The 57,671-nt window shown below is 59.4% G+C and carries 46 protein-coding genes and 1 tRNA gene (1 of these 47 running past the window's edge); 17 read left to right on the top strand and 30 right to left on the bottom strand.

All coding sequences use genetic code 11. From position 1 onward, the window contains the following. Both OU26_RS03055 and OU26_RS03050 read right to left on the bottom strand, forming a co-directional pair. On the bottom strand, window positions 1-2,142 hold the 5' portion of the coding sequence (locus OU26_RS03055) for a glycosyltransferase family 2 protein (RefSeq protein ID WP_026645803.1). It extends 963 nt beyond the left edge of the window; the window shows 2,142 of its 3,105 coding nt (coding positions 1-2,142); the start codon lies at window positions 2,140-2,142; the stop codon falls past the left edge of the window. Between the two features lie 33 nt (window positions 2,143-2,175). Further along, the gene (locus OU26_RS03050; RefSeq protein WP_026645802.1) at window positions 2,176-2,475 is read right to left on the bottom strand and encodes a WhiB family transcriptional regulator; all 300 of its coding nucleotides are present in this window, start codon (window positions 2,473-2,475) and stop codon (window positions 2,176-2,178) included. 316 nt (window positions 2,476-2,791) lie between these two features. On the opposite strand from OU26_RS03050, the gene OU26_RS03045 reads away from it, so the two are divergent. The 4 genes from OU26_RS03045 (at window position 2,792) to OU26_RS03030 (ending at window position 7,838) form a co-directional block, all read left to right on the top strand. Continuing rightward, on the top strand, window positions 2,792-4,144 hold the full coding sequence (locus tag OU26_RS03045) for an LCP family protein (protein ID WP_193345880.1): 1,353 nt from the start codon (window positions 2,792-2,794) through the stop codon (window positions 4,142-4,144). Window positions 4,145-4,213: 69 nt separating this feature from the next. Then, a complete protein-coding gene (locus OU26_RS03040; RefSeq protein WP_193345877.1) occupies window positions 4,214-5,602 on the top strand; it encodes an LCP family protein in 1,389 nt (462 codons plus the stop codon). A 93-nt stretch (window positions 5,603-5,695) separates the two neighbouring features. Continuing rightward, complete coding sequence (locus OU26_RS03035; protein ID WP_033498880.1) at window positions 5,696-7,456, top strand: FtsK/SpoIIIE domain-containing protein; 1,761 nt, start codon at window positions 5,696-5,698, stop codon at window positions 7,454-7,456. Between the two features lie 103 nt (window positions 7,457-7,559). Then, window positions 7,560-7,838, top strand: coding sequence for a WhiB family transcriptional regulator (locus OU26_RS03030; protein WP_003809589.1), 279 nt, complete (start codon window positions 7,560-7,562; stop codon window positions 7,836-7,838). Window positions 7,839-7,927: 89 nt separating this feature from the next. On the opposite strand, the gene OU26_RS03025 is transcribed toward OU26_RS03030, so the two are convergent. Next, window positions 7,928-9,415 carry a sensor histidine kinase gene (locus OU26_RS03025; protein ID WP_026645798.1) on the bottom strand — a complete coding sequence of 496 codons (1,488 nt, stop codon included), beginning with the start codon at window positions 9,413-9,415 and terminating at the stop codon, window positions 7,928-7,930. A gap of 133 nt (window positions 9,416-9,548) precedes the next feature. On the opposite strand from OU26_RS03025, the gene trhA reads away from it, so the two are divergent. Continuing rightward, window positions 9,549-10,436 carry a PAQR family membrane homeostasis protein TrhA gene (trhA, locus tag OU26_RS03020; RefSeq protein WP_026645797.1) on the top strand — a complete coding sequence of 296 codons (888 nt, stop codon included), beginning with the start codon at window positions 9,549-9,551 and terminating at the stop codon, window positions 10,434-10,436. 92 nt (window positions 10,437-10,528) lie between these two features. Here the strand turns inward: trhA and OU26_RS03015 are convergent, their stop codons facing one another. The 13 genes from OU26_RS03015 to OU26_RS02955 all read right to left on the bottom strand — a co-directional run bounded on the left by OU26_RS03015 (window position 10,529) and on the right by OU26_RS02955 (window position 25,552). After that, complete coding sequence (locus OU26_RS03015; protein ID WP_026645796.1) at window positions 10,529-11,008, bottom strand: GreA/GreB family elongation factor; 480 nt, start codon at window positions 11,006-11,008, stop codon at window positions 10,529-10,531. A gap of 38 nt (window positions 11,009-11,046) precedes the next feature. Then, a complete protein-coding gene (locus OU26_RS03010; protein ID WP_026645795.1) occupies window positions 11,047-11,454 on the bottom strand; it encodes an FKBP-type peptidyl-prolyl cis-trans isomerase in 408 nt (135 codons plus the stop codon). A 52-nt stretch (window positions 11,455-11,506) separates the two neighbouring features. Next, window positions 11,507-12,961: an L-serine ammonia-lyase gene (locus OU26_RS03005; protein WP_026645794.1), complete on the bottom strand. Its 1,455-nt coding sequence runs from the start codon at window positions 12,959-12,961 to the stop codon at window positions 11,507-11,509. A gap of 29 nt (window positions 12,962-12,990) precedes the next feature. Then, window positions 12,991-13,566, bottom strand: a complete 576-nt coding sequence (locus OU26_RS03000; RefSeq protein ID WP_026645793.1) for a hypothetical protein — start codon at window positions 13,564-13,566, stop codon at window positions 12,991-12,993. Between the two features lie 115 nt (window positions 13,567-13,681). Next, window positions 13,682-13,761, bottom strand: a tRNA-Leu gene (locus tag OU26_RS02995). A 42-nt stretch (window positions 13,762-13,803) separates the two neighbouring features. Continuing rightward, window positions 13,804-14,799, bottom strand: coding sequence for a Ppx/GppA phosphatase family protein (locus tag OU26_RS02990; RefSeq protein WP_026645792.1), 996 nt, complete (start codon window positions 14,797-14,799; stop codon window positions 13,804-13,806). Between the two features lie 16 nt (window positions 14,800-14,815). Then, on the bottom strand, window positions 14,816-15,382 hold the full coding sequence (locus OU26_RS02985) for a DUF501 domain-containing protein (protein ID WP_026645791.1): 567 nt from the start codon (window positions 15,380-15,382) through the stop codon (window positions 14,816-14,818). Between the two features lie 8 nt (window positions 15,383-15,390). Beyond that, the gene (locus OU26_RS02980; RefSeq protein ID WP_026645790.1) at window positions 15,391-15,936 is read right to left on the bottom strand and encodes an FtsB family cell division protein; all 546 of its coding nucleotides are present in this window, start codon (window positions 15,934-15,936) and stop codon (window positions 15,391-15,393) included. A gap of 82 nt (window positions 15,937-16,018) precedes the next feature. Continuing rightward, a complete protein-coding gene (gene eno / locus OU26_RS02975; RefSeq protein WP_026645789.1) occupies window positions 16,019-17,317 on the bottom strand; it encodes a phosphopyruvate hydratase in 1,299 nt (432 codons plus the stop codon). Window positions 17,318-17,440: 123 nt separating this feature from the next. Continuing rightward, window positions 17,441-21,001 carry a transcription-repair coupling factor gene (mfd, locus tag OU26_RS02970; protein WP_026645788.1) on the bottom strand — a complete coding sequence of 1,187 codons (3,561 nt, stop codon included), beginning with the start codon at window positions 20,999-21,001 and terminating at the stop codon, window positions 17,441-17,443. After that, the gene (gene pth, locus OU26_RS02965; protein ID WP_026645787.1) at window positions 20,991-21,590 is read right to left on the bottom strand and encodes an aminoacyl-tRNA hydrolase; all 600 of its coding nucleotides are present in this window, start codon (window positions 21,588-21,590) and stop codon (window positions 20,991-20,993) included. Before pth ends, mfd begins: the two co-directional genes overlap by 11 nt. Before the next feature lie 108 nt (window positions 21,591-21,698). After that, a complete protein-coding gene (locus tag OU26_RS02960) occupies window positions 21,699-22,211 on the bottom strand; it encodes a GNAT family N-acetyltransferase (protein ID WP_026645786.1) in 513 nt (170 codons plus the stop codon). 95 nt (window positions 22,212-22,306) lie between these two features. Then, on the bottom strand, window positions 22,307-25,552 hold the full coding sequence (locus OU26_RS02955) for a UPF0182 family membrane protein (RefSeq protein WP_026645785.1): 3,246 nt from the start codon (window positions 25,550-25,552) through the stop codon (window positions 22,307-22,309). Between the two features lie 232 nt (window positions 25,553-25,784). Here OU26_RS02955 and OU26_RS02950 point away from each other — a divergent pair, with 232 nt between their 5' ends. Further along, window positions 25,785-26,951: a glycoside hydrolase family 3 N-terminal domain-containing protein gene (locus OU26_RS02950; RefSeq protein WP_081815602.1), complete on the top strand. Its 1,167-nt coding sequence runs from the start codon at window positions 25,785-25,787 to the stop codon at window positions 26,949-26,951. Window positions 26,952-26,981: 30 nt separating this feature from the next. Here OU26_RS02950 and OU26_RS02945 read toward each other — a convergent pair whose 3' ends face one another. Next, window positions 26,982-27,317 carry a branched-chain amino acid transporter permease gene (locus OU26_RS02945; RefSeq protein ID WP_026645783.1) on the bottom strand — a complete coding sequence of 112 codons (336 nt, stop codon included), beginning with the start codon at window positions 27,315-27,317 and terminating at the stop codon, window positions 26,982-26,984. Next, the gene (locus OU26_RS02940; protein ID WP_026645782.1) at window positions 27,317-28,093 is read right to left on the bottom strand and encodes an AzlC family ABC transporter permease; all 777 of its coding nucleotides are present in this window, start codon (window positions 28,091-28,093) and stop codon (window positions 27,317-27,319) included. The genes OU26_RS02945 and OU26_RS02940 overlap by 1 nt, the downstream gene beginning before the upstream one ends. A gap of 238 nt (window positions 28,094-28,331) precedes the next feature. Between OU26_RS02940 and OU26_RS02935 the strand changes: the two genes are divergently transcribed. The 4 genes from OU26_RS02935 to OU26_RS02920 all read left to right on the top strand — a co-directional run bounded on the left by OU26_RS02935 (window position 28,332) and on the right by OU26_RS02920 (window position 31,684). Further along, entirely contained in the window at window positions 28,332-28,847 is a 516-nt protein-coding gene (locus OU26_RS02935; protein ID WP_026645781.1) for an NAD(P)H-dependent oxidoreductase, read from the top strand. 122 nt (window positions 28,848-28,969) lie between these two features. After that, window positions 28,970-29,875, top strand: coding sequence for a DUF3737 family protein (locus tag OU26_RS02930; RefSeq protein WP_081815601.1), 906 nt, complete (start codon window positions 28,970-28,972; stop codon window positions 29,873-29,875). A 20-nt stretch (window positions 29,876-29,895) separates the two neighbouring features. Further along, complete coding sequence (locus OU26_RS02925) at window positions 29,896-31,101, top strand: MalY/PatB family protein (RefSeq protein ID WP_026645779.1); 1,206 nt, start codon at window positions 29,896-29,898, stop codon at window positions 31,099-31,101. A 52-nt stretch (window positions 31,102-31,153) separates the two neighbouring features. After that, window positions 31,154-31,684: a flavodoxin gene (locus tag OU26_RS02920; protein ID WP_026645778.1), complete on the top strand. Its 531-nt coding sequence runs from the start codon at window positions 31,154-31,156 to the stop codon at window positions 31,682-31,684. Here OU26_RS02920 and OU26_RS02915 read toward each other — a convergent pair. Next, the gene (locus OU26_RS02915) at window positions 31,653-32,210 is read right to left on the bottom strand and encodes a methylated-DNA--[protein]-cysteine S-methyltransferase (RefSeq protein ID WP_033498876.1); all 558 of its coding nucleotides are present in this window, start codon (window positions 32,208-32,210) and stop codon (window positions 31,653-31,655) included. The genes OU26_RS02920 and OU26_RS02915 overlap by 32 nt on opposite strands. A gap of 241 nt (window positions 32,211-32,451) precedes the next feature. Between OU26_RS02915 and OU26_RS02910 the strand changes: the two genes are divergently transcribed. Then, the gene (locus OU26_RS02910) at window positions 32,452-33,246 is read left to right on the top strand and encodes an SDR family NAD(P)-dependent oxidoreductase (protein ID WP_021913600.1); all 795 of its coding nucleotides are present in this window, start codon (window positions 32,452-32,454) and stop codon (window positions 33,244-33,246) included. Here OU26_RS02910 and OU26_RS10445 read toward each other — a convergent pair. The 3 genes from OU26_RS10445 to OU26_RS02900 all read right to left on the bottom strand — a co-directional run bounded on the left by OU26_RS10445 (window position 33,236) and on the right by OU26_RS02900 (window position 35,375). Continuing rightward, the gene (locus OU26_RS10445; RefSeq protein WP_237743776.1) at window positions 33,236-33,772 is read right to left on the bottom strand and encodes an MATE family efflux transporter; all 537 of its coding nucleotides are present in this window, start codon (window positions 33,770-33,772) and stop codon (window positions 33,236-33,238) included. The two genes, OU26_RS02910 and OU26_RS10445, sit on opposite strands and share 11 nt — an antisense overlap. Then, window positions 33,666-34,151, bottom strand: coding sequence for a hypothetical protein (locus OU26_RS10440; protein WP_237743767.1), 486 nt, complete (start codon window positions 34,149-34,151; stop codon window positions 33,666-33,668). The genes OU26_RS10445 and OU26_RS10440 overlap by 107 nt, the downstream gene beginning before the upstream one ends. Before the next feature lie 336 nt (window positions 34,152-34,487). Beyond that, window positions 34,488-35,375, bottom strand: coding sequence for a methyltransferase domain-containing protein (locus OU26_RS02900; RefSeq protein ID WP_081815600.1), 888 nt, complete (start codon window positions 35,373-35,375; stop codon window positions 34,488-34,490). A gap of 105 nt (window positions 35,376-35,480) precedes the next feature. Between OU26_RS02900 and zwf the strand changes: the two genes are divergently transcribed. The 3 genes from zwf to pgl all read left to right on the top strand — a co-directional run bounded on the left by zwf (window position 35,481) and on the right by pgl (window position 38,844). Further along, a complete protein-coding gene (gene zwf, locus OU26_RS02895; protein WP_026645775.1) occupies window positions 35,481-37,043 on the top strand; it encodes a glucose-6-phosphate dehydrogenase in 1,563 nt (520 codons plus the stop codon). Beyond that, window positions 37,040-37,990, top strand: coding sequence for a glucose-6-phosphate dehydrogenase assembly protein OpcA (locus OU26_RS02890; RefSeq protein WP_026645774.1), 951 nt, complete (start codon window positions 37,040-37,042; stop codon window positions 37,988-37,990). Before zwf ends, OU26_RS02890 begins: the two co-directional genes overlap by 4 nt. A gap of 62 nt (window positions 37,991-38,052) precedes the next feature. Beyond that, window positions 38,053-38,844 carry a 6-phosphogluconolactonase gene (gene pgl / locus OU26_RS02885; protein WP_026645773.1) on the top strand — a complete coding sequence of 264 codons (792 nt, stop codon included), beginning with the start codon at window positions 38,053-38,055 and terminating at the stop codon, window positions 38,842-38,844. A gap of 419 nt (window positions 38,845-39,263) precedes the next feature. On the opposite strand, the gene gndA is transcribed toward pgl, so the two are convergent. From gndA to OU26_RS02870, 3 genes are all read right to left on the bottom strand, one after another. Then, on the bottom strand, window positions 39,264-40,712 hold the full coding sequence (gene gndA / locus OU26_RS02880) for an NADP-dependent phosphogluconate dehydrogenase (protein WP_026645772.1): 1,449 nt from the start codon (window positions 40,710-40,712) through the stop codon (window positions 39,264-39,266). A gap of 212 nt (window positions 40,713-40,924) precedes the next feature. Beyond that, entirely contained in the window at window positions 40,925-43,528 is a 2,604-nt protein-coding gene (locus OU26_RS02875; protein WP_026645771.1) for a bifunctional lysylphosphatidylglycerol flippase/synthetase MprF, read from the bottom strand. Between the two features lie 56 nt (window positions 43,529-43,584). Then, complete coding sequence (locus OU26_RS02870) at window positions 43,585-44,985, bottom strand: alpha/beta hydrolase (protein ID WP_026645770.1); 1,401 nt, start codon at window positions 44,983-44,985, stop codon at window positions 43,585-43,587. A 169-nt stretch (window positions 44,986-45,154) separates the two neighbouring features. Between OU26_RS02870 and OU26_RS02865 the strand changes: the two genes are divergently transcribed. The 3 genes from OU26_RS02865 (at window position 45,155) to OU26_RS02855 (ending at window position 48,590) form a co-directional block, all read left to right on the top strand. Further along, the gene (locus OU26_RS02865) at window positions 45,155-45,892 is read left to right on the top strand and encodes an ABC transporter ATP-binding protein (RefSeq protein ID WP_026645769.1); all 738 of its coding nucleotides are present in this window, start codon (window positions 45,155-45,157) and stop codon (window positions 45,890-45,892) included. Beyond that, window positions 45,889-46,677 carry an ABC transporter permease gene (locus OU26_RS02860; RefSeq protein ID WP_026645768.1) on the top strand — a complete coding sequence of 263 codons (789 nt, stop codon included), beginning with the start codon at window positions 45,889-45,891 and terminating at the stop codon, window positions 46,675-46,677. Before OU26_RS02865 ends, OU26_RS02860 begins: the two co-directional genes overlap by 4 nt. Window positions 46,678-46,751: 74 nt before the next feature. Continuing rightward, window positions 46,752-48,590, top strand: coding sequence for an AMP-dependent synthetase/ligase (locus OU26_RS02855; RefSeq protein ID WP_026645767.1), 1,839 nt, complete (start codon window positions 46,752-46,754; stop codon window positions 48,588-48,590). A gap of 109 nt (window positions 48,591-48,699) precedes the next feature. On the opposite strand, the gene OU26_RS02850 is transcribed toward OU26_RS02855, so the two are convergent. The 5 genes from OU26_RS02850 to OU26_RS02830 all read right to left on the bottom strand — a co-directional run bounded on the left by OU26_RS02850 (window position 48,700) and on the right by OU26_RS02830 (window position 57,558). Continuing rightward, window positions 48,700-50,859: a DEAD/DEAH box helicase gene (locus OU26_RS02850; protein WP_420312301.1), complete on the bottom strand. Its 2,160-nt coding sequence runs from the start codon at window positions 50,857-50,859 to the stop codon at window positions 48,700-48,702. Between the two features lie 242 nt (window positions 50,860-51,101). Continuing rightward, window positions 51,102-52,391, bottom strand: coding sequence for a uracil-xanthine permease family protein (locus OU26_RS02845; protein WP_026645765.1), 1,290 nt, complete (start codon window positions 52,389-52,391; stop codon window positions 51,102-51,104). A 170-nt stretch (window positions 52,392-52,561) separates the two neighbouring features. Then, window positions 52,562-53,374, bottom strand: a complete 813-nt coding sequence (locus tag OU26_RS02840; RefSeq protein WP_026645764.1) for a histidine phosphatase family protein — start codon at window positions 53,372-53,374, stop codon at window positions 52,562-52,564. A 223-nt stretch (window positions 53,375-53,597) separates the two neighbouring features. Further along, window positions 53,598-54,344 (bottom strand): helix-turn-helix domain-containing protein, encoded by a 747-nt coding sequence (locus OU26_RS02835; RefSeq protein WP_026645763.1) that lies wholly within the window; start codon window positions 54,342-54,344, stop codon window positions 53,598-53,600. Window positions 54,345-54,372: 28 nt separating this feature from the next. Then, window positions 54,373-57,558, bottom strand: a complete 3,186-nt coding sequence (locus OU26_RS02830; RefSeq protein ID WP_026645762.1) for a type I restriction endonuclease subunit R, EcoR124 family — start codon at window positions 57,556-57,558, stop codon at window positions 54,373-54,375. Window positions 57,559-57,671 lie beyond the last annotated feature (113 nt).

Genomic DNA, 57,671 nt, shown 5'->3' with positions numbered 1-57,671 from the left:
CACCGCAGCAAGCACCACGATCATTCCCAGAATGGCCACGATCGCATATTCCCACCACTCATGTCCGGCGCCGATGCCAAGCACCCGGGACAACAGGTCGGACAGATTCGCAATGACCGGGTTGCCATCACGGCGGACGGAAGGCAGCATGACACTGCCGAAAAGCTGACGCCACGTGCCGTCTTTGGCGAAACGGGCCACATTGACCAGCGTCGGCGCGCAGACGAACGCGGAGGGAAGGGGAATCAGCAACAGCGTGGGCTTATGGGCCCGGACAAGAAACAGGAACGTCAGGAAGGTCAACAACAAAGGCAGCAGCAGCTGCGGTTCGGCCGCGACCACCGGAATGAAGCACAATGCGGCAAGAGCCGCGGATTGCACCGATGCGCGCGGCTTTACCAGATCCTCCGTTCGGTACATGCCGACCGCGCGGAACGAGAACGCGAAGGCAGCAGGAAGGAACATCATGACCGTCAGCATAGCCACATCGGCCACGGCATAAACATCCATGGACAACGCCATCGCAAACCACAGCAGCGCCATCACGCAACGCACCGCGTCCGAACGGGTGAAGACGCCGGCCAAAGCCCAGAACGAAAGCACCATGATCGGCGCGGAGAGGAAAAATATCAGACCGACCGCCGTGGCGACATGTCCGCAGGAAAGCACTGAGAACGCCATCAGCACCAATAGCCATGGCGCGCTTGGGGCGCTGATGCCGGTACCGGAAGCATAAGCCCACGATGTGGTCGCGGCATGGGCCAGCTGGGTGAAATCCGCGTCCGTAGGCAACAACGACGGAGAATACATCGAGGCGCCGGAACATATGGCGCGGAAGACATCCCAGAACATCGCAACGATCCAGATGGCGGCGATCAAGGCCGAGCCGATCGCAAAACCCCCTCGACGTAGAAGACGCTTGCGTAGATGCGCCTTGCCAAGAGGACTGAGCAGAACAGTTCCCTGCTGATCGTGGAAAGCGCCGCGACGATCCCGCCATTCCCTGATCTGCTGACGGTTCGCGGCGAGCGTGGACAAAGCCTTGATCGTGACCTTGCTCTGTTCACGCAGCCGGGCACGCGCCCGCCATGCGCCGGGAAAACGCAGTATCGCGCGCCAGGGAATCGCCAGCTCGCAGCAAGCGTGATATGGCTGCTTGCGGGTCAGGCACAGCACCGCCAATCCCAACGATTGGATGATGGACCATAGCCAGAGCAATGGCCACCACGAACGGTGCATGTCGGTATACGCGTATTTGGCGTTAGCCTCACGTATGGCAAGATATGGATCGATACGTCCGTCCTCATCCTCCACAGGACGCCCGTTTCTGGAACGGATGCCTTCGAAGCGCGCCCTCCTATGGGCGATACGCGCCTGGGGAACTACTACGACACGCCCGCCACCAAGGCAGATGCGCCGGCACAGATCCTTGGACTCGGCGAATGTGCCGAACCACGGATCGGCCCCTCCGAACATGCGCAGGGTGGACAATGGCACCAACGCTCCGGACAGGGAAATCGCCAGCACATCCTGACGTCCATCGTACTGTTCCTGATCGGGCTCGCCGTCAACCACCAAGGAGACCACATCGTGGTGTCCCGCATACAGACCGACATTGTGAAGGTTCTCCGCCTGCCAATCCAACTGCTTGGAACCAAGCAGCGACGCGGTCGGGTTGTTTCTCCAAGCATCGAGGAGCGTTTCGAGACACCGGCCATCGGCCGGCCTGGAATCGTCATGAAGCGTCCATAGCGCACGGATGCCGGCATCCACATCGATCTGGTTCACCGCCTGCGTCACCGCATCCATGAAGGAGTCAGCATCCTGCACGCCGACCAGGATGACACGCACCGTCTTGGCCTCAGGAACCTCGGTAAGCACATCCTCCGATGAGTGGATGACGTCGAATGTCATCTGCATGGGCTGCTCGACCCGCCCTGCGCAATCGGCTATGACGATCATCGCGGGAAGCACGCGCTGGGCAAGCACCGCGCCGATAGTGACCCCAAGAAACCGTAGGTCATATTGTGCGGTGATCACCGCGGCCACGGACATATCGACGTCCTGTCGGTGCGTATACGGCCTGCTCTTGAGCAGATCCGCCACGATTGCCTGGATATCGCTGCTGGCGTTAGAATTCATGATTTCAAGTGTACGCATGGGACGTGCCGTGCGTTATGCCCGCTCCTTATGCTCTTTTTTGTACCGACGACGCTCACGCTCGCTCATGCCGCCCCAAATACCGAAGCGCTCATCATGATCAATCGCCCATTTCAGGCATTGCTCCCGCACCTCGCATTGGGCGCACACCCTCTTCGCATCTCTGGTGGAACCGCCTTTTTCAGGGAAAAACGCCTCGGGATCGGTCTGCGAGCATAACGCCTTATGCTGCCATGACACGTCATCGTCCCGCTTGAACAGACCCCACAGCTCCGCAAGCGGATTGTCGGAAGACTCATCGACCACGCCCCACATGAGCCCTCCCCATAACATTCACATTTTGTCCGCGCGTACTGCGCACTGGTTCAGGATACACACACCACACGTAAGTTTGTCAAATTCCAACGTGTCAATGGTCATATATCAGAAAAAATGTGATATATGAGGTGTCATTGACATGATCTGGAGCCATAGCAACGACAAAAATCAGTCATCACCTTTATAATAGGGTTTTTGGGTGGCGGCAGGTTCTCAATCGCTCCGCGTCATACATCTCGTCAATCAGGAAGGCAACACCGTGACAACATCCACAGCCGGCAACAAGCTTCCTAACATCAACGGCTTCCAGGACATGAAGCCACGGCATAGCCTCGGCTACACGGTACGGCACCGGGTCCGGACAGCAATCGCCCTGACGCTTGCGGCCATGCTGATGTTCGCCGGCACCGCCGCGGTCGCGACTTGGCTGGACGTCGATGGCATCATCAGAAACAATTCCGTCAACGTGATCGGACAGGGATCGTTGGATGCCGACACCTCCATCATTGACCCCAATTCCGGACAGCCGATCGAATTCGTGCTGATCGGACAGGATTCGCGCGACGGTGCGGAGAATCAAGCCATCGGAGGCAGTTTCGACGACGTCGTCGGCAACCATCAGGCCGACACCACCATGATCGCGCAGATCTCCTCCGATCGTAAGGAAATCAATCTGGTCTCTATTCCGCGCGATTCCCTCGTGGATGTGCCCCAATGCGAGACCTCGAAGGGCAAAATCCCCGCCCAATACAACGTCATGTTCAACTCCATATTCGCGGACGCATACCAAACCGGAGGCGACCTCGCCTCGGCGGCGAGCTGCACCCTGAATGCGGTGAACAGCCTTACCGGATTGAACATCCAGAACTTCATCGTCGTGGATTTCGCCGGATTGGTCAAAATGATCGATGCGGTCGGCGGTGTGGATCTGTGCATTCCGCAAAACGTCGATGACCCGTATACCGGACTCAAGCTCGACAAGGGAATGCACCATCTCGATGGCGTGGCCGCGACCCAGTACGCCCGCACGCGCCACGGCCTGGGAGACGGTTCCGACACGTCTCGAACCACCCGTCAGCAATACCTCATCAAGCAGCTGCTGAGCGAGGCGCTCAGCAAGAACCTGTTCACCGACACCGCGCAGCTGTACCAACTGGCGAAATCAGCGCTCAAATCGCTCAATATCTCCCAAGGCATGGCAGACACGGCCGCGCTGGCCGGACTCGCCATGAGCCTGAAGGATTTTTCGATGACCAATCTGCAGACTCAGACCGTTCCCGTGGTCCAAGCCCCCTCCGACCCGAACCGTTCCGTGTGGACAGATGAAGCCGATACGCTGTGGGAAAAGATGCGCGACGGCAAGCCGATCTTCGCGTCGGATGACTCCTCCTCCGACGCCGCCACTGATTCCACTGACTCCAACGACGATTCGAACGACGCAAATGGCGACCAGTCGGATGGAACTACGGATGACTCCTCCAACGAAGCCCCCGATCCAACCACCGGACTGATCACCAAGGCCGATGGCACGCTGGTCGATCCAAGCACCGGAGGAACCGTCGACCCGGAGGATGGCTCCATCCATGACGCGGTCACGGGGCAGTACATCGGCCTTGCCGACCGGTACCTCAATGCGACGGTATGTGCCGTTCCGGCAAAGAACTGACGCATAGTCACGCAATCACGTCCCTGCACGGCGCATATGTGTAGGGACGATTCTATTCTGGGAGGAACCATGAACGAAGACAACGGAACGAAGGAGCCTGCAGGCACGCCACCGAGCTTCATTCCGGCATCGGGACGCAGAAGGCAGACGGATTCCTCACTCATGAACTCGTCCCATAGGCAGGATGCCGTGGCAGGCCAGCCGGCGAGCTTTGCTCCAGCGGCACATCATAATCGCACCGCAACCGCGAAAACCACGAAGCGCACGGCTCGGACATCCCAAGCATCGGCACCACAGAGCTTCACGCCTGCCGCAGCGTCATCAGAAAGGACACGGCGCCGGGAACAATCACCCGCCTCATTCGCTCCGACGGCATCCTCCCGCAACACCTCGCAGGCGCAGCAGGTTCGAGGATCCTCCTCCACGTTCACCGCGGCGCAAGGAACGGCACCACGTTCGGGGGAACCATCCATTCCCGCGACGACATCGGCCGTCTCCACAAGAAAAGTCCACATCGGTCGCATCGTTCTCATCGTGTTCCTTGTGATCGCCCTCACGCTTGGGGTCGGAATCCTCGTCGCATGGAATTGGGTCGACGGGCAGCTCAACAAACAGGAATGGCTGACCTCCAAAACGGACACCGCCGGCGAAAGCTGGCTGATTCTCGGTTCCGATGAAAGAGAAGGCACCATAGGAGACGCCGGCGACGTAGAAGGCTTCCGAACCGACACGATCCTCGTGCTCACCAAACCGAAGAACGGACCGTCCTCGTTTATCTCCATCCCACGAGACTCGCTTGTGGAAATCGATGGAAGCTATATGAAGATCAATGCCGTGGCGCAGCTGTACAGCCGCAAACAGCTCGTCAACGAAGTGGAGGACATCACCGGCCAGAAAATCAACCATGTGGCGATGGTCCGATTCGGCGGTCTGGTCAAAGTCGTCGATGCTCTAGGAGGAATCGACCTATGCTATGACCAGACGGTCAACGACCCCTACTCGGGATTGAATTGGACTTCGGGATGCCATACCGTGGACGGCACCACAGCACTCGCGTTCTCCCGTATGCGCTACGCGGACGCACAAGGCGACTTCGGGCGCGCCGCCCGGCAACGGCAGGTCATCAACGCCATCGTCAAAAAAGGAGCGTCACGACAGACGCTGACAGACTTCGGCAAAACCAAGAAGGTCGCCACCGCCGCGCTGGATTCGGTGACGGTGGACGAAAAGGCATCGACCTCATCACTGTTGAGCATGGCCCTTGCCTTCAAAAGCGCCTCCGGCAAGAACGGCATCTCGGGAAGCGTGTATTGGACCGACCCCGATTATTACGTCGATGGCGTGGGATCGAGCGTTCTGCTGGACAACGAGCGGAACATCCAGCTTTTCTCCGAACTGGCGAACGGGACACACTCGCCTGGGACGGTGGGAACACTGTCTGAAAGCCAAGAGAACTGACGACACACCGGAGAATGTGGATAACCCACGTTCTCCGACCACAACCCACGTTTCGACTTGCGTCAGACAGTCGGAGGCGTCCAGTCTGGCACCATGAGCAACAAAAAACGTTCCCCATGCCTGAACGAACAGCGTCTCACGCTACTCAGTTGGAGCGCGCCGTTGCTGGCACAACTCATCATGCTGTCCATCATGTGCGCGCAACGCCAATGGATGTATGTGGCTATGTTGGCTCCGGGCATGCTCGGCAGCGCGCTCATGCTGGTTACGATGGCCATGCGCGCCAAGCATGCGGAGTCCTCCGACGGCAACGCGGAATTAAATGTCGGCAATGCGGCATGCCGTCAGGATCAGACACGTCCCGTTTTCGCATTCGATGACTTGACGCGCACAAGCTTCGAAGAGCTGTATGGGCTGCACACGGACATCCTCCCCTGGCGCTCCATCGTGCGCAATTGGCTGATTTCCTCGCCGGAAAGCGCCATCGGCGTATCTGAGCTTGGCGCGTTCCATGTCAATCTGGCCGCCTCGGGACCGCATGCCATAGTCGCGGGCACCACGGGATCAGGCAAATCGGAGCTGCTCATCAGCTGGTGCATGGCATTGGCAGTCCAGCACAGCCCCAAAACCCTCCATTTTGTTTTTCTCGATTTCAAAGGCGGCTCCACATTCAACGCTTTGGAACATCTGCCGCATACCGTGGGCAATGTCTGCGATCTCGACCTCGCGCACGCGGTACGCGCGTTGAACGCCATAGAGCAGGAATTGATACGGCGTGAAGCGTTGGTAGGAGCCGAACGCGTCGCACGCTTCGACCAGCTCGCTCATCCCCCCGCGCGGCTCGTGGTCGTCATCGACGAATTCCATGCATTGCGCGACCGTCTGCCCGATTACATGCAACGTCTGAATCGTCTTGCATCCCTTGGCCGATCACTCGGCATGCATCTCATCGTCTGCACGCAAAACCCCATGGGACAGGTCCATGCCGATATGAAAGCCAATATATCCTTGAGTATCTGTCTGCGCGTCACCGACCAGATACAATCGAACGAGCTTATCGGCACCAAAGACGCGGCGCTGATTCCAGCCACCTTTCCCGGTGCCGCATACTGCCATGACGGACAACGCACGACGCCATTCCTTTGCAGCGCGGTGCACGGCATCGATGAACTGGTCAAAGCCGTCAATACCGCCTCTGAGTTCAACGGAATAGACAATCCAAAGCCGCTTTTTTCCAATCCGCTTACCAAACGATCCTCCCTACGCGACCTCACAATCCCTGCGGACAACACATGGCAGCATGTCCCCTTCGCCCTAGGCGATGACGGAGTGCTCGTCTCCACCGCCTTCCTCGACGTGAGCCAGGGCAACATCGCCATAATCGGGGCATACGGCAGCGGCAAAACCAATCTGATGCTGCATTGCGCCAGCTGGCTGTACGACACAGGCCGATGCGGCATACGGTTCACGCGAAGGACCGATGCCGGACCGGTCACGGACGACGGCAGAACCTCACCCAGACACGAACGCATCATCTGGTTCGTGGATGATGCCGATGAACTGCTCGACCCCTTCAGCCAATCGGAACAGGCCGAAGAGCTCAAGCAAGCGCTAGCCGATCCCTCCATCACCGTGATCGCGGCAGCAGAACAACCACGAAACAACCTGCTCGAACGATGCCTCACACGTATAGTTTTCCCTAGTGGCGAACGATCCAATGATCTGATGCTGGGAATTCCCGGCTCCATTCTGGATGGTTTCGGAGTCGACGACTACGCCATTCCCGGGCGGGGAGCCTTCATCCAGCAGGCAAAGGCATATCCCGTGCAATGTGTGGAATTCACGGGCTTTTAGGAATTCCCTGAATTCTTTGGCCCAGACTCTTGAAAAATACTCCGATTCGTGGTTATCTAAGTAACGGATAACATGCCGATTAAGGCAAGAGGAAGGCGATTACATGAGCAGTGCTTTTGATTGGCGAGCCAAGGCCGCATGCCGGGACAAGGATCCGGAGCTGTTTTTCCCCGTCGGCAACACCGGCGCCGCCTATCAGCAAATCGAGGAGGCCAAAGCGGTTTGCCGCACCTGCAAGGTGATTGACGCATGCCTGAAATGCGCGCTGGACACCAATCAGGATTACGGCGTCTGGGGAGGCCTGAGCGAAGACGAGCGTCGCGCGCTCAAGCGTCGCGCAATGCGCGCCCGCCGTTCCCAGGCCATGCAGATGCAGGTCTGAGATTCGATTTTCAGAGCGTGCAAAGGCGGCTGGGTCTGTTCCCTCTAGGGAACAGACCCAGCCGCCTTTTCTCATATCCGTTCGAACCGTCAGCTATCCTGTGCAGCACGCAGCTTCATGTCGAGCACCACTCGAGTTCCTCCGCCGCGACGCAGCTCCCAATGCACCGTTCCACCGAAATCGTTGGTGACGAATGTGTTGATGATCTGGGTGCCAAGTCCCGAACCGGAGGAACGCGCCATACCGTCGTGTTCCTCGTCCGCCAGACCGGTTCCATCATCTTCTACCACGACATTGAGGTTGTTGCCGCCACGCCCGACGGAAATCGTGATATGGCCGTCCTTGCGTCCTTCAAAACCGTGTTCCACGGAATTGGTGATCAGCTCGGTAAGCACCAACGACAATGGCGTGGCATCCTGTGCCGGCATCATGCCGAACTTACCGATGAAGTCGATGCCGATATGCTGGTCCCGCATGGTGGCCAGATCGACGGCCATCTTCAGCAGGTTGGAAATGACCTTGTCATAGTCGACGATCTCATCGGCGGTCTGGCTCAACCCCTCATGCACCATCGCGATGGTCTGCACACGGCGCTGGGCCTCCTTGAGTTCCTTCTTGACCTCTTCGGATTTGGTCTTGCGTGCCTGCAGGCGCAGCAACGCTGACACCGCCTGCAGATTGTTCTTCACTCGATGGTGAATCTCGGAAATGGTGGCGTCCTTGGTCTGCAGTTCCTTTTCCCGGCGACGCAGCTCGGTGACGTCACGGCACAGCACGATGCCTCCCACACGTCCATTGGCATCCATCAACGGCAACGAACGCATGGAGACGGCGGACTTGTTGGCATCCAGCTCGGAATCCGCGGCGGCCTTTCCGCTGAGCACCAGCGGAAGGGTCTCCAGCACGGGATCATTCTCACGCAACAGACTGGTGCCGATCTCGCTCAGATACTCCCCCTGCATGGTGCTGACCGATCCCAGACGGCGGAAACAGCTGATGGCATTAGGGGAAGCGTACCGGACGATGCCGTCGACGGTGAGCACGATGAATCCATCCGACACACGCGCGTTGTGACGCTGGTTCATGATCGGATTGCGGTATGGGAACTGGCCTCTTGGAATCATCTCATACAGTTGCTTGCCCGCGCCAATGCTTTCGGATTCATATCGACCGTTCGATTCGCGGGTGGCCATGTTGGTCTCACGGACCACCAATCCCAGAGTCTTGCCATTATGCCGCACCGGAGCGTACACATTACACACTTTGGCCTTGCCTACGCTACGCAGCTGCGTCGAACGGAACACTGATTCGGAATCCATGGCCGCATCGAGTTCGGCGCGTATGGAATCTGGAGCGACGCTGCCGACCACGTCGTCGGACCTCAGGCTCATCACCGTGGACGGCCGGCACTGCTCGGCGATGATATATTCGCCATCGCCGTTCTGCAGAATCAGCAGCAGGTCAGCGAAGCTCAAATCGGCTATGACCTGCCAATCGGCCACTAGCTGGTGTAACCATTCGCGGTCGTCATCGCCTAAATCCGGTCGAGTCATCAGGATATGTGAGAAATCAGCCATGCACTCCATCATACGCACCAAACAGGAGGTTCGCACACCATATATCCACGTACAATATGGAATCGCCGATTGACATATCCGGCTATTACGATAACGTAGGTTACGGTTCCGTAACTTATCGTGGAGGCATGCGATGGCAAAACCCACAGACAAAGAGATAGAGGCCAAGCGCGCGGTCATCGCCGAGGCGCGCGAACAGGCCTTGCAGGCGAAGGCAGAGACCATCCGGGTGAAGGCCCATAACAAGGCAGACAACATCCGACGCAAGGCGGATGCGAAAGCCAAGCGCGCCATAGCCAAAGGCGAGGCACATGCGGCGAAGATCGAAGGCATCGTTCCCGCCGAGATCGAACGCAAGATCCGACTCGACGTACATGGCAGGCCGAAACCACTTCTGCGCGGCTGGATACACGCCGTAGCCACTCCCCTGGCCCTCGCCGCGGGAATCGTGCTGATCTGTCTGGCACATGGCACGGGACTCAAATGGGCATGCGCCGTGTTCATGACCTGCTCGCTGGTGCTGTTCGGCAACTCCGCCTGCTATCACTTGGGAGACTGGTCTCCCCGCGTCACCGACGTGCTGAGGCGCATCGACCATATGAACATCTTTCTGTTGATCGCGGGCACCTACACGCCCGTGTCCTTCGCGCTCACGCCGTTCTGGCGCAACTCCATCATCGCCGGCATGTGGACGTGCACCACCATAGCGCTCATCATCCATGTCATCTGGATCAGCGCGCCCCGTTGGCTTTACGTCCTCGTCTACATCATCTTCGGAGTGTCCGGAGTGGCATTCATGGGATTGTTCTGGATGTCCCCTTACGCGGGACCGGCCGTGGTGGTGCTGCTTTGCGCGGGTGGCGCATGCTATATCGCCGGCGCCATCGTATACGCCCTGCGCAAGCCGGATCCATGGCCGAAGGTGTTCGGATTCCATGAGATTTTCCACACCGGAACCGTGGCGGGATACGCCTGCCATATGGTAGCCATCTACATGGTGATCGTGCAACTGTGGGCATGATATCGACGGCATGGTCCGCCGAAATCACGAAGAGCCCGTTCCCATCGATATGAATGCGATGGGAACGGGCTCTTCCATCAACGACCGGAAGGTCAGGCGAGCGGCTTGGCTTCCTTGATGGTCACGGAAATCTCGCGTCCGTTCGGAGCGGTGTAGGTCACCGTATCGCCCGCATGGGCGCCGTTGATGGCAGCGCCAATCGGGGATTCCGGGCTGATGATGCTGTAATCTGTGGCGATGGCCAGATCGCGGGTGCCAAGCACGTACACCATTTCGCGGCCATTGACCTCGAGCGTCACCAGGGAACCGTCACCGACCTCGCCCGCCTTAGGCGCGGTCAGAATCTTCGCGTTACGCAGCTTGACGGTCAATTCGTCGATGCGCCCCTGGTTCACACGCTGTGCCTCACGGGCGGCCTGGTAGCCGCCATTTTCGCTCAAATCGCCTTCGGCACGCGCCGCGGAGACCTTGGACAGAATCTCGTCGCGGTACTCGCCCTCACGCCAGGCGAGCTCCTGCTTCATCTTGTCGTACGCTTCCTGCGTCAGCAGAATCGTCTTTTCTTCGGCCATGTTATCCTCCTTGACCTTGGAAGAATATTACCCGTCGTTCAGCGGGTGGAGATGATGTCGATCACGAACACCAGAGTGTCATCGCCGCCGATGCCGGCCTGCGGGACTCCGCGGGAGCCATAGCCGTATTCCGGCGGGATGGACACCACCAGACGCGAACCGACATTGTGTCCCGGAACGGTCTGATCCCAACCCTTGATGACTTGGCCGACGCCGATGCCGAACGTGGCAGGCTGGTGGCGATCAAAACTGGAGTCGAACGGGGTGTCCTTGCCCCAGACCACACCATGGTAGTTGACGGTGACGGTGTTCCCACGGCGGACCATCGGACCGTTGCCCTCAAGCAGCTCCACGACTTTCAGCCCCGCGGGGGCATTTTCGGTCGGGAATTCGAGGGTCGGGCGATCGCCGAATTCGGCATTGACAGTGGGCATTTCGGATGCCATGGTGAACCTCCTTGGAAAAACACAATGCCACCAAGATTAGCACCACCCACCGCTAGCATTCAACAACGTTGACAGCAAGGCCTCCCTTTGACGTCTCCTTGTACTTGGCCATCATGTCCCCGCCGGTGTCCTTCATGGTTTTGATGGCCTGATCCAGGCTCACGATATGCGTGCCGTCGCCCAGCATGGCCATGCGCACCGCATTGATGGCGGTGTTGGCGGCCATGGCGTTGCGTTCGATGCATGGGATCTGCACCAGGCCACCGACCGGATCGCAGGTCAGGCCAAGATTGTGTTCGATGCCAATCTCCGCGGCATTCTCCACCTGATGCGGAGTGCCGCCCATCACCGCGCACAGTCCCGCAGCCGCCATGGAACAGGCTGTGCCGACCTCGCCTTGGCATCCGACCTCCGCGCCGGAGATCGACGCGTTGCGTTTGAACAGATATCCGACCGCCCCCGCCGTCAGCAGGAATTTCACCACGCCATCCTCACTCGCATGATCCACGAAATGCCAGTAGTAGTGGAGGACCGCGGGAATGACTCCCGCGGCGCCATTGGTCGGTGCTGTGACGATGCGTCCGCCGGCCGCGTTTTCCTCGGATACCGCCAGAGCGAACAGGTCGACCCATGCGGCATCCGACGATTCAAGCACAGCGTCCGCGCGTTTCCTGTCGCTTTTGAGCACATCGCTATTGGATGCGAGCCGGGCGTACATCCTGGGCGCTCTACGTGGCACGTCCAAACCGCCGGGAAGGACCTTCCTGCTCGAGCAGCAACCGTGCCGCACGCAACGGCGCATCACACGCCAGACGTTGTCCAGTTCGCTGCGCACCTGCACGGCCGAGCGCATGGACGTCTCATTCGCCCACACCACATCGGCGATGCTCATATGATGTTCATCGCACAGCGAAATCAGCTCATCGCATGTGGAGAACGGATAGGGAGCATCCGTTTCGGTCAGGGAATCGTCATCCCGGTCGACGAACGCGGTCCCCTCGAGCGTTTTCTCATGAATGCCGATCATCGGATCATCGGCGGATCCCCGCCTTACGAAACCGCCTCCGACCGAATACCAGACCTGCTCGTCGACGAGATTGTTCTGCCGATCGAATGCCTGGAACCGCATTCCATTGGGATGAGCCGCCATACGGTGCCACACGTCCATCACCACATCGCGGTCATAATCGAAACCGATGCGATGGGTTCCGGCGAGCATCAATTCGCCATTCTTCTCGCATTCGTCGCGGATGACGCTCATATGCTCGGTATCGACGGTTTTCGGGACATTACCTTCCATCCCCGCCAGCACGGCACGGTCGGTGCCATGTCCCAGACCCGTCAGGGCGAGCGAACCGTACAACACCGTCCTCACACGACCGACCCGGTCCAGCACGCCATTGCGTTTGAGGGAATCCGCGAAACCGCTTGCCGCGACCATCGGTCCGACGGTATGCGACGAACTCGGGCCGACGCCGATGGTGAACATCTCCAAAATGCTGAACATATTCCCCTTCCCCGAAAGGCCACACCCGGCTATGCGGCGTAGAGCACACTGAACATGCGGATCATGATGAGCAGTCCCAGGACGGCGACGATGACTTCCGCTACAAGCATGGCGATTGCCATCCCCTTGCGATTGCCAAGTTTGACATCAAACAGTTTCGAGAAGAAGAAGGCGATGAAGCCCAACGCGGCTCCGTTGAGCGTGATCGCACCGATCTGCCCATTGGAAAGCACGTTCTCCCCCACTTTGGTGAGCACCGAGTTGATGGTGGCAGTGAACACCAGAAGACTCCATACGCCGTAGCCGATCAGTCCGGTCACCGCATAGCCGAACGGGCGGAACTTCTCCTTGAGTTTGAAGGTGAAGGATTCGGCGCACCACAGAATGGCGAATCCCACGACGAAGCTGAACGCCACAGCCAAGAACACCGCTTCTAACGCCCATGGAACGAGCGCCAGCGAATGATCCATCAATGTGAAGTACAGCGGCGAGCACGCTATCTCGCCGACGGCGAGCACTCCTGCGACGATGATCGCCTGCGCGAGCATCAGAGGAATTTCAGTATCTGGCTGTTCAATCACGGGTCTGGTGTCGTTCGAAGTCATGCGCTATCCGTTCCAGTTCGTATAAATTGTCGATGCCCGACAGTGTACCCACGGATTGTTTCGGGAACGCTATGCCGGACGTATAATCCGTGCACGAGAACGTCAATCGCGAAAGTGCCTCCAGCGGGACTCGAACCCGCAATCCGAAGAGGTCGATTTTAAGTCGACTGCGTATACCAATTTCGCCATGGAGGCTTCGCGCCAGCCGAAAGGCCGACGCCAAGCTATTATGCCACGTCAGCGCGCGGCAAGCAATCTTCTGCCATAATCCAGCACGATGCCATCCAGCAAGCCGTGTTCGCTGGCCATGAAGGAATCGATGCGTTGCCCGTGATCCGCGTATGCGGCTTCGGACACCTTGGCGAGCACGCGGTTCCACACCAGCGCGCCGCCACCCACCACGTCAACGCGTCCGGGGTGGATGGTCTTATAGGTCAAACGCTCCTCGCGGGGCATGCGCAGGAAACGGTCGTCAACGGCGTAGGCGTCCTTCAAAGTGCAACGCGCGCCGTCCACGGCGGTATGGTCGTATTCCGTCAGACCCATGGCCAATGCGGTCATGGTCGTGACTGTTCCGGACACGCCGATGATGGTTCTGGCCTTGCCTGCGGGCACCGTTCCGAATGCCTCGTCGATATGTGCGTCGATGTCGTCTACGGCTTCGGCGATCTGCGCTTCCGTCGGCGGATCGTTTTTCAGATGACGTTCGGTCATACGCACCGATCCGATGTTCATGGAGAACGCCGCCTCGACCTGTGTGCTCGGGTAGGTGACGCCGTCGCCGCCAAGAACCAGTTCCGTGGAGCCTCCGCCCAGATCGACCACCAGATACGGCGCTTCGACTTCACGATGGACGATGCTGGTGGCGCCCAGAAAACTCAGGTCGGCTTCCTCGGTGCCCGGGATGACTTCGGGACGCACACCCAGGATCTTCTCGATGCCGTTCTCGAACTCCTCACGGTTCTCCGCGTCTCGGGTGGCTGATGTGGCCACGAAACGGATGCCGTCCACCGGATGCTCGGCGAGTACGTCGGCGAACTCACGGGCCGCCCCATAGGCACGCTCCAACGCCTCGTCGGCGAAACGGCGCGTTTTGTCCACATCCTGGCCGAGCCGAACCACACGAAGGATGCGAGGAACTATGTCCTCCACACCGTTCTCATCCACCCGGGACACCTTCAGACGAATCGAATTCGTGCCGCAATCGATACCGGCGACGGTTACAGACTTCACCATTGTTTCCAACCTCTCACTCTTCATTGTCCACGGCGCAACGGCATACCGCCGGGTCGAATTCATGCTTGATGGCGGTCAAAGCCATGTCTCCGATCGGATTGGCGCCCTCGCCCATCACCAGCGTCTGCGCCAGCAGCGCATGAAGGCACTTGACACGCACCGGCATGCCGCCCGCGCTGGTGCCTTCGATGTGGGCCTCGCTGTCCTTCATGGCCGATGCTATCTCATGGCGGAACGCCAGATAGAGCTCGTGCGCACGTTCGTATCCGGAACGCAGGTCCGCATCCTCAGCAAGCCTGTCGTTGTATTCCTTCATTCTGCCTTCGGCCTCGATATGGGAGATCGCCTTCACCGCCTCGGGACTGGTCAGATAGCATGTCGTTGGGAACGGAACACCTCCCGGAAGCAATGGTCGGGTGACCACGGCCAGAGGACGGCCGCATACGCAACGCGCTCCTATGGCGACCATGCCTCGTGGATAACGACCGAGTTGACGTTCCACCACTGCGATGTCCTGCTCGGTGGCTGGCTGGGCGAGCACCTTGGCCGCCAGCGCCTTGGCCTGTTCGATAATCGTCATATCCTGTGTCACTGTTGTTGGTCTCCTGACTGCCGCCCGGTGTCGGCCTGTTGCTGGTCGTTTTGACCGTTTTGCTGGTCCTTCTTTCCGGTATCTTGCGTGGTTTTCGCCGTCTTACCGGTTTTCACCGGATCCGACTGGTCCGCCTGTTTGAAGGAATACTCAAGTTCCTTGTACCATGGCAGAACCGTCTTCGTCGATTCCTCGTACGACGTTCCCTTGTCCGATTCCTCTTTGCCGGTCACCGCCTCGGGATGTTCGACGCGAATCGCCTGTTCGCCAGGAAAGACAAAGCCCAGACGATCCCTTGCCTGCGCGGTGACATACGCCTTGTCATTCCATCTGGCGATGTCGTTCTCCAATTCACGCTTCTGGGCGACCAATGCAGCCTCCTGCTTTTTCAGGCCGTTCAATTCAGCCAGATTCAACGCATAGGTATGGAACGTCGATGCCAGTTGTATGGTGCCCAACGCCACAATGAACAGCGACACGAAGAACGCTACCGGACCGGCGCCGCCCTTTTTCGATGATTGCTTTCGTGCCTTTGAACTCATAGCAACGAAAATACCCGCCGCATTCGACTTGGAACACGACGGGCATTCTTACGTCAGCGCATGCGCGATGCGCTGCCTACGCTCACTTGGCGATGTACTTCTTGCAGGCCTTGAAAGCGCTGTAGCCGGCGTACTGAGCGGTGGAGCCGAGCTCCTCCTCGATCTCGAGCAGGCGGTTGTACTTGGCAATGCGCTCGCCACGAGCCGGAGCACCGGTCTTGATCTGGCGAGTGTTCTTAGCAACGGCCAGGTCGGAGATGGTGGTGTCCGGGGTCTCGCCGGAACGGTGGGAGACCATGGAGGTGTAGCCATTGGCGGTGGCCAGTTCGATGGCGTCCAGGGTCTCGGTGACGGTGCCGATCTGGTTCAGCTTGACCAGCAGGGAGTTGGCGGCGCCCATGTCGATGGCCTTCTGCAGGCGCTTCGGGTTGGTGACCAGGAGGTCGTCGCCGACGAACTGCAGACGATCACCGAGCTTGGCGGTGATGTCGGCCCAGTCCTGCCAGCCTTCTTCCTGGAACGGATCCTCGATGGAGACGATCGGGTACTCGTTGATCAAGTTCTCGTAGAAGTCGAGCATGTAGCCAGCCTCACGGTCGTCACCCTCGAAGTGATACTTGCCGGTCTCCTTGTTGTAGAACTCGGAGGAGGCGACATCCAGGGAGATGCCGATCTGCTTGCCCGGCTCGTAGCCGGCAGCGGAGATGGCGTCCATGATGTAGTTCAGGGAGTCCTTGTTGGACTTCATCTTCGGAGCGAAGCCGCCCTCGTCGCCCAGACCGGTGGCCAGGCCTTCCTTCTTCAGGACGTTCTTCAGGGTGTGGTAGACCTCGACGCCGGCCTGCAGAGCCTCGCTGTAGGTGTTGAAGCCATACGGGGAGATCATGTACTCCTGGATATCGGTGGCGAAGTCAGCGTGAGCGCCACCATTCATGATGTTCATGTTCGGAACCGGCAGGATGTGGCCGTTGGTGCCGCCGATGTAACGGTACAGCGGCTGGTCCGCGGATTCGGCGGAAGCGTACAGAGCGGCCAGGGACACGCCGAGGATGGCGTTGGCGCCCAGACGACCCTTGTTCGGAGTGCCGTCGAGCTCGATCATGGTCTCATCGAGAGCGCGCTGGTCGGAAGCGTCCATGCCGATGACCTTCGGAGCAATCTCCTCGTTCACGGCCTTGACGGCGTTGAGAACGCCCTTGCCCTGATAGACGGACTTGTCGCCATCGCGACGCTCCCAAGCTTCGGCCTCGCCGGTGGAAGCACCGGACGGAACGAGGCCCAGGCCCTGAGCACCGTCATCGGTGTCCAGAACGACCTCAACGGTCGGGTTGCCGCGGGAATCGAGAATCTGACGCGCGTAAACGCTTTCAATTACTGCCACAACTACTCCTTATAAACGTTAGGTTGTGATGACATTGCCAAGAATAGTGCGATTTATGGACGTATGCCAAACTCCACCGACATGTTTTATGGGAACGCTCACATCCTTATCGGGACGGCAGCATCATCGGCGCGGCGTCGGTTTCCAATCCAAATCGTCGAGCAACTGGCTGGTCCAGCCAACCACTTCGTCCGAACTCATCGGCTTGGATCCGAGCGAGCCCGCGAACGGAGTTGGCACGATGTACGTCTTGGTCAAAGGCCGATACTGGATGCCCTTGTAGATCCTCGCCATACGCATCTGCACGGATTCGCGCGGCTCGAATTTCGACACGCGCACGTTGCGTCCCTGCGCGATGATTTCGGAGATACCGAGTTTCCTCGTTTTGAAACGCAGCCTCGCCACGTCGAACAACGCCTCGAAATCGACCGGCGGCTTGCCGTAACGGTCGGTGAGCTCGTCGCGCAATTCGTCGAGATCCTCTTCGGTGCGGGCTGAAGCGAGTTTCTGATAGGCTTCCAATCGCAATTTGTCCGAATCGATGTAATCGACGGGGATGGATGCCTCCACCGGCAGGTCGATGGTGACCGCGACCGGTTCCTTGCGCTCCGGCTCCTTATACTGTTCGACGGCCTCGGAGACCATGCGCACATACAGGTCGAAACCGACGCCCTCGATGTGGCCGCTCTGCTCATCGCCCAGCAGATTGCCAGTGCCGCGCAGCTCGAGATCTTTCATTGCCACGTCGAAGCCCGATCCAAGCGCGGTGTTCTGCGCGATGGTGGCAAGCCTGTCATGCGACTGCTGGGTCATGGGCCTGGTCGGATCGTACAGGAAATACGCGTACGCGCGCTCCCGTCCTCGTCCGACACGTCCGCGCAACTGGTGCAGCTGGCTCAGGCCGAACCGGTCGGCGTGATCGACGATCAACGTGTTCGCATTGGATATATCAAGACCGGTCTCGATGATGGTGGTGCAGACCAGCACGTCGATGTCACGATGCCAGAAGTCGCGGATCACGCCATCGAGCTGCTTCTCCCCCATCTTGCCGTGAGCGATGCCGACATGCGATTCGGGCACCAGCTCATGGATCTTCGCGGCGACGGAGGAGATGTCATGAACCCGGTTGTGCACGTAGAACACCTGACCGCCGCGCAGCAGCTCGCGTCGGATGGCCGCGGTGACCTGCGCGTCCTCATAGGCTCCCACATAGGTGAGCACCGGCAAACGGTCCTCCGGCGGAGTGGCCAACGTGGACATCTCGCGGATGCCGGTGACGGCCATCTCCAACGTGCGCGGAATAGGCGTAGCCGACAGGCTCAGCACGTCCACATTGGTCCGTAGCGCCTTGAGCGTCTCTTTATGCTCGACGCCGAAACGCTGCTCCTCGTCGATGATGACGAGCCCCAGATCCTTGAACTTGATTTTCGGATTGAGCAGCTTATGCGTGCCGATGACCACATCCACGGAACCGTCCTCGAGACCTTTGATGGTGTCGTTGATCTCCTTGGTGGTCTGGAAACGGCTCATGGCCGCCACATTCACCGGGAAGCCCTCATAGCGTTCGGTGAAGGTCTCGAAATGCTGCTGCACCAGCAAAGTGGTCGGCACCAGCACGGCCACCTGCTTGGAATCCTGCACCGCCTTGAACGCGGCGCGCACCGCGATCTCGGTTTTGCCGAAGCCCACATCGCCGCAGATCAGCCGATCCATCGGAACGGGCTTCTCCATATCCGACTTAACCTCATCGATGGTGGTGAGCTGATCGGCAGTCTCCTGATACGGGAAGGCGTCCTCCAGCTCCTTCTGCCACGGCGTGTCCTTGCTGAAGGCGTAACCCTTCGTACGTTGACGCGCAGAATAAAGCTTGACCAGGTCCTCGGCAATCTCATGCACATGCTTGCGCGCCTTGGCCTTGGTGGCGGCCCAGTCGGAACCGCCCAATTTGTTGAGTTTCGGCGTCTCTGCACCGATGTATTTGCTGACCTGGTCGAGCTGGTCGGTGGGAATGAACAGTTTGTCGGCCGGCGCGCCACGTTTGCTGGGCGCGTATTCGATGACCAGATATTCGCGGGTGGTCCTGTTCTCGCCCTTGCCGATGGTGCGTTGGCGCATCTCCACGAAACGGCCAATGCCATGCTGCTCATGCACGACGTAATCGCCGGGTTTGAGCTCCATCAGATCGATGGCCTTGCGGCGGCGCTTGGGAGTCTTCGCCTGCCCCGCGGCGGACGTGCGACCCGTGATGTCACGTTCGGTGAGCAACGCGATTTTCGCGGCGTTGTCCACGAAACCGTCGACGGCACGCGATCGGACGCAATCGAAATTCGCTATGCCTGTTTCGTTGATGGCTCGCTTCAAACGTGTCAACGTGCCTTGCGCAGCAGCCGTGACGGTCACCGCGTAACCGGCGTCGAGCAGACCTTCAATGCCTGTCGCCGCCTTGGTCTCGTCGCCACGGTATTCATCCGGCTTGGTCGCGTCAAGCTGAATATGCCCCTCCCGCGTGGAATCCACACCGAAGCTGGTGAGCTTCCACACATCGTGTCTGGAGAAGACAAGCGAGGAAATCGTCTCCTCGAAATCGTAGAAGTTCGCTTGATCGAAGGTGATCGGAGCGCCGGCACCATGTCCGGAAGCTGCGACATGCCAGCTGGCGGCAAGGAATTCATTGGCCGTTTTGGCCAGATCGTCGGCTGCACGACGAAGCTTTTCCGGATCGGACAGCATGATCAGCGCACTCTTGGGGAGCATGCCCTGCACTGGTTCCATGTCGTCCACCAAGGCAGGCAGCAACGATTCCATGCCTTCGACGGGGATGGCGTTGGCTATGGATTCAAGCATGTCCTCGGCATTGGGGATGGAACCGATAAGCGATTTCGCACGTTGACGGATCTGTTCCGTCAACTGCAATTCCCGGCAGGGAGTGGCCCATACGGTGGGGATGGCTTCGCCGTAGGTGCGCTGATCGGACGCATGGAATTCCCTGATGGTGTCGATTTCGTCACCGAAGTACTCGATACGCACCGGATGAGGCAGCGTGGGTGGAAACATGTCGATGATGCCGCCACGGACGGCGAATTCGCCACGATCCATCACGAGGTCGACGCGGGTGTATGCGTTCTCGACCAATTTGTGGGAAGCCTCATCGAGCGGCAGCTCCTCGCCTTGGGAGAACACCAGTGGTTCGACGTCGCCAAGTCCCGCAACCACCGGCTGGATCAGGGAACGTACCGGCATGACCAGGATGCGGATGGGACCGAATAACGTGCTGCCCTCTTCGGGATGCTTCAGCCTACGGAAAACCGCCATGCGGCTCGCCACGGTATCCGCACGTGGGGAGAGACGCTCGTGGGGAAGGGTCTCCCACGCTTCGAGTTGAGCCACATCGTTGGGATTGCCGCCATACCAAGAGCGGATGGATTCCACGGTTTCCTCGGCTTCGCGACTGGAAGCCACGACAAGCACGACAGGCCGGTTTCCGGCCGCCCCCGCGGCGAGCGCCGGGCGCAGTCCTTCCGGCACGCCGACGGTGATGCTCGGATCGATATCGGATTCCGGCTCGTCGATCTCGCCTGAAATCAGCGCGCGGAAATCGTCATCGGTTTCCAGCACATCGAGGATGCCGGCAAGTGATCCCACGGTCGGCGGCTGGGTTGGCCGTCCCGTCTGCTCAGCGGCCATTGAAACGTTCCTGTGCCTTGGCGAGGCCGTCGAAGATGATGGTCTCGGCCGCGTCGGCGCCGTCAGCCAAGAATTCGGGAAGCTGCTTGCGCTGGTCCGGCCCGAAACCACCCAACACCCAGTTCACGGTGTTGTCGTGCGCGTGCGCGCCACGCTGCGCGTGTCCCACGCCCATTCTCACGCGCGCGTATTTCGGCGTGCCCAACGAACGGTCGATGGATTTGATGCCATTGTGCCCGCCTGCCGAACCGCCGGCCTTGACTTTGATACGGCCGAAATCGAGATCCATGTCGTCGTGGATCACGACGATATGGTCCGGTTCGATATGGTAGTACGCGCTGATGGAGGCGACGGCGCTGCCGGATTCGTTCATGTAGGTGAGCGGTTTGACCAGGAAGAACTTGATATTGCGTCCGGACAGGCTCATCACGCCCTTGCCGAGCATGGCAAGACCCTTATGGTCGGAAAAGTTGACCGACCAACGTTCCGCCAGCACGTCGGCGGCCATGAAACCCATGTTGTGACGGGTGCCTTCATACTTGGAGCCCGGATTGCCCAATCCTGCTATCAGCCAGAAATCAGATGCCATCGAAATCGTCCATTCCTCTGTTCGTGTTCTATGCGTTTTTATTCCGCATTCTCGCACGGCGCTCAATGCCTTCGTCTTGATAACCGCGAAAATTTTACTGACAGGTGCTTACAGGTCGAGATACCAGTAGCTCATATCCCGCATGGTGCCGGTGGAATCCGTAGCCGCCTGGGGCATGAGTCCGAATTGCGTGAAGCCGAAGCGCCTCATCAACGCGATGGATCCCTTGTTGTCGGCAAAGATGATGCCACAGGCCTTGCGCATGTGCCGGTTTCGGCATTCGTCGAGCAGTCCGGACAGCGTGAAGACGCCAGCTCCCCTGCCTTGCCATTCAGGCGCGATGTAGTAGGCGAGGTCGGTGACACCATCGTATCCGGCGCGGTCGTAGAACACGGAGAGAGCGGAGAACCCGATGACCTCTTCGCCACCATCCGGCTTCGGCGTGGTGGTGACGAACACCGCGTACGGATCATGGTGCGATTCGACCCATGCCTTGCGCTGTTCGAAGGTGCGTGGCGTGATGTCCGCGGACGAGCCTCCGCGGATGACGGCGGCGTTGTAGATGTCGGTGATCGCTTGGATGTCGGTCTGTGTCGCAATGCGGAAAGAGTATTCGGCCATGTGCTCCAGCATACGCGTCCGCGAACGACAAGGGCCGGCTTCCCTGTTGCCCGGGGAAGCCGGCCCTGTCTAGCCGTTATATGTCGAACGGAGGATCACTGTTCGAGTTCGATGGCCTTGTCCAATGCCTCCTGAAGCTTCTTCTGTGCTTCGCCATAGGCGGACCAGTCGCCCTTTCTCATGGCCGCGTCGGAATCCTTCATGGCTTGTGAGGCGTCGTTGAGCGCGTTCTTCAGGTCAGTGCTCATAGTGGAGGACGAATTGCCGTCATCACCGGCCGTATCGTCACCCGTAGAGGAAGAGTCGTTCGATTTGCCGTCGGCCGTCTTGCCGCCGGAGGAATCGTTCTTCCCGTCGCCCGACTTACTGTCGGAATCCCCAGCGTTCTCGGCATCGCCGGCCGATGCTCCGGAATCACCTCCGAACACTTGGTCCAGTGCCTCATCCAAGGTGTCGGCGAAACCGACCTGGTCGCCGAAGGCCACCAGCACCTTCTTAAGTAGCGGGAAGCTGGTGGAACCGGACGATTTGACGTAGACCGGCTGCACGTAAACCAGACCACCACCGAGAGGCAGGGTGAGCAGATTACCGCGTTGCACGTTGGTGGAACCGGATTCGAGCAGGTTGAGCTCCTTGGACACGTCGGCGGACGCGTTGAAGTTATTCTGCGCCTGGCCCGGCCCCGGCACGTTGGAATCCTTCGGCAGCTCCTGCAATCGTATGGTGCCGTAGTTCGAGCCGATCTTTCCCTTGTCGTGCCCGGCGTCGGAATCGACCGACAGGAATCCGGTCAGGATCTCCCTGGTGGACGTGCCGGCGGGGATGTACGACGACGTCAGCGAGAACACGGGTTCGCTTGAGCCTCCGGTCTGCAATGTCAGGTAGTACGGCGGCTGCAGGATGTCACGCTGCTGGGCCTGCTGCGATTCGGTCGGGTCGACCGGCGTCTGCCAGAAATCCTCGCCGGAGAAGAACTGGTTAGCGCTGGAAACGTGATATTTGGCCAGCAGCTCACGCTGCACCTTGAACAGGCTTTCCGGATATCGCATGTGGCTCATCAGGTCACCGGAGATCTCCGACAGCTGGTGGTACTGGTCGGGGAAGATCTTCTCCCAGGCTTTGATGACCGGATCGGACTGGTCCCATACGTACAGGTCGACGGAGCCGTCGTATGCGTCCACGGTGGCCTTCACGGAATTTCGGATGTAGTTGGCGTTCTTCGAGCTCAGGCTGCTTACCGTAGCGGAGGATTCCGTCGTGGAGTCCTTGGTGGCCTCGCCCAGATCGGTCATCTGCGAATACGGATAAGCGTCCGACGTGGTGTAGCCGTCGACGATCCACTTGACGCGACCGTCCACCACCGCTGGATACACGCGTCCGTCAAGCGTCAGATACGGCGCCACCTTGGCCACGCGCTCCTTCGGGGAACGATCGTACAGGATCTGCGAATCGGCGTTCACTCGATTGGAGAACAAGATCTGATCGGAACCGAAGCGGATGGCATACAACAGGCGCGAGAAGATGTTGCCAATCTTCGGACCGCCGTCGCCATCGAAGGTGTTGGTGGCTCCCTCCGAACCGGTCGGGTAATCAAACTCCCATGATTTGGTGCCTTCCGGAGCGCCGACGATTGAATACTCCGTGGCGTTCGGGGAGAAGTAGATGCGCGGCTCGTACTTCTCGCTGTCCGTAAGCTTGCCTTGGGTGGGGATGCCGGCTTCGAAGAACTTCGGCTGGCCGTCGGCTGTCACTTTGTTGCCGTAAGCCGCGACCACTCCGTAGCCATGCGTGTACACGGTATGGTCATTGACCCAGTTGCGGTTGTCGAGACCGTCCAGATCAAGTTCGCGGGCGGCAATCACCGTATCCTGGCTGACGCCGTCGATGTCGTACTTGTCGACCGCGACTGTGTCGGCGAACGTGTAGTACTGCTTCGACTGCTGCAACTGCTTGAACGTCGGGGAAACGATCTGCGGGTCGAGCAGACGGATCTGCGCGGTCGATTCGGCGGAATCGGCCAACGCGCCTTCCTCGCCTTCGGTGGTGGCCTTGTACTGTTCGGTCTTAATCTTGTCCAGACCATACGCCGCGCGGGTGGCATCGATATTGCGCTGGATGTAGGGGGATTCCATCTCCTGCGCGTTCGGATTGACACGGAAACGTTGGAGTAGAACAGGCCAGGCCACGGTAAGTACCAAGCTCACCACGATGGCGGAGGCAATGGCCACGGTCGGTACCTTCCACGCCTTGAACGCCTCGGAGGCGCGGGCCGCGATAGGTGCGGAGCCCTCCAACGCATGCGACTTCATGATCCACACGCCCAGCACGACGCCAAGCAGCGCGGTGATGGCGGCCATGATGAACGTGACAGGGATGGTGGCGTTCACTGTGGTGTAGGTGGCACCGGTGATGCGGCTGCCCTGTTCGGTCAGATGGGAGAACACTCCCAGTACTTGGTTGGCCGCCCACGCGAACATGTTGAGCATCAGCCAGATGCCGATCTGGCGACGGGCGCGCTTCGTGATATGGAACAGGCCGCGGCCGTGTACCGGCATGGTGAAACGAATGCCGCCCATAAGCACGTGGGTGACGACGGAGAAGATAATGCCCGCAAGCAGCAGCAGCGAAACCGCCGACATGATGAGCCTCAGACCAGGAAGCACGAACACATAGAAACCGTTGTCGATGCCGAACTGCGGATCCTTGGTGCCAAAACTCTGCGCGTTGAACATGAGCAGGATCTCGGACCAGTTGGCATTGAACTGGGAGCCGAACACCAGTCCGACGATCAGGGAAATGACCACGGCGATGCGACGGGCGCGCTTGGAGCTCACACTTTTGCCGATTTCGATGGTGTCGCCGTTCACACGAATGGTGGAGCCGTCGGCGGCATCAGGACGGGCGCGGATCGCCAGCGTGGCGGAAACATATCCGACCGCCGCAAGCAGCACCGCGTAGGCCAGCCACAGACCGACCCTGGTGCCGAGCTGCGTCCAGATGACACTCTGGAAGCCGAGCTGGCCGTACCACATGACATCGGTGATGAATTGCGCAAGCGCGAAGAACAGTCCAATGACGATGGCGAGCGTCAGCACCACGCCGATGAGGATTCTGCTGCCGTTCGACGGCTTCCGCGGCCGATCCGGTCTGCTGGTGATGCGGGGACCCGAAGGTTTTTTCGGGGGAACATTCGCCGATCGGCGAGGATCGTCCCCGCCGTCCGTCTCGACGTTCAGAATGATCGGATCGTCGTTGTCGCGCCTACGGGAGCGCTGTCCGCCGGCACGATCCGAGCCGTCCTCGGGATCGAACATGGAGCCAAACATATCAAAGAAAGACATGCTAACAGCCTAGCGACAGGCGGGGAACGCCGTTATGCCGGCAGCCGAACGAATCCATCCGTAGGCTGAATCCTTCATTCTCCGGATTTTCCAAGCAGAGACGCGGACAGGATGGCCGGCACCGTACCGGCACCCTCGACGACCGCATATGGACGACCTCATATGTGATAATGGCCGCGTGAAGAAGAGGTTCCGCATTCCTTTCAGACGCTTCGTGGCAATCGGGTGCGTCATGGCGCTCCCACTGACGTTGTCGGCATGTTCCGGCGATGTCGGTTCCGACTTCCCCACTTCCATGCCCGATACGGAAATCACGCATAGCCCCCTTGGAAAATCCGCGGTTCCATCCGTTACGGACGATTCTCCGCACGGTAAGGCGGTACGCGCCGTCGATGCCATGACTCTCGACGAGCGGATAGGCCAGCTGGTGATGGCACCGTTGCCAGCCGGATCCGACCCATCCACATTGCGCGACCTCATCGTCGACCAGCATGTCGGCTCGGTGTTGATCATCGGCAATTGGAATTCCGGCACAACCGGGGTTTCAGCCGCGACGTCCGAATTGCAATCATATGCCCCTTCCAATAATCGGCTGCTGATGACTACCGACCAGGAGGGCGGTTCAGTGCAGCATTTGAGCGGAAACGGTTTCGACACCATGCCGTCAGCCACCGATCAGGGAACGATGGACACCGCCCAACTGCGCCAATCGGCCGCGACCTGGGGCGCACAGCTCAAATCCGCAGGCATCAATGTGGATCTGGCGCCGGTCGTCGGCACGGTGACCGTGGACCGTTCATCGAATGCCCCGATCGGTGCGCTGTACCGTGATTTCGGTCTTGATCCGGCCGGCAATGCGGACCATGCGAAAGCGTTCATACAGGGCATGTCCGATTCGGGGGTAGGCAGCGCCATCAAACATTATCCGGGTTTGGGATCGGTGACCGGCAATACCGATTTCACCGCGAACGGCATCCTCGACACCACCACCACGTTGGATGGTCCGGAAATCAGCGCGTTCAACAGCACGTTGGAGGCAAGCCCTTCGATGGTGATGATGTCTTTGGCCACATATCAGGCGATCGATCCGAATAATCCGGCCGTGTTCTCATCAACGCTGGTCACCGGCTATCTGCGCGGGAAAATCGGCTTCCAAGGCGTCGTCACTTCCGATTCCCTGTCCGCAACGGCTTTGAGTGGCGTGCAGCCGAGTGATTTGGGTGTGCGGCTGGTCGAAGCCGGCGGCGATTTGGCATGTATCGGCGCCTCTTCCTACGTGCAGCCGGTGTTGGACGGATTGAACGCCAAAGCGGCCGGCGATGCGACGTTCGCGCGGAAGGTGCAGCAATCCGCCATTCGTGTGATGACGCTCAAATACGAGATGGGGCTCGCCAGGTAATCGCAATGCCAAGCACAGGCGGAAGCCGTCTTAAGAGAAAACCAGCTGTACCAGCAGCATATAGACGGCGGTGCCGCCGGCGATCGACAGCAGCATGTTCCTTTTCCATATGTGCAGCAGGGCGATTGCGATAATCGCCAACAATTCGGGAATGCCGTGGCTGCCTGACGTCAGGTGCACTCCTTTGAGCGAGTACACGACAAGCAGGCCTGTCATGGCATACGGCAGGACGGTGCCCAGGTAGGTGATGAAACGCGGCGGTTCCTTCGATTCGGGGAACAGCAGGAACGGCAGGAAACGTGTCAGCATGGTGCCGAGCATCGCCATGATGATGGTGATGACGCCTTGCCACGTGGTCATGATCATCATGCGTTCGTCTCCTTGTCCGCGTTGTTCGTTTCGTTCTCCCCGTCCGTCTTGTCGATCTTCAGGTCGTCCAGGTATGGCCGCAGCAGAATGAACATGACGAGCATGGCGATCAGGGATGGGATCATGAAATTGTCGGCGCCGAACACCCCCAGACAGATCGCGGGCACCGCTATGCCGGTAAGCGCGGCCATGTGGCTTTTGCGTTTCGTGGTCAGCCATTGATCCACGAAAATGACGGCGAACATGGCGGTCATGATGAAGTCGAGACCGGAGGTGTTGAAGGTGATGCGTTCTCCGAGAAGGCCGCCAAGCGTGGCGCCGGCCACCCATGATGACTGGTTGAGCAGGCCGACGAAGAAGTAGAACCATCCGCGATCGACGTCGGCCGCAATGATGGTGCCGTTGTCGATGGCGAAGGTCTCGTCGCACAACGAGAAAATGAGATACGGCTTCTTGGCGCCCATGTTCTTGAACCGGCCGAGCATGGAGATGCCGTAGAACAGATGACGAGTGCCGAGCATGACGGCCAGCATGAACGTGACGAACGGGTTGAACGCGGACACCAGCAGATTCACGGTGACGAATTCCATGGAACCGGTGAAGATGAACGCGCTCATGCACATGGGCCACAGGAACGAAAAGCCGCGCGTGCCCATCAGCACGCCGTACGACAACGCCAGAAGGAAAAAGCTGATGCAGACCGGCGACGTCCGCGGCAACGCCGTTCTGAACGCCTTGCCCATGACGGCGTTCCTGTTCTGCGTCCGCACCATTAAATATCAGCCCTTCTTCCGTCCGTTCCCATGCTTCTCTTCTCATGCCTTCTCTTGCCGCGCCCTGATATACCCCGACGCGCCACAACGACGGCCAACATACTATCGCCGACCCCGACAAACCATGCGCAACCGTATCGGCGCGTGGACATCGACGAATTACGTACAAAGCATGCGCGACGAGATTATCATGCTGCATACTGGAACGTAACGAAAAACCTTTGGACAAGGAGCATGAATGAAGACACTGGTACTGGTATTCCACCCGCATCTGGAAAAATCGCAGGTCAACCGCAAGCTCATGGACGCGGCCAACGAGACCGGCGACGTGACCGTGATGGACGAGTACGCCGCATATACCGACTTCAAAATCAACGTCGAACATGAGCAGGAGCTCATCGAAACGCATGACCGCATCGTGCTGCAGTTCCCGTTCTACTGGTACAGCTCCCCCGCGCTGCTCAAGCAGTGGGAGGATGACGTGATCAAGGCCGGCTGGGCCTACGGCGGCGGGCGGGCGCTCGAAGGCAAGGAGTTCATGTTGGCCGTGTCCACCGGCTCTCCGGCGGACTCCTACACGAGTGAAGGCAGCCATGTGCGCACCATGGAGGAGCTGCTTTCCCCGTTCGAGACCACGTTCCGTCATACGCATGCCACATATCTGAAGCCGTTCCTCATCCAAGGCGTCGCCACGTCCACCGATGAGCAGATCGACGCCGCCGTGGCGAAGTATCCGGCAGCGCTGATCGGCTGATTCCTCTGCCTGTTTCGGCGCGCATTTCCCGATTTTCCGCAGGGAGCCGTGTTCGTTCCAGACGAACGTGGCTCCCTGTTTGACTTCAAGTACTTGAAGTTCCTAGTCTCTTCCAACAGAGCATGAAGGAGCATACGGTGAATAACACTCCAGATACATTTACATCCGCTGCGGAGCAGGACATGTCCGAAACCCGCCAGGCGTTCCTCACCGGCGAGCGCGCGGAGTTCTTCGCGCATGACCGCCGGTACATCGATACGATTTTCGACGATGGCGAATCGCCGTTGAAGCATGCCCATGACATCGAACTGAGGTCGAGCTCGTTCAAATGGAAGTATCCGCTGTGGTATTGCTCGGATATCGATGCGAAGGACTGCACGTGGTTTGAGATGGCACGTGCGGGCGTATGGTACACGGACCATATCACGGTGGAGGATTCAACGATCGAGGCGCCGAAGAATTTCCGCCGCTGCCATGACGTGACGTTACGCAACGTGGATTTCGTCAACGCCGAGGAGACATTGTGGGCCTGTTCCGGCGTGACGTTGGACAATGTGAGCGCGCATGGCGACTATCTGGCGATGAATTGCGCGGATGTGAAAGCCGACAACCTACGTTTGGTGGGCAATTATCCGTTCGATGGCGCAAGGAACGTGGAGATTTCCAATTCCCGTCTGATTTCGAAGGATTGTTTCTGGAACTGTGAGAACGTGACGGTGCGCGATTCGTTCATTTCCGGCGAGTATCTAGCGTGGAACTCGCGTAACGTGACGTTCGAGAACTGTACGATCGAAAGCCTGCAGGGCCTGTGCTACGTGGACCATCTGGTGTTGCGTGACTGCCGGCTCGTCAATACGACGCTCGCGTTCGAATATTCCTCCGTCGATGCCGACGTGCGCGGCACGATCGACAGCGTGTTCAATCCTTCGTCCGGCACGATTCGCGCCGACCATATCAACGAGCTGACGCTCGATCCGGCGAAAATCGATCCGACGGCCACGACGATCGTGACAGCCGACGCCGCATAACAGTAGGTAGGATTGGCGGTATGACTTACGATTTCGATACTCCGATCGACCGTTCCGGCACGTACTCGCTCAAATGGGAGGAGGCTGGCGACGCGCTGCCCATGTGGGTGGCGGATATGGATTTCCAGACCGCGCCCGTAATCCGCGAGGCGTTGCGTCAGCGCGTCGAGCATGGCGTTTTCGGCTATTCGATCGTGCCGCCAGAATGGAATCAGGCGTACGTGGATTGGTGGGGACGCCGTCATGGGCTTGCCATCGACCCGGACTCGCTGGTGTTCTGCACCGGTGTGGTGCCGGCGATCTCCAGCATGGTCAGGAAACTCACCACGCCGAACGAGAACGTCGTGATCATGACGCCGGTCTACAACATCTTCTTCAATTCGATTCTCAACAATGGCTGCCGTGTGCTTGAATCGCCGCTCGCCTATGACGGCGAAGGACATTACGAGATCGATTGGGCTGATTTCGAAACGAAACTCGCCGACCCGCAGACCACGCTGATGATTCTGTGCAACCCGCATAATCCGATCGACCGTATTTGGGATTGTGAGACTTTGGAACGTATCGGCGAACTGTGCTGGAAGCATCATGTGACGGTGGTCAGCGATGAGATTCACTGCGATCTGACCGATCCGGGTTTCGATTACGTGCCGTTCGCCTCGGTGGGTGAGCATTGCGCGATGAATTCGGTGACCTGCATGGCTCCGACCAAAACGTTCAACATCGCAGGACTGAATTCCGCGGCCGTGATGATTCCGAATCCGGTGCTGCGTCATAAGGTGTGGCGAGCTTTGAACACCGATGAGGTGGCGGAGCCGAACGCCTTCGCCATGGACGCCACCCTGGCCGCGTTCAATGAGGGCGAACCGTGGCTGAACGAATTACGAGCCTATCTGGCCGGCAACAAGGCGACCGCGCGTGCGATGTTCGACAAATACAACGCTTCGGTGCCGGCCGACCGGCGCATCATCATGGTCGAAGGACATGCCACCTACCTGTTGTGGGTCGACTGTTCGGCCATCACGCATGACACGGATGCGTTGTGCGATCATCTCAAGCGCGAGCATAAGGTGATGTTCTCCGAGGGTTCCGAATATGGTGGCAACGGTCATGATTTCGTGCGTATCAACGTGGCCTGTCCGCGTGCACGCATGATCGAGGGTCTTGCACGGTTCATCGACGGTCTGCTCGCGTATCGAGCACAATCGTTTCCAAAGATGGACTGATAAACCCTTGGACTGACGCATGACGGATGCGGCAACGGCCTCTTCAAGGACTATGAAAGGACGCAACATGGTGGTGGTGTTTTTCTCCCGCGCCGGCGAAAACTACGAAGTGGGCGAGGTGACGGTCGGCAATACCGCGAAGCTTGCCCAAGAGGTGGCCCGGTGGACCGATTCGCCGATGATTGAAATCGCACGTACCGAGCCTTATCCGGAACGGTACGCCACGACCTCAGAAATGGTGCAGGAGGAGCAGCGTGTCAACGTGCGTCTGCCGTTCACGCTCAGCGGCGATACCGATGCGCTCGACTCGTCCGATACCGTGTTCCTTGGCTATCCGATTTGGTGCGGCGATATGCCGATGCCCGTGTACGCTTTTCTGGAAAGCCGCGACTGGTCCGGAAAGACCATTTATCCGTTCTGCACGCACGGCGGCAGCGGGCTTGGACGGACTCCGGAACGTATCGCCGCAATCACCAAGACGACGGTGAAGCCGGGGCTTGCGGTCATGGGAACCGACGCACAGAACAACGCAAGTAAAGCCGCCGAAGCCGTCAGCGGGTGGATCGCCAAATCCGGTCTATAGATTCGCAATCCACATCCATCCGTTCCGTCTGCTTCAGCACGCCTTCGAGTTGGAGCAGACGGATTTTGGTTTCAATGCCTCCCGCATAACCGGTGAGACTGCCGTCAGCGCCGACGACCCGATGGCAGGGCACGATAAGCGCGATCGGATTGCGGTGCACCGCTCCCCCGATGGCGCGTGCGGATATCCTACGCCCGTCCGCACGTTTCAACTCCAATCGACGTGCGAGTCCGCCGTATGAAACCGTTTCGCCGTATGGCACTTTCCGCAGCAATGCCCATGCTTCCTTGCGGAATGGCGTGCCTTCCAGCCGCAACGGCACTTCGGTCCGAGGTATGCAACCTGCAAAGTATTCGTCCAGCCATCGTTTCGCGGCGCCAATCGTCGGCGAATCACCCAAAACCGCGGAATCATCGTCCGCATAGCCTGGCTGCCAATCGAACCACAGGCCGAGCAATGCCGTTTCGTCGGTGATCAGCGTGATGCCGCCAAGCGGCGAATCGTAATGCGACTTTGTTTTCACCACTGTCCTCCATCCCTCCACAAAACACCTATCTCGCCTATGGATGGCGGATTTCGTCTTTCGACACATGTTATCTCGCTTATAGATGGCGGACAGCAAAGTGAAAAGCCGCGCTTTTTACCCCCATACACTATCTCGGGGGTATAAGTCGAAAAACATCCGCCATCTATAGTGGAGATAGCATCAGGCAGACCCGCAAATCCGCCATTCATAGGCGAGATAGGACCAAAACGAAGGAGTTGGCATGGGATACGCACTCATCACGGGAGCGTCCGGCGGCATCGGACGCGAACTGGCGGCGCTGTTCGCAGCGGACGGACATGACCTGGTGATCACCGCCCGCAGCCAGGAACGGCTTGACATGGTAAAAACCAAGCTCGAGCAGCGTTTTGGCGTGCATGTGGTGACGTTCGCCATAGATCTGAGCGAAGCCAACGCACCGAAGAAACTCCATGATTTCACCACATCACAAGGTATTGCGGTCGACCATCTCGTTAATAACGCAGGCTTCGCTGACTGGACGGATTTTCTCGACGCCGACTGGAACCGGCAAAACGAGATGATGCAGCTCAACATGCATGCGCTCGCTGAGTTGACGTATCGGTATGGCCGAGACATGCGCGCCAACGGGCATGGCAGGATTTTGAATATTTCGTCCGTCGCCTCGATGATGGCAGGCCCATACATGGCGATGTATTTCGCGTCGAAGGCATTCGTGCGCTCGCTATCCGAGGCCGTGGCCCACGAATTGCGCGGCACGGGCGTGACGGTGACCTGCGTATGTCCCGGTCCGACCACGACCGGCTTTCAGAAGGCTGCGAATATGAGTGGCCGCAACTTCTTCACCATGACCAAACCGGCCACCGCACGTCAGCTTGCCACGTACGCCTACCGCAGGATGATGCGCGGCTCAACCCTCGCCTACCATGGTCCGCTCACCAAGGCGGGCGCGCTCGCGGAACGGGTTCTTCCCCGCGCTCTGACCCGGCGAATCGCCGCGTTCATGAACGGCGGCAAGCCGCACACGCTTAAGGTTTAACGGCGAATCGCTTGGACGGACGGTAGCAGAGCAGAGCGATGCCGATGAGTACGGCGGTTGCGGCGAGGCTGATCGGGTAGACGATCATGATGGCCTCGAACGTGCGATGCGCGGGGAACACGAACGCGATCCAGGTGATGCGCACGCCGACCACGCCGATTACGGTGAGCAGCGCCGGCGCCAGCGAGATGCCGAAGCCGCGCAGATATCCGGACATGACCTCGTACAGCATGCTGAACGTGTAGGCGGAGAACACCATGACGAGTCTGGTGTAGCCGACGGCGATGACTTCGGGGGTGACGTCGAACAGGGCGAGCAGACGGTGGCCGAAGAGCAGCACGACGGCGATGGTGGCCGCGGTGGCGATGAAATCCTCCAGGATGCAGATGCCAAGCACGCGCTTGCAGCGTCCGATCTGCCTAGCGCCGTAGTTCTGCCCGGTGAAGGTGGCGCAGGCCTGGCTGAACGAGTTGAGCACGAAGTAGGCGATGATTTCGATGTTGAACGCGGCGCTGGACGCGGCCATGACAACGGTGCCGAGACTGTTGATGGCGGCCTGGATGATGATGTTGGCCACGGGCGAACACGGCGCTTTGCACGCCGGCGGGCAGGCCGATGCGCATGATCTGGCGCAGGGTGAGCGGGTCGATGCCGAGCTCGCGCAGGTTCACGTGGATGACAGTGGCGGTGTAGACGAGCCGGTACAGCAGAATCATGGAGCTGACGATGTTGGCGATGACGGTGGCGGTGCCGCCGCCTTGAGAGAAGTTGCCGACGATCATGATGCCGGACGCATTGAAAAGCTGTTCCAGAATGCCGGTCGCGGCCACGGGCAGCGCGTACCGCAGGACCTTGGTCCAAATGCGGCCATGCAGCATGTCTATTGCTTGTCTGTTGCCTGCCATATTCCGCTTGTTTCCCTATCTTCTCTGCTTTTTGCCGTCCTTGATGTATGCCGTTCATCGGGCTCTAGGCACGGCTTTCCAAGGTGTGGATTTGTAGGACTGGTCGTTTGGCGATAGCAAATAGCCATGCTCTATTGTTTGTCATTACCATTTTGCATGGCTTGCCTGCGCTTGTTCTGCAGTGTCTCTCTGACGTGGTCGAGGAATACGGCGGCGGCTTTCGTCAAAATGGTTGCGAGCAACCACTGTCTGAGACTGAACGGCGGAAACTATATGCTCTGCCGCAAAGACCCATGGTGTAAAGGCATCGCATGCAGCAAACGGTGCGCAAAGCGCTCACACCTGTGCGACGAAGAAGAAGCGCGGCATCGGTATCAGCACGGTGCCGTCGGACTGCAGCGGATAGATGCCCTGCAGACGCTCCACGAACGTCTGCTCGTACTGCTTGCGCCAATCCGCGTTCGGCAACTGCGCCAGATAGGGGCGCATGCCGGTGCCGCGATACCATTCGATGACGCCTTCGTAGCCGGACAGCGCATGCCAGTATGTGGTCTCCCACACCTGTGCGTACTGCGACAACGACGCGACGAGATCGTAGTAGGCGCCGATGTCGAAGCGCTCGCCGCCCAGATGATGGTATGGACGGACGCCGGTCTCGCCGATGTAGCGGTTGAAGCGTGGATCGGTGGCCAGTTCGCGCATCACGGTATGGGCCGGCTGGTTGATGGTCTCCGTGAACTGGCAGGCGACCATGCCGCCCTGTCTTGCTCGTCGCAGCATTGCGGGGATTGTTTCGTGGTGGTTTGGGACCCACTGCAGGCAGGCGTTGGTGAATACCACGTCGAAATCGTCGGGCAGCTCGTCGAGGGCGGTCGCGTCGTGTACGGCGAAGTCGATGTCTGGGTGTTCGGCGCGCGCAGATTCGATCATCGATTCGGACGAATCGATGCCGAGGATTGTGGCGTGCGGATAGCGTTCGCGCAGCAATGCGGTGCTGTTGCCCGGTCCGCAACCGATGTCGAGGACCTTGTGCACCGCGGTGTCTTCTAGCGTGATGCGGGCGCATAGGTCGCGGCTGGGTTGTGTGCGTTGATCGGCGAATTTCAGATATTGGCTCGCATCCCATGTAAAGGCCATGCCCTCCATGCTATCCGCGCCGGCATGATGCTGACGCCCCGTGTCCGTATTGTTGAAAGTCCGTGCGACGGCTGTGAGGTTGCTCACATCCGCCTCGAACCGTACCGTTTTCGCGGGCAAGCGCCGAAAGCGCGCTTGCGATATGCGGAATTTGCAAGCGCCGGGTGCGGTCGTAGAGCTAGTATGAGTCGCATGAGTGAAACCGTTTCAACCGCATCCAATGCGGCCGGCGCGTGGACCAATCCGCTGCGCGACCCCCGCGACCTGCGTCTGCCGCGTATCGCCGGCCCGTGCAGCATCGTGATCTTCGGCGTGACCGGAGATTTGTCCCGCAAGAAGCTGCTTCCCGCCATCTACGATCTGGCCAACCGCGGTCTGCTGCCGCCGAGCTTCGGCCTGACGGGATTCGCCCGCCGCGACTGGACCGAGGACCACTTCAAGGACTTCGTCAAGGAGAACGTGCAGGAGCACTGCCGCACGCCATTCAAGGAATCGACCTGGAAACAGCTCGCCGCGGGCATCCGCTTCGTCCAAGGCACCTTCGACGATCCGAAGGCATTTGAGCGTCTGTCCGAAACCGTCGCGGAGCTTGACCGCGACCGTGGCACGCGCGGCAACCACGCGTTCTATATGTCCGTGCCGCCGCGCGCCTTCCCGCAGGTCTCCCGTCAGTTGGCCGACTGCGGTTTGGCGAAATCCGATAAAGGCGCATGGCGCCGCGTGATCATCGAGAAGCCGTTCGGCCATGATCTGGCCAGCGCCAAGGAGCTCGACCGCGTGGTCTCCGAGGTGTTCGACCCGTCGAGTGTGTTCCGCATCGACCATTACCTCGGCAAGGAGACCGTGCAGAACATTCTGGCGTTGCGTTTCGCCAACGCCATGTACGAGCCGATCTGGAACAACAATTACGTGGACCATGTGCAGATCACCATGGCCGAGGACATCGGCGTGGCCGGACGCGCCGGATATTATGACGGCATCGGCGCCGCGAGGGACATCATTCAAAACCATCTGCTGCAGCTCATGGCGTTGACCACCATGGAGGAGCCCGTCTCCTTCTCCGCGGCCGATCTGACCGCAGAGAAGACGAAGGTGCTCTCCGCGGTGCGTCTGCCGAAGGATCTGGCGGCGCATACCGCGCGAGGCCAGTACGCCGCCGGATGGCAGGGTTCGCATGAGGTCGTCGGATATCTGGACGAGAAGGGCATCGACCCCAATTCCACCACCGAGACCTATGCGGCAATTCGCCTGGATATCGACACCCGCCGTTGGGCCGGCGTGCCATTCTATCTGCGCACAGGCAAGCGTCTGGGTAAGCGCGTCACGGAAATTGCCGTGGTATTCAAGCGCGCACCCCACCTGCCATTCGAATCGACAGCCACCAAGGAGCTCGGTAAGAACGCCATCGTGATCCGCGTGCAGCCCGACGAGGGCGTGACCATGCGCTTCGGCGCGAAAGTGCCGGGCGGCACCTCGATGGAGGTACGCGATGTGTCAATGGACTTCGGTTATGGCCGTTCGTTCACCGAATCCTCCCCCGAAGCCTATGAACGTCTGATACTCGACGTGCTGCTGGGCGATCCGCCGCTGTTCCCGACCACTGAGGAGGTCAACCTCTCGTGGAAGATCCTCGATCCGATTGAGGAGTTCTGGTCGACACTTGGCCAGCCACAGCCGTACCGTTCCGGCACGTGGGGACCGGAAGAGGCCGTTGAAATGCTTGCCCGCGATGGACACCGTTGGAGGATGCCGTGATCATTACCATGAAAGACACCGAGACCCGCGAAATCTCGGCGAAAATCGACGAACTGCACGAGGAGCGCGGCGAGGCGGCATTGGGACGCGTGCTCACCCTGCTCATCTCCACCAACGAGACCGAACTCGAGCATGATCTCGAAATCGCCAACAACGCAAGCCGCGAGCATCCCTGCCGCGTGATCGCGATCGCGCCAAGCAGCCGCAAGGCCAATCCGGAAGATGAGGAGCATCCCACTTTCCTCGACGCCGAAATCCGCTTCGGATCGGACGCCGGGGCCGGCGAAATCATCGTGTTGCGCCCGCGTGGCGGTCTGATTCGTCATGCCGACACCTTGGTGATTCCGCTGCTCGTCCCCGACACCCCTGTCGTGGCATGGTGGCCGAACGAGGCGCCCGCGAACCTGTCGAAGGATCTGCTTGGCTCCATGGCCAGCAGCCGCATCACCGACGCGATGCATTCCTCGAACCCGCAGCGCACGATGGACGACCTTCGTCGCAACCGTTCCTCCAAGGACGTGGACATGTCGTGGACGCGTCTGACCGTGTGGCGTGCGATGATCGCCTCCATGCTCGACCAGCCGCCGCACCTGCCAGTGAGCAATGTGCGCGTGACCGGGCAGAAGGATTACCTGCCGTTGGATCTGCTGGCCGCATGGCTGCGCCTGCGTCTGAACGTGCCGGTGATGATCGAGGAGGATCCGGACGCCACGGCCGTCACCGGCGTGTACCTGACACGTGGCGACGGTGTGCTGAGTCTGGAACGCCCCTCCACCGACGATGGATTCGCCGTGATCAGCGTGCCCGGGCAATCGCCGCAGACCATCAGCGTGCCAGCGCGAACGCTTGAGGAATGTCTGAGCGAGGAACTTGGCCGCCTGTATCCGGACGAAATCTACAACGAGGTCGTGTCCCGCGGTCTGGAACTGGTCAAACCGAGGCAATAGCCATCGGCGCGGCGGAAATCGCTACCACCGTTCGGAAAAGAACGCTTATCAAAGGAATGAACGTGACAGAACGCAAGACCATTGTCTATCCGAACCCGCAGGTGCTGGCCGAGGCCGTGGCTGCCCGCACCCTACTGACCATCATCGACCTGCTGGCCGAACCGGGACGCACCCGCGTGGATATCGCCGTGACCGGAGGCACCGACGGCAACCGCGTGTTCGCTGCAATGAACGCGAGTCCACTGAACGATGCCGTGGACTGGAGCCGCGTGCACGTATGGTGGGGCGACGAACGCTTCGTGGCGGCCGACGATGACGACCGCAATGCAAAGCAGGCATGTGAAGCCTGGTATGGCGCGCTCGTGGAGAGCGGCCGTATGCCAGCTGGGAACATCCATGCGATGCCGGCGGACACGCGTAGCGCCGATCTGGTAGCCGCCGCTTCCCCCGAACAGACCGATGCGGTGCTGGCCCAGGCCGCCGCGGAATACCAGCGCGAGCTCATCGAACAACTGGGCGACGAACCGGCATTGGACATCGCCATGTTCGGCATGGGCCCGGACGCGCATTTCGCCTCCCTGTTCCCCGACCATGGCGAGGCCGAGATCAGCGACCCACACGTACTGGTCGCGGGAGTGCGCGATTCGCCGAAGCCGCCACCGCTGCGCCTGACGCTGACCGTGCCGATGATCGCCCGTTCGAAGCACACGTGGGTGTTCACCTCCGAAGAACGCAAGGCCGGCGCGGTCAAGGCCGCGTTCGCCCAGCGGAACAACCCGCATGCGCCGAGCTCCTACGCTGATGGCGAGGAACTGCTCTGGCTCATTGACGAGGGTGCCGCTTCCAAGCTGTGAAGCTCATCCGAGGTTCATCCGAAACGACAAATGGGGTGTCCCCACGGCATACGCCGTGGGGACACCCCATTTTCGATTGTTGTCGGCTGTTCCGACACATGATGTTCCGCTGGATGCTGCTTCCGTAGGTGGTTTGGTGTTTCCGTAGGTGGTTACGCCAAGTATCAAGCCCGTGAAAAGGCCGGATTCCGGCTTTTTCCTCGGAGTGTATCCAGGCCCAACCACCTACGGAAGCCAATAACCGCCTACGGAATATGCGCACACGCACAGAAATGCAAAAAGACCCCGTGATGCAAGTACTGGCCGTGCCGGCCATCGAACCGGAATCGCTTCGGTTCAGTGGTCGGGGTACGGCCGCAAGGCATCACGAGGCCTTTTGGCTAAAGCTTCCTAGCTTTTACTCTTTTGCTGCGGAGAGATCAGGCTTCGATCTCTTCACGACCCGGCTCGGCCCACAGCGTGTGGAACGCGCCCGGCTGGTCCACACGCTGGTAGGTGTGGGCACCGAAGTAGTCGCGCTGGCCTTGGATCAGGGCGGCGGGAAGACGCTTGGAGCGCAGGCCGTCGAAGTACGACAGGGACGAAGCGAATGCCGGGGTCGGCAGGCCGTTGATGGCGGCCTGGGCCACCACGTTGCGCCAGGACTTCTCGGCGGTTTCGATGGCGTTCTTGAAGTACGGGGCGAACAGCAGGGACACGTTGGCCTCACCGGATTCGAACGCTTCGGAGATGCGGTTGAGGAACTTCGCGCGGATGATGCAGCCGCCGCGCCAGATGCGTGCCACTGCGGCCAGGTCGATGTCCCAGCCGTATTCCTTGGCGGCGATGATGATCTCGTTGAAGCCTTGAGCGTAGGCGACGATCTTGGAGGCGTAGAGGGCCTGGCGGATGTCTTCGATGAAGGCCTTCTTCTCCTCGTCGTTCAGGTTCAGTTCGCCGCTCGGGCCGGCGAAGCCCTGCTTCTGGGCTTCCTCGCGCAGGTCTGCCTCGGAAGACAGGCCACGTGCGAACACGGCTTCGGCGATGCCGGTGACCGGCACGGCCAGGGACAGCGCGGTCTGCACGGTCCAGGTGCCGGTGCCCTTCATGCCGGCGTGATCCACGATGACATCAACCAGCGGCTTGCCGGTCTTCTTGTCAACCTGGTGCAGCACCTCGGCGGTGATCTCGATGAGGTAGGAGTCGAGTTCGGTCTTGTTCCATTCCTCGAACACGTCGCCGATTTCGGCCGGGGTCATGCCCAGGCCACGGCGCATGAGGTCGTAGCTTTCGGCGATGAGCTGCATGTCGGAGTATTCGATGCCGTTGTGCACCATCTTGACGAAGTGGCCGGCGCCGTTGAGACCGATGTGGGTCACACACGGTTCGCCTTCGGCCTTGGCCGCGATGGATTCGAAGATAGGCTTCAGGGTCTTCCAGGATTCTTCGGAACCGCCAGGCATCATGGACGGGCCGAGGAGGGCACCCTCTTCGCCGCCGGAGACGCCGCAGCCCACGAAGTGCAGGCCGCGGGCGCTGATTTCCTTCTCACGGCGGATGGTGTCCGGGAAGTAGGAGTTACCGGCGTCTACGATGATGTCGCCCGGTTCCATGAGGTCGGCGAGCGCGTTGATCATGGCGTCGGTGGGTTCGCCGGCCTTGACCATGATGATGGCGGTGCGCGGCTTGACGAGGCTGTCGACGAACTCTTCGAGCGTCTTGGCCGGGAAGAACTCGCCTTCGGTGCCGTGCTCGTTCATGAGCTTTTCGGTACGGGCGTAGGTGCGGTTGAACACGGCGACCTTGTTGCCGTGGTGTGCGAGATTGCGTGCGAGGCTGCCGCCCATTGCGGCCAGGCCGACGACGCCGACGTTTGCTTCAGCTGACATGCGTTACCTTTCATGCAGAAACGTAGTGTTTTCTTTATGAACCTTCCCAAGTGTAGCGCCGAGCGCGTCCAAAACGGATGCACATCTCAAGTCCGGGTCCGGCAGCGGACCATCGACGTGCGAGGACCATCACGGGAGCCGTTTTCGGTTGTCTTGCACAAAGAGATGGCCGTATTGCGATGAGGTCATCCCGGTCCCATCGGCTCCGCGGATCATTCGTTTTTGGCTGGCATGATGGTTCGGACGAACCGCATGGCTTCGGCCGGGGTGAGCGACGGCACATAGGCCTGCGCCACTGCAAGCGAAATCTGCGGCAGTTTGGCTGCATCCGGATAGCAGATGTACACCTTGGATTCGTCGGGGTGGAACTTGAGTTTGAAACGGAACAGGGAATGGAATCCGTAGGCCGGTTCCATGATGTGGGCCACCATCTGCAGCACATGGTCGAGCACGGCGCTTTGCTCCATGCCGTCACCGTCCATTCCAGCGAGCGGCGCGGCGGATAGACTCATGAAGCGGACCTTTCCTTCGTCGCGCAGCCGTTCGGCCATGCGGGCGATGAGGAATTCCATGATGCCGTTGACGCTGTCGGTGCGGTGACGCATGAAGTCGAGCGTCCATCCGACCACTTTGCCGTTCTCATAGGTCGGCAGCCAGCTGGTGACGCCTAGCACCTTACCGTCCGCGTCCACCGCGTACAGCAGTTTGACGCGTGGATCGACCAGCTCGTCCACGCCACCCAGGGTGAAGCCCATTTCAGGCAGGGCCTTCTCGCCGGCCCATTGCGCGGAAATCTCACGGATCTGCGTCTGCACGGAGAACGGCGATTCCTTGAATGTGGTGAGCACGTCGGTGATGCCGTCGCGCTTGGCTTTGTTGATGGCGGTGCGTACGTCCTGCCATTTCTTGCCGCGCGTCTGCCATGCGGCCGGGTCGATCACCATTTCGGTGCCGACGTCGAGCGCGTTCCAGCCGGCGGAGACCAACTCGTCACGTTGTTCGGCGTGCACGCTGTAGAACACCGGTGTCAGGGAACGTTGGGTGCAGAAGTCGGCGAACGCACGCAAATCGTCCTCATATTCGTCTGGGTCGCCGAAAGGTCCGGTGACGGTCAACGCGATGCCGTACGACACGCGGTAGGCGATGGCGGAACGGCCGGTGGCGGAGAACCAGTAGTCGTTGCCTTTCCAAGTGGCCATGAACGACATGGATTCGCCGCCGAGTCCGATGATCTCGTCCACGCGGTGACGGTACGCGTCGTTGATCATGGAACGGTCACGCAGGCCACCCCATGCGCAGCACAGCGCGACCAGCCAAAACATCGGTCCGACGCACTGGTAGACGATTTCGGAAAGCAATCCGACCGGCACGAACGCCGGTTCCACGCCACTTAGCAGGCCAATCGGCAGCAAACGCTGCACGTAGTCTGCGATCAGATCGACCAGCAGCGGCGTTTCGTTGAAGCCGGACGGCATGGACAGGCCGTAGCCGACGTACAGCAATCCCAGTAATACGAATGCGGCGAACGTGATGGCGATACCGCGCAGCACGGTCTCGCTTTTCGTGCGAATGGTGAAACATGCGCGGAACAGGATGATGATGACGATGCACAGCAGCGGCAACGCCATCGTGGCCAGCATCGCGTGGAATGCGCCGTGCCGTTGCAATGCGGATATTGCATCCATGTATGCACCGGCGTCGAGGCCGTCCACGTAGGACAGCGGAATAGCCACATAGAACACCGTCGATAGCGCAATGGTGCATGCGTTGAACACGATGCTGAGCGTGGCGGCGAGATGACGGCCTCGGTACAGACCCCAAGCAATGAGCAGCAACATCAGCGTCGGCATGATGGATACCAGCCAGTTGCCGGGCATGGTGAGGCGCATCATGCGGTACTGCGTGAAGCAGTCCGTATGCGACGCTCCGTTGAGACAGTCGATCACGCGTCCGGTATCGAAGTCTGTGGAACCGGTTAGCAGGCCGAACGTGGACAACAGGCCGAACGATTGACGCGATGAGACGGCCACGAGCGATCCGATGGCCTGCACTCCCGCGGCCACGCCGACCAGTCGACGCATCTCATAAACGGCACCGTGCCGGTATTCGTCGCCATGCGTGGCCGAGGACATCAGATAGCCGAGCACATGGCCGATCATGGCTGCGGCGAGCAGGCAGTAGTCGCTCGCCTCGCCACGGTAGAGAAACATGATGAGCACGACCGCGTAGCCGATCACACGGATACGTCGGCGCCACAGCATGGCCGTGAACGCGCTGGCGCACATGAGCGTTCCGGCGACGAGAATCAGCGGCCCGAGGACGGCACCGTCATGTGAGATCGCATGCCACTGCGGGCTGTGCCCGTCGGACAGGGAGCACAATCCCATGCCCAGCGCCATGCCGCCCAAGGTGGTGATAAGGGAGACCCATACGGTTTTGGCTTTGCCTATCACCGATTCCGTCAAGCCGAACGCGACCAAGATGAGTGGAATATCGATGAACAGACGACCCAAATCTGGCACGTACAGCATGGATATCGGCGCGGTATACCAGCGTCCGCGTGTGAGTGCTTCGAAGCTGACTCTGGCGAGGCGAGGCGGGAACGGTTGCCGGATGAACGCGCATAAGATCCGCGTGGTCACGTTGACGAACGTGACTGCGAGAACGAAGCAGACGGTGAGCATGTGCCGTCTAAGCCATGCGGCCAAGTCGGCCAGCAGCGCATGGAAACCGAACAACGGTTTCACGGATTGTTTTACGGAGGATTCCATGGATGGTTTGACCGGCTTTGCCGGCTTGCTTTGCGATTGCGTCATGATGTTCCTTATGTTTGCGTTCAGCGGTTCCGCGGTTTGTCTTGTACGGCCGTCAGTCAGACCGCGACGCGTTTGAGGTTCGGGTAATCGGACAGGTTTGGTCTCACATCGGAAAGTCCGGTATCGTAACCGAATACGGCGAGCCCGTAACGCAGCACGTCCTGCACGGCATGCCAGTCGTGCGCGTTGCCGATCGATTCGACGGCGGTGACATGCATGCCGGCCTTGACCGCCACCGGAGCGATTGTTCTGATGTTGCGCGCGGAGGCGGCGTCCTCCTCGCCCGCACCCATGATGAGCGTCTGATGGGTGGGTGCGCGATTGCGGATGGCGTTGATCGGCACTTGGCTCTCGTAGGCTTCGACGTCGCCGTCGAAGAAACGGTCGATCATCTCCTGTCTGGTGCCGTTGGTCGGGCCGATCTCACTGTCGGTGGGGATCATGGTGCCAAACAACTCCGGATGGTTCACGCCGATCTGCAGGGAGCATGTGGCGCCTTGTGAGAATCCCGCGATAGCCCAATCCTTGGCGTCCTGAGCGGCCGGAAGGTTGTTTTTCGCCCAATCAATCACATCCCGGGTCAGATAGGTGAACGCGTTGCCGTACACCTTTGAATCCACGCACAGCGTGTTGTGTGAGTCGTCTCCGAGCTGGTCCGCCGCGATGACGATGGGGGCAAGCCCGTCATGGCTCTTCGCGTATCCGTCCATCATGGTTTGGATGCCGCCTGCCTGGAAGGCGCGGCCCGGACTGCCTGGCTGGCCGCTCATCATCAGAATGACCGGCAGAGCCGGCTTGCGTTTCCCTTCGGCGAGCGCCGCCGGCGGCAGGTAGACGAGCGCCTTGCGCGCCTTGAAATGCGATTCCGTGGCTGGAATGTCGATTTTGCTCACCGTTCCGTTCGATGGAATGTTCCGGATGGTGCCGTCGGCCACCTGTCCGCGCCATTGGGATACGGAGATGAGGTCCTTGCGTTTGACCAGTCCGGTCAGATTGGCCTGGCTGTAGGAATCGTCGCCGAACAACGATCCGATGGTGGCGTATTCGCCGTACGATTGGTCGATGCCAATCGCCGTCGCCAATATGGCAGACACGACAAGCAGGGCCGCGATCGCGCGCATCATCCCGTTGCGCAGAGCGATATGCGCGACCGCGTATCCGACCGCGGCAAAGCCGACCGCCACCCATGCCATGACACGCGGTCCCAATCCGACGCCAAAAACCACGAACACGTCGGACAGCAGCCATGTGAGCGTGTAACCGGCCGCTCCGGAAATCGCAGCCACGACCAGCGGCAGTACAATCAGCCGAACGTGTCCGTCCTGTTTGCCTTGTCCGTTTCGCCCGCCGCCGATCGCGCCGATCAGCAACGCCACGGCTGACGCCACGGCGATGACGAACACTGTCACCGGCAGCCATCCATCGATCAGGCTCACATCCATAAGCCACTGACGCATATGTTTCATCCCCAACACATTGGTTTTCTTGCAATTTTTCCTACAAGCCGACAGTTGTAGTACGTGAATCATCGGATGTGGGTCGTTCCTGGGGATGATTTCGCGCAGGGGTTCAGGGAAAACCCTGAAACCGCCGGGAACCGTTCGCCATCAGCGTATGGTTTTAACCATGACACATTTATTCGAAGCCTCGAACGTGCGTTGTTCGATCATGGTAGACGGCGAGCGCCGTACTATTTTCTCCGGACTGTCGTTCGACATCGATGCAGGTGAGATCGTGGATCTGGTGGGACCGTCGGGCGTCGGGAAAAGCTCATTGCTCACCGCCTTCGCACGGCTCAATCCTCGCGCGGATGGCGAGTACCGTCTTTCAGGCCGTTCCGTCGACGATTTCACACCGCAGCAGTGGCGCGCACAGGTCGCGTATCTGCCGCAGAATCCGGTGCTGCTCGGCGAAACCGTGGCACAGGCGATTCGGCTTCCATTCACGCTTGCCGTACGGCAGCCGTCGAAATCAGGTCCACGCAAGACATCCTCCAACGATGTTCTGCCAGACTCCAGAATTCGAAAGACGCTGGATGACATGGGATGCGGGGACGTCGATCTGGATCGTCCGCCGCATGATCTGTCGGGCGGCCAAGCGGCAAGGGTGAGTCTTGCACGGACGCTGCTGACGAATCCCAAGGTGCTGCTCGCCGATGAGGTGGATGCCGGGTTGGATGACGAGAACGCCGAGAAGGTGGCGTCGATTCTTGCCAAAGCGGCCGCGGACGGCATGGCGATCGTCCGCATCCGGCACCGGCAGCCGGATGGACGCGCGTCACGTATCATGCGTCTTTCCGACGGCACGCTCACGCAAGTCAAAACCAATGCCGGCAACGACGATTCGGAAGGGAGTGTGGCATGAACGGCAATTACTATGCGATCGACATCTGGGGTCTCATCGCGGCACTCGTCATGGTGGCCATCGCCGCCGGCATATCCGAAGTCATGCGTATGGGCATCGGCCGCACACTGCTGTGGTCGGCCTGCCGCGCGCTGCTGCAGTTGTGTGCGATGGGCTTCATCATGGAATACGTCATACGTTCGGGTAACCCTTGGCTGGTGCTGCTGCTCGTGGCGTTCATGCTCATCGCGGCCGTGCAAATCACCCTCTCCCGTGCGAAGGGCGTGCCGAAAGGCCTTGCCGGTCCAGTGTTTCTGAGCCTGGTCGTGACCATGCTCATCATGATCTCATTGGTCACGGAACTCATCATCCGGCCGCAACCATGGTATGCGCCACAGCTGGTGGTGCCACTGACCGGCATGCTGCTGGGCAACACCGTCTCGGCTCTTGCCGTGGGACTGAGTCGGTTCTTCGAAAGCATGCGGGAGCGCCGTGACGAAGTGGACACACTGCTTGCCTTGGGAGCCACCACATGGGAGGCCTCTCGTCCAAGCGTCGTCTCATCCATTCGTCTGGGTCTTATGCCCACTACCGCGTCGCTCGCCTCAGCCGGAATCGTGACGGTGCCGGGCATGATGGCTGGTCAGATCATCGCCGGAGGAAATCCCGTCGACGCGGCGAAATACCAGTTCATGGTCCTCGCAAGCATCGCGGCGCTCACCTTGATCGCCGACAGCATCATCATGCTGATCGTCTACAAACGCTGTTTCACCGCGATTGACCAGTATCGTCCGATGGAACAGTAGCGCCGGACACGCGTCCTTCGAACCTTCCGCCATTCCCTGATTTGGTGACGAGTGGCGAGCGTACAGTGGCGGGTATGGTAGAACAAGCAGAAACCATCATCTCCAAGCAATATACGACGCCGTTGAAGCAGCCGATCGATCAGGACATCAACCTGTTCGACTTCCTCGACCGGCGCGCTACTTCGAATCCGAACGGTTCGATGGTCGAGTACAAGGAGGACGACGGCACATGGCATTCCTTCAGCGCGGAGGAGTTCCGCCGGAAGGTCATCGACATCGCCAAGGGACTGATCGGCTGGGGTGTGCGCAAAGGCGAGGGCGTGGCCATCATCGCGCACACCAGCTGGCAGTGGACGGCTTTGGATATGGCCATCATGGCTGTCGGAGCCCTCACCGTCCCTGTGTATGAGACGAATTCCGCCACGCAGATTCGCACCATCTTCAACAATTCCAATGTGGTGCTCGCCGTCGCCGAAGACGACGCGCAACGCGACAAGGTCGAATCGATCCGTCATGAGGCGCCTACGCTCCGTGATGTGCTCATGTTCGACGCCGACGCACTGGACACCATCATCGAATTCGGCAAAGGTGTCTCCGACGAGGAGTTCTGGAACCGTAAGAACGCCACCCACGGCGACGACCTTGCGACCATCGTCTACACCTCCGGCTCCACGGGAGCCCCGAAGGGCATCGAAATCTCGCATGGCAACATGGCGTATCTGTGCGAATCGGCGAAACAGTATATGCCACGGGCCTGCAATATCCCCAATCGCCGTCTGTTGCTGTTCCTGCCGTTGTCCCATGTGTTCGCGCGCTTCATGGCGCTGCTGAGCTTCGCCGGCACGCTCCAGCTGGGTCTCAGCGGCAATATGAAGACCATCGTGAAGGATTTCGAATCCTTCGGCCCGACTCTGCTGCTGGCGGTCCCCCGCGTGTTCGAAAAGGTGTACAACGCCGCTTCGCAGCGCGCAGGCGGCGGTTTGGCGGGCAAACTGTTCGTCCGCGCCACGAAGACGGCGAAGGACTGGTCCCGGGCCCAGCAGGAGGGACGCAAACCGTCGGTGTCGACCCGCGTGGCCCACGCGTTCTACGAGCGCATCGTCTATCGGAAGATCCGCACCATCTTCGGCCCCAATGCCGACTTCGCCATCACCGGTGGCGCTCCGATGGACCCTGAGCTTTCGCATTTCTTCAATGGCATCGGCATGCCACTGCTTGAGGGCTACGGCATGACCGAAACCTGCGGTCCGGTCTGCGTGAGCCTGCCGGAGAACAACCGCATCGGCACCATAGGACAGCCTTTGTGCGGCGTGACCGCCGGAATCGCCGATGATGGGGAACTGTGCGTCAAGGGCGGCAGCGTATGCATGGGATACCACAACAATCCCGATATCACCGCCCAGCAGATCACCGACGGGTGGCTGCACACCGGCGATCTGGGCGATATCGACGAGGATGGATTCGTGTATATCACCGGCCGAAAGAAGGATCTGATCATCACCGCCGGCGGCAAGAATGTCTCCCCCGGCCAGCTCGAGGCATCCGTCATGACCTCCCCGGTCGTCGATCAGTGTCTGGTGATCGGCGACCGCAAACCATTCGTGGCGGCATTAGTGACACTTGACCTCGCCGACGCGAACACCTGGCTGAAGGCGCGCGGAGCGGAACCAGCCGAATCGCTGTCGGATCTGGCCGCGAATCCGATCGTCCACGCCGAAGTGGAACGTGCGGTCAATCAGGCGAACGAAAACGTCTCCCGAGCCGAATCGATCCGTAAATTCGAAATCCTGCCGGACCGCTTCACCCAAGAGAACGGCATGCTCACCGCGAGTCTCAAGACACGCAGGGCGCAAATCGTAGCCCACTACCGCACGCTGATCGACACCGTGATCTATACGCCGAAGAAGAAGTAGTCCCAGTTTCGGTAGTCCCGGTTTCGCGGATAACAGACGAAAGGGGTGGCTCGTCACATCGGATCTACGATGTGACAAGCCACCCCTTTCGTTATACGGAGGTCAACGCTCAGCGTGTGCGGAAGGGCGCCTTGCGGATGTTCGCGTGGCGACGGTACGACCTGCCCTGACGCTCGCCGGAATGCTTGTCGTGGCGCTCGCCATGGCCACCGCGACGGCCGGAATCGTCGTGATTGCCGTATTTGGCTTCCATACGGCGATCATGACGCTTCGCGTCCTCACCACGTTCGTCCTGAATCACGCGGATCGGCTTGCGATGAATGCGCTTACCCCCTGCCTGGCGGTCATCACGTCCCGCACGTCCACTACGGGAGGATCGGCGATCGTCTTCGAAACGACGTTCGCTGCGCGCTTCGGCCTTGCGCTGCTTCTTAGTGGGCGCCCCCTGCTTTTTGGAGAACTGTTTTTCGTTATCCTTGCCGCGCTGGCCGGAACGATCTTCGGAACGATGCCGCCGATCGTCGGATTCGCGTTGCATGGCCGCTTCGGTACGCTGCTGCTCATGCAATCGCGCATACTTTTCGCGACGCTTGTCGTTGCGCTTCTCCTCGTGCCTCTCGCGCTTCTCCTCCTGAATTTCAGGATGCTCCCAACGATGCTCGCGAGCCTCGTATTCGCGGTTGTCACGACCTTCGAACTTAGCTGCGCGGCGTTCGGCACGGTTCTGCTTCGGTTCGAAACGCTGTTCACGTTCCTCGCGATCGCGTCCCTTACGATCGTCGCGGTTCTTACGTTCGGACTTGAACGGCTTGCCGCCCTTGTCCTTGCCCCGGTCCTTGTTGCGCCCGCCGGAACGGTTGGCGTGTCCGGAACGTTCGCCGCCTTCCGCGGAACCGTTGCCTCCCTTGCCATTCTTTCTACGACGGGGATTTCCGGCCGGCTGGGACTGCTCGAGTGTCCATCCGAATCGCGGTTCGGCCGGTTCACCCACCAATTCCAACACTTCCGGGGAGTCGTGGGTCACTTCGATCGGTTTAATCTTCAATCCCGCCTCATGCAACATGCGACGGGTGCGGCGGCGCTGGTTGGGCAGCACGATGGTCACCACATCTCCGGAATGACCGGCACGGGCGGTTCGTCCGGAACGGTGCAGGAAGGATATCGGATCCTCAGGAGGCTCCACCTGGACCACCAGTTCCACTCCCGAAACATCAATGCCACGGGCTGCCACATCAGTAGCGACCATGACGTTCACATCTCCGGACTCAAAAGCCGCAAGATTGCGGTCACGCTGGTTCTGGCTCAGATTGCCGTGCAACTCGGCGGCTGGAATGCCGTTCTTCGTCAGATCCTTGGCGAGCTTCTGCGTCTGGAATTTGGTGCGGGTGAACAGAATGCGACGCCCCTTGCCGGATGCGAGGGTACGCACCAACTCATGCCGATCGCCCTGCGTGGTCTCGAACACATGATGGGTCATCTCGTCGACCGCGGCCGTGGCGGAGTCGACGCTGTGCACCTTCGGATCGGTGAGGAACGTGTTCACGACCTCGTCCACACCGTGATCGAGCGTGGCGGAGAACAGCATGATCTGAGCATCGAACGACACCTGCCCCAGCAGCCGCTTGACCGGCGGCAGGAAGCCCATGTCGGCCATCTCGTCAGCCTCGTCGATGACGGCGACCTCGACCTTCTCCAACGTCAGCGCATGCTGCTCGAGCAAATCCTCGAGACGTCCAGGACATGCGACCACGATGTCGGCGCCGGCCCGCAGATCGCGGATCTGACGGGCATAGCGCACGCCACCGTACACCGTGGTGGTGGTCATACCGTAGATCTGGGCGAGCGGCATCAGCACATCGTTGATCTGGTTGGCCAGCTCACGAGTCGGCGCCAGAACCAGGCCGCGGGGATGCGGCAGGAAATCATCGGCGCGACGCTCCTCGGCATGGCCTTTGCGCACCTGCTCCACCTCATGGCGGAACTGGCTCATGTTCTCATAGTCGTCGGCGTCCACCTCGCCCAGACGGGCGACCAGCGGAATCGAGAACGCCAAGGTCTTGCCGGAGCCTGTACGGCCACGGCCAAGGACGTCGCGTCCAGCCAGGGAATCGGGAAGCGTGTCGGCCTGGATCGGGAAAGCGGTTTTCTTGCCGTCGGCCGCGAGCACGCGGACCAGCGGACCGGGAACACCAAGTTCGGCGAACGTCAGTGGACGTTCCTCCTCGCCGGTCTCATCGAAATCGGAGGCGAGGGCATCTTCATTTTCAATAACAGCGGTATCGGGCACAATGGCCTTTCATGTCAAACATTGCGCACGTTGCGCAAACCTATTAACAATAGCCCACACCCGATACTTTCTTGGTATGGGAGGGTGGAGGAATTCGCCGATCCGAATCGCCGCATGCCATCATTCATGCGATATGTGGATGCAGCAGATACGGCGAAGCGCCCGTCGGCTGCTTGTCGACGGGCGCTTCGTGGTCCATTTGGACTGTCTGGACGCGTCTTGCGTCACAGTATGTCCGGATCATCCTTGGCGATGGTGCCGGTCGCCTTGCCGATGGCCTTGAGGCCGTGGTAGGCGACAAGAATCACGACGGTGCCGATGGCGATGCCGTTGAACGAGATGCCGTTGATGGCGAACTCGAACTGGCCGATGGCGATGATCATGGTGATGGCGGCCACCATGACGTTGACCGGCTTGTCGAAGTTGACCTTGTTCTCGACCCAGATGCGGATGCCGACCATGCCGATCATGCCGTACAGCAGGGTGGTCACGCCACCGAGCACGCCGGCAGGAATGGTGTTGATAATGGCGCCGAACTTCGGGCACAGCGACAGGATCAGTGCAAACGCGGCGGCGCACCAGTATGCCGCGGTGGAATACACCTTGGTGGCAGCCATCACGCCGATGTTCTCGCCATAAGTGGTGGTGCCGGAACCTCCGCCGAAGCCGGCGATGGTGGTGCCGAGACCGTCGGCGAACAGCGCGGTGCCGATCTGGTCGTCATAGTCGCGACCGGTCATCTGGGAGACGGACTTGACGTGGCCGACATTCTCGGCGACGAGCACGAGCACCACCGGGATGAACATCGGCAGGATGGTGAAGTCCACCTGCGGCAGGCGGAATTCCGGCAGACCGATCCACGCGGCCTTGCCGATGGCGGAGAAGTCGACCTGTCCGCGGAAGCATGCGTACGCGTAACCGATGATCACGCCGATGAGGATGTTGAGGCGGCCGAGCAGGCCCTTGAACAGCACCGCGACAAGCAGCACCGCGACGAGGGTGATGATGGCAGTGTCGGGCGCCACCTTGAAGTTGTTCCAGACGCTCGGAGCCAGATTGAAGCCGATGATGGCCACGATGGCGCCGTTGACGACCGGCGGCATGATGATGTCGATCCATTTGGCGCCCGCATAGTGCACCAGCACGCCGATCAGGGCCAGCAGGATGCCGGTGACCATGATGCCGAAGGACGCGACCTCAAGACCCTTGTGGGCGCTGGCCACGGCGGCGATCGGCGCAATGAAGCCGAAGGACGAACCTAAGTAGCTCGGCAGCACGTTCTTGTTGATCAGCAGGAACAGCGCGGTCGACATGGCCGTGAAGAACAGGGTGGTGGACGGATCGAAACCGGTCAGAATCGGCACCAGGAAGGTGGCACCGAACATGGCGATGACGTGCTGCGCGCCGATTTCCGCGGTGCGCGGCCAGGTCAGACGTTCATCCGGCTCGACGACCTCGCCGGGCTTCAGCGTTTTGCCGTCACCGTGGAGCTTCCACGTGAACAGGCCCGCGATTGGATTGGACATGTGATTGTCTCCTAACTCTCTCACGGCACGAAATACAACGGTCGTGCCGTACAATCACACGCCATTGTAATGGCACCGCAGATACGAGAGGCCTCAACGCAAGTAGGGGGCACCAATCGCAAGCAGACAAGACAGATGAATCGTATATCCGTGGTATGTCACAGGTGACGGTCAACGGCGTGCACCACGTCCACCAGATCGCCGTTCGACAGAACGGGACGTTTGAATTCACGCCATTCGTCCACTTTCACCACCCAACGGCCATCCGTCTCGTCAAGCACCGGACGCGCCGTCTGCTCCCAACGGAACCGCTTATGTGTACGCCCGGTTGCCGGATCGCGACGCGAATAATGGAAGCATGTGCAGTTGGTGATCTTCCATTCGTCAGCGGCGGCGCGATGCATGAATTCCTCGTCAGACAGGTCCTCCAACGTGAGCATGAGCGCCAGCATGAGGTCGCCGTGGCTGACCATCACCACGGATTCGGCGTCCGATTTGCGGTTCAGCGACGTGAGCAGGTTATGCACGCGGTTCTCGGCCACGTCGGCGATGGACTCGCCCGCCGGCGGACGCCAGTACAGCGGATCGGTGTTTTTGAACATCCAATTGCGCGCGTAGTTGGTTTTGAAATCGTCCTTCGTGATGGTGTTGATCTCACCCCAAGAACGTTCGCGCAGCACGCGCGTCTCCTCCCATTTCGCCTTCGGCAGGGCCATCGTGGCCGCCGTCTCACGCGTGCGCACGTACGGCGAGACGAGGTAGCGGTCGAACAACGGCTGCTGTGAGACCAGCCAGCGGCCGATGCAGTCCGCCTGCTTGCGGCCGGTGGCCGTAAGCCTCCACGAACGGTCGGGCACGGTGACGTTGTCCTGCGTGAACAATGAATTATCGCCTTGTTCGCCGGCGCTGATGATGACGTTCGCCTCCGACTCGCCATGTCGGATCACATACAGATCAAGGGGCATTCCCATATTCGTTTATTCCTTCGCTTTCATCCACATCCTGCGCGCACGTTCCTTGTTCCGCCGTTCATTCGGCCGGTGGCGCGCATCATCATTGAATGCTTCCACCGTAGCTGATTCGCGCGTGTTTCACACGCGCAGACACGTCGATTTCACGATTGGCACACCCGAATTTCGCGGTGCCGTCACCGGCGGTTCACCGCAACCGGCGTGGTAGACGCCGTGATCGCAATCACTCCGGCCAGATGCCGTTCTGTGAATACTTGGCACGGTACGCCCCGGGTGTCATGCCGGAATGTTTTTTGAACACTTTCGAAAAGTGGCTTTGCGACCGGTATGCGAGGATTTGGGCGATTTCGTCGAAGCTGTATTCCGAGTATTTGAGCATGTTCTCGGCGGCTTCCATGCGCTTGTCGGTGATGTATTGCGATATTGCCATGCCCGTTTCGCGTTTGAACAGTTCCGACAGGTATGTGGGATTCAGGTGCACATGCTCGGCAAGGATCGGCACGGTGATCTTCTCATGCAGATGGTAGTGGATGTAGTCCATGCATTCGTTGACGGCTTTGGAATGTGTTTCCGCCTTCTGCATGTCGGCCATGGCCCATGTGAAGAAAGTCATCATGTCGGTGTGCAGTCGGCGCACGTCTTCCGGGGTCTTGCAATTGTCAAGATCTTGAATGTACAGATCGGAGGCGTTGTATGCGTCTTCCTCGTCCATGCCACCTTCAATGGCGAAACGCGTGGCCAAGGTAATGGTGGTGACGAAACGGTATTTCGCGTTTTTCAGAGGATCGTCCGACAGATGGCCGTATAGTCCGGAATCCCACAGTTTCGCGCTTTCCGAAATGGCATTGATGTCACCGGAGCGCATCATGTCATACTGCTTCATTTCCTCAACGTAGCGATGGTGGCGTACCCGATCCTCACGTGAAAGAAAGTCCAGATACCCCAGTTTTGCTTCGTCAACAACCGACATGATTCTCCCCCTGTTTTACTGCCGTCCGCTATTTACGATCGTCCAGATCGAATCCTCCTTCAAGGATAAAGCTTTTCAGCAACTTGGTGGCGAGAAGATTCGCAGTGAATTGGGTGACAGAGCTATCCGGCTTGCTGAAAAACGCCTTTGCCAAAGGCTTGTTGATGGACGCTTTCAACTGGTCGAACCGACCAAATTCATTCAGTGTCGCTTCGGTAAGATCAAGCCGCATCATCTCGTTGAGCAAAGCTCCATCCACGCCAAACGCCTTGGTGATCTTCTCCACTTGGCTGTTCTTGGCGTTGTTAGCATAATACGTAATGTAGTCGCGCAGCGTCTTGCCTTCCTCCAACTCGATTTCACCACGTTCCACATCATGCATGAACAGTTCGGCGTACCGTTGTTCCTCTTGGCTGAGCGAAGCGAACGACTTATGCAATTCCTCCTCAGCTGATGCCAACAGGTCTGGATCTCCTCCACCAAGCGCCTTGAGCCATTTGGTGAAGTTGGCGTTCATGTAATCCGTATCAATCAATCCCGTGTCGATTTCGGTGATATGCCCATCAAGATCGTATGGAGCCTCAGGACCCTCACTATGGCCTTCGCCATCTCCAGCAAACAACTCCTTGTATCGCTGTACAAGAATCATATATGTGCGTTCATCGAGTTCCGGCCGCACAACCTCCACCGAACCATCGTCATGGGTGACGGAGTATTCCCGCTGCTGCCATGTAAATCCTTGTACTTTGGCGGCTTCAAGAAAATCATTGAGTTCCGAGAACAGCTTCGCGAACTTCCGGCATGCTTCCACGGACTCCGGCAGCTTCATGAAATCCTCCACGCCTTCGGCGCGAAACACGGAAGCGATCTCTTCGAAACGCGCATCCATCAGCCGCACGTTTTCCGGCAGTTTCTGCACGAACAGATCAAGTGGCTTGTCTCCGGAATACAGTTTCACCGCCGCTTCGATATACCCTTTCATGGTATGCGGCTTGCGGTAGTAGCGTATCGTTCCGAAGGGCTTATCAGGGCCGAACAGTCGGTTCGTGCGGCTAAACGCCTGGATAATGTTCTCGTAGTCGATGATTTTGTCGAGATACAGCGTGTTGACCCACTTGGAATCGAAGCCCGTCAGCATCTGGTCGACCACGATCAGCAGATCAATCCGCTCCTCACGATGCTGGTCGACGGTCAGGTACGGTCGTTTGTGGGAAAGTCTCGCCGTGATGTCCTTCTTCATCTTCGGCCATGTGGGGATGATGAAATCCTTGCCGAACAGTTCGTTGTAATCGCCGATGATCTCCTGAAGCGCGTCCCCTTTGAGAATCGCGCCGTTGGAGTTATCGACATTGGGGTCGAACAGCGCGGTCACATGCATCTGCGGCGCACGCTCCTTGAACAAGCGGTAATAGCTGATCGCCTCGGGAATGGAACTCGTGGCCAGCATCGCATGGAATTTGTTGCCTCTGCTCAGCAATGGGAATTGGTCGAGAATGTCCTCCACGACCTTGTCCTCATGCGGTGTGCCTTGCGCATACTGCGCTGAGGCCAGATAGTCCTCAATACCCTTGATATGTTCTCCTGCCTGCGTTTCCATGGGTCCCATCGGCATTTGCTTCGGGTCCATGTAATGGTAGAACACTTCGGATTTCGCCGGGTCTGACTGGGCTTCCTCAACCGTTGCCGCTTTCGCCTTCTGCAACGCGACAGCCTGACGAACATCCTTGTCTCGGTAGGTCAACACCATGTATGGATCGAATCCGAGCACATTGCCATCGCGGATGCCGTCGGCGATGCTGTATCGGTGAAGGCAATCGCCGAACACCATTGATGTGGTCGCGCCCTTCTTACGGTTCTCCTCATGAATCGGAGTGCCCGTGAAACCGAAATACAATGCGTTCGGGAAGGAATGGCGAATATCCTGCAGCATTTCGCCGAACGTGGAACGATGGCATTCGTCAATGATGAATACGATGCGTTTGCCGGCGAGCTTCCTCACTTCCCCTTCGGTGATATGCCCCTCGCCCGCTTTGATGTTGCTCATTTTCTGGATGGAGGTGACGATGAGTGTGTCTTTGGGGTCGATGCTTGCCAGTTTCGATTTGAGCACATCCGTGTTTTCCGTGCCCTGCACATCATCGGCATCATCCGCGAACGACCGGTATTCCAGCAGCGACTGCGTGCCCAATTCGACACGGTCCATGAGAAAGACCACCTTGTCGGCATCTTTCGAGCCAGCGATGAGCTGCGCAGCCTTGAAGCTGGTCATGGTTTTGCCCGAGCCAGTGGTGTGCCACACATAACCGCCCGGACGGCCCGGCGTGCCGCTTGGCACCGGCTCATCCCATTTGCAGGTGCGTACACGGTCGGAAATGGCGTTCACCGCCTGGTATTGGTAGCTGCGTAGCACTTTGAGGCATCCGTCTGCGGAATCGGCGACCGTATAGAACCCGATGAGCTGGTGTGCCATGGGAATGGATAGCAGATCAGATGTGAAACGCTTCCATTCATCCTGCCCGACATGGTTGTTCGCCGCTATGGGCTCATTGTTGAAGTCAGCCCAGTGGAAGAAGTAGTTGCTGTTGAAGTCGCCTTCGCCGGGATTGGCGAAGTACACGGCATCATCCGGATTCATGGCCACGAAGACCTGCACGAGTCGGAACAGCCCGGTGAACACGCCTTCATGCGCGTATTTGGCGATTTGATTGGTGGCCTGGCTTACGGGAATGCCGCTTTTCTTCAGTTCAATATGGATGACCGGCATTCCGTTGATAAGCAGGCAAACGTCTCCCCTGCGATCGTTCAGCATCTTATTTTTAGCTGGATAAATAGGCTGTCTTGCAATCTGGTACCGGCTTTGCCCAGCGGCGATTTCCTGGCGATCATAGATTTTCAGGCTGATTTCCTTGCCGAAATGTGCCGGATCTGCTGGATTATCACGTTTGATGGATACGGTTTTACCATTAATGAAGGAGTTCAGCGCCAATGGTGTGCGCAATGTTTCGATTTGTTCGAGGATCTGCGCCATCTCGCCTTTGGTAAGACGCTGCCCATTCAATCGATCGATGCCTTTGTTGTTGTCGAACAGGATGTTGGCCCAATTGCTGATAAGGTCCTGTTCGGTTGGATATTCCAACACGCCATCGGTCCATCCATGGCGCTTCAGCACCGCAACCAAGTCATCCTCGAAATCCGATTCCATGTTGTAGAACACGTTCTGCCTCCCCGAATGCACCGTCACTTTCTGAGCCCAATCTTACGAGCGCAACCCCTAACATCCAAGAAGCAACACCACAATACTTACGCTGATGAAGGGTGATGAGCGAG

Origin of the sequence: Bifidobacterium ruminantium DSM 6489, assembly GCF_000770925.1 — a bacterium.
In the GTDB taxonomy this organism is placed as follows: Bacteria; Actinomycetota; Actinomycetes; order Actinomycetales; family Bifidobacteriaceae; genus Bifidobacterium; species Bifidobacterium ruminantium.
This window is presented reverse-complemented; position numbering and strand designations above follow the sequence as displayed.

What these genes read in the sequence shown, in the direction of transcription:
- OU26_RS02960 (WP_026645786.1), bottom strand. Translation starts at nt 22,211, where the DNA reads ATGGCCGAATACTCTTTCCGCATTGCGACACAGACCGACATCCAAGCG.
- OU26_RS10440 (WP_237743767.1), bottom strand. Translation starts at nt 34,151, where the DNA reads ATGGCAGGCAACAGACAAGCAATAGACATGCTGCATGGCCGCATTTGG.
- OU26_RS02840 (WP_026645764.1), bottom strand. Translation starts at nt 53,374, where the DNA reads ATGGGAATGCCCCTTGATCTGTATGTGATCCGACATGGCGAGTCGGAG.
- OU26_RS03030 (WP_003809589.1), top strand. Translation starts at nt 7,560, where the DNA reads ATGAGCAGTGCTTTTGATTGGCGAGCCAAGGCCGCATGCCGGGACAAG.
- OU26_RS02910 (WP_021913600.1), top strand. Translation starts at nt 32,452, where the DNA reads ATGGGATACGCACTCATCACGGGAGCGTCCGGCGGCATCGGACGCGAA.
- OU26_RS02870 (WP_026645770.1), bottom strand. Translation starts at nt 44,985, where the DNA reads ATGCGTCAGTGGCTTATGGATGTGAGCCTGATCGATGGATGGCTGCCG.
- OU26_RS02935 (WP_026645781.1), top strand. Translation starts at nt 28,332, where the DNA reads ATGAAGACACTGGTACTGGTATTCCACCCGCATCTGGAAAAATCGCAG.
- OU26_RS02950 (WP_081815602.1), top strand. Translation starts at nt 25,785, where the DNA reads ATGGCGCTCCCACTGACGTTGTCGGCATGTTCCGGCGATGTCGGTTCC.
- OU26_RS02865 (WP_026645769.1), top strand. Translation starts at nt 45,155, where the DNA reads ATGACACATTTATTCGAAGCCTCGAACGTGCGTTGTTCGATCATGGTA.
- trhA (WP_026645797.1), top strand. Translation starts at nt 9,549, where the DNA reads ATGGCAAAACCCACAGACAAAGAGATAGAGGCCAAGCGCGCGGTCATC.
- OU26_RS03010 (WP_026645795.1), bottom strand. Translation starts at nt 11,454, where the DNA reads ATGGCATCCGAAATGCCCACTGTCAATGCCGAATTCGGCGATCGCCCG.
- OU26_RS02875 (WP_026645771.1), bottom strand. Translation starts at nt 43,528, where the DNA reads ATGACGCAATCGCAAAGCAAGCCGGCAAAGCCGGTCAAACCATCCATG.
- gndA (WP_026645772.1), bottom strand. Translation starts at nt 40,712, where the DNA reads ATGTCAGCTGAAGCAAACGTCGGCGTCGTCGGCCTGGCCGCAATGGGC.
- OU26_RS03050 (WP_026645802.1), bottom strand. Translation starts at nt 2,475, where the DNA reads ATGTGGGGCGTGGTCGATGAGTCTTCCGACAATCCGCTTGCGGAGCTG.
- OU26_RS02940 (WP_026645782.1), bottom strand. Translation starts at nt 28,093, where the DNA reads ATGGTGCGGACGCAGAACAGGAACGCCGTCATGGGCAAGGCGTTCAGA.
- OU26_RS02920 (WP_026645778.1), top strand. Translation starts at nt 31,154, where the DNA reads ATGAAAGGACGCAACATGGTGGTGGTGTTTTTCTCCCGCGCCGGCGAA.
- OU26_RS03005 (WP_026645794.1), bottom strand. Translation starts at nt 12,961, where the DNA reads ATGTTCAGCATTTTGGAGATGTTCACCATCGGCGTCGGCCCGAGTTCG.
- OU26_RS02985 (WP_026645791.1), bottom strand. Translation starts at nt 15,382, where the DNA reads ATGACGATTATCGAACAGGCCAAGGCGCTGGCGGCCAAGGTGCTCGCC.
- OU26_RS02855 (WP_026645767.1), top strand. Translation starts at nt 46,752, where the DNA reads ATGGTAGAACAAGCAGAAACCATCATCTCCAAGCAATATACGACGCCG.
- OU26_RS02925 (WP_026645779.1), top strand. Translation starts at nt 29,896, where the DNA reads ATGACTTACGATTTCGATACTCCGATCGACCGTTCCGGCACGTACTCG.
- OU26_RS03035 (WP_033498880.1), top strand. Translation starts at nt 5,696, where the DNA reads ATGAGCAACAAAAAACGTTCCCCATGCCTGAACGAACAGCGTCTCACG.
- mfd (WP_026645788.1), bottom strand. Translation starts at nt 21,001, where the DNA reads ATGGCCGCTGAGCAGACGGGACGGCCAACCCAGCCGCCGACCGTGGGA.
- OU26_RS02860 (WP_026645768.1), top strand. Translation starts at nt 45,889, where the DNA reads ATGAACGGCAATTACTATGCGATCGACATCTGGGGTCTCATCGCGGCA.
- OU26_RS02945 (WP_026645783.1), bottom strand. Translation starts at nt 27,317, where the DNA reads ATGATCATGACCACGTGGCAAGGCGTCATCACCATCATCATGGCGATG.
- OU26_RS10445 (WP_237743776.1), bottom strand. Translation starts at nt 33,772, where the DNA reads ATGGCCGCGTCCAGCGCCGCGTTCAACATCGAAATCATCGCCTACTTC.
- OU26_RS02835 (WP_026645763.1), bottom strand. Translation starts at nt 54,344, where the DNA reads ATGTCGGTTGTTGACGAAGCAAAACTGGGGTATCTGGACTTTCTTTCA.
- OU26_RS03045 (WP_193345880.1), top strand. Translation starts at nt 2,792, where the DNA reads ATGAAGCCACGGCATAGCCTCGGCTACACGGTACGGCACCGGGTCCGG.
- OU26_RS03040 (WP_193345877.1), top strand. Translation starts at nt 4,214, where the DNA reads ATGAACGAAGACAACGGAACGAAGGAGCCTGCAGGCACGCCACCGAGC.
- OU26_RS02955 (WP_026645785.1), bottom strand. Translation starts at nt 25,552, where the DNA reads ATGTCTTTCTTTGATATGTTTGGCTCCATGTTCGATCCCGAGGACGGC.
- zwf (WP_026645775.1), top strand. Translation starts at nt 35,481, where the DNA reads ATGAGTGAAACCGTTTCAACCGCATCCAATGCGGCCGGCGCGTGGACC.
- OU26_RS02930 (WP_081815601.1), top strand. Translation starts at nt 28,970, where the DNA reads ATGAAGGAGCATACGGTGAATAACACTCCAGATACATTTACATCCGCT.
- OU26_RS03000 (WP_026645793.1), bottom strand. Translation starts at nt 13,566, where the DNA reads ATGACTTCGAACGACACCAGACCCGTGATTGAACAGCCAGATACTGAA.
- pth (WP_026645787.1), bottom strand. Translation starts at nt 21,590, where the DNA reads ATGGCATCTGATTTCTGGCTGATAGCAGGATTGGGCAATCCGGGCTCC.
- OU26_RS02980 (WP_026645790.1), bottom strand. Translation starts at nt 15,936, where the DNA reads ATGAGTTCAAAGGCACGAAAGCAATCATCGAAAAAGGGCGGCGCCGGT.
- OU26_RS03015 (WP_026645796.1), bottom strand. Translation starts at nt 11,008, where the DNA reads ATGGCCGAAGAAAAGACGATTCTGCTGACGCAGGAAGCGTACGACAAG.
- OU26_RS03025 (WP_026645798.1), bottom strand. Translation starts at nt 9,415, where the DNA reads ATGGCTGATTTCTCACATATCCTGATGACTCGACCGGATTTAGGCGAT.